Source organism: Quadrisphaera sp. RL12-1S (genome assembly GCF_014270065.1).
Classification (GTDB): domain Bacteria; phylum Actinomycetota; class Actinomycetes; order Actinomycetales; family Quadrisphaeraceae; genus Quadrisphaera.
In genome coordinates, this window is sequence record NZ_JACNME010000005.1 from 1 (window position 1) to 57,671 (window position 57,671).

Consider the following 57,671-nt stretch of genomic DNA (forward strand, 5'->3'; position numbering starts at 1 on the left):
TACCGACCCTCAGTGCTGCTGGCCGCCCACGTGCGCACCCGCGACGGGGTCTGCATCTCCCCGGTCTGCCACCACAGCGCCCGCGCCGGGGCCACCCAGCTGGACCACACCACCGCCTGGGGCTCCTCGACCCCCACCCGCCTGCGCGGAGGACTCACCCAAGCCGGCAACCTCGGCTGCATCTGCCAGCGCTGGCACACCGCCAAGACCCACGGCGGCTGGGACCTGACCCAGCCCAGCCCCGGCACCTTCACCTGGACCTCACCGACCGGACGGGTCTACCACCGCAGCGCCACCCCACTGCTGCCCGACCTCACCGACGTCCTGGACTGACCATCGCCTCGAGTCCCCGGACCACCGCAGCCGACCGCACCTCTCCGGCCGGGCCGCGCGGGCCCGGGTCCCTCGAGCGCTGTCACGCTCAGCAGGCCTGGAGCTCGCAGAGCCGGGCGCTCAGACCGGTCACCCCCGGGCGCAGCACCACGCGACCGGGTCACGTCCCCTGTAGTGGTGTAGATCGTTCTCACCGTGCGGGGTCAGCTGGTGGGGATCATGCCGTCATGGCGGCTCCGGTGTCGATGCTGGTGCCGCCTGCCGTGACGGTACCGGTGGTGGCCGGCAGGGCTGCGATGTTGGTGCCGTTCAGCGCCGCCATCGACGCCTCCGACAGGTAGCGCCGATCGCCGGCGGCCCACTCATCGTGGGCCTCGATCAGCACACAGCTGGTCAGGCGCAGCAGGGCTGCGTCGTTGGGGAAGACCCCGACGACGTCGGTGCGGCGCTTGACCTCCTTGTTCAACCGCTCCAAGGGGTTGGTCGACCAGATCTTCTTCCAGTGCGCCGCGGGGAAGCCGGTGCTGATGATCGGAACGCCAGCACGTCCTCGCGGGCGCCGTCCATCACCGCGGCCACCTTGGGGTGGGTGGCTTGGAAGCTGGCCGCGACGTGGTCCCACTGCGCGGTGACGCCGGCTGCGGTCGGCTGGGCGAACACCGTCCTGTAGGCGGCGGTGACGACCTCACCGTCGGCCTTGGCCACGTGGGCCAGCAGGTTGCGAGCGAAGTGCACCCTGCACCGTTGCCAGCTGGCTCCGGACATGGCCTTGGTGATCGCCTTCTTCAGGCCCTCGTGGGCGTCGCTGATCACCAGCGCCACCCCGGACAGCCCCCGGCGCTTCAGGGACGTCAGGAACGCCTTCCAGAACACCTCCTCCTCGGAGTCACCGACGTCGACGCCGAGGACCTCACGGTGACCTTCGGCGGTGACGCCGGTGGCGATGACCACCGCGCGACTGACGACGCGGTGGCCGACGCGGGCCTTGCAGTAGGTGGCGTCCAAGAACACGTACGGGTAGCTGGTCTCACCGAGGGGTCGGTCGCGGAAGGCAGCCACCTCGACATCGAGGTCGGCGCAGATCCTGCTGACCTCGCTCTTGCTGATCCCAGACGCCACCCCGAGGGCGGCGACGAGGTCGTCGACCTTCCTGGTGGACACCCCATGGACGTAGACCTCAGCGGCAACGGCGAACAGCGCCTGGTCGATGCGGCGGCGCCGCTCTAACAGGGAGGGGTAGAAGGAGCCGGTGCGCAGCTTCGGTAGGCGCAGGTTCAGGTCCCCGGCGGTGGTCGAGAAGGTCTTGGGTCGGGTGCCGTTGCGCAGCGCGGTTCGCTCATCGGTGCGCTCGTAGCGTCCGGCGCCGATCACCGCGCCGGCTTCGGCGTCGATGAGCTTTTGCAGGGCGTCTTCGGTGATGCGGCGGATCCGGTCGTTCTCGGTCGTGTCGTGCAGTTCCGCCAGCAGGGTCAGCAGGGCAGAGTGGTCGTTGGTCATCGCGCGTTGTGTCCTTTGGCGTGAGTTCCTTGGCGGGTTCTCACTGACCATCGCGCGGTGACCGCTCAACTTGATCGTCTGTGGGCCGTCGATGTGGACGGCCGCGTGGATCACCGGGAGCGGATCCGGGATCTACACCACTTCACGGGACATGACTCGCGACCGCACCCGCCACCAGAGCCGCCGCCGTCGTCGTCACGCGACGAAGTCCAGGTGGGGAGGACACGGGGGTAGAGCTCCGCGAGGTCCGCCGTTCCCCCACCCAGCAGCTCCAGGGTGATCTCGGCGTCGGCATCGCCGCGGTGCCACACGGCCACGACGGTGCGTCCGTCTGCGTCGAGCCGGAGCGCGACGGCACCGCCGTCCCACTGCGGGTGGCTGCGTCCCTCGGGACCCGAACGCCGTCTGCCGGTCGGTGGTGGAGTCGGCCAGGCCGGTGTTCCCGAACAGCGGCGTCACGCTCCAGCGGAACTCGGCCACCTGCTCGCAGCGCCCGGTGTGCAGCCGCAGCGCCAGCGGGTCGGTGCCAGCGGGCAGCACGGCGCCGGTCGCCAGCGTGGACACCGCCTGGATCACCACCGATCCGCCGCCGGTGAACCGCGTGCTCACCTCGAGGCCCGTGGCCTCGTCGCGCTGGACGACGACGAGGACGCGCGCGTCCTCGTCGTCGTCCTGGGCCTCCTCGCGGTGGGAGGCGTGGCGCAGGCGCCGCCCGACCCCGGTGTCGGTGAGCCTCGGCCCCGTGCGGGCCCGACCGTCACCGGTGAGGAGCACCTCGACGAGCGGCTGCGTCGCACCCGTCGGCCGGGTGCGGCCGGGCGCCGAGACCCACCAGCCGGACCGGTGCCTCGTCGCTGTGGCTGAGCACCAGCTCCAGCGCACCGGTCGACCAGCGGGTCACGGTCGCCCCTGGGTCAGGCCGACAGCGCCGGGATGACCTGCTGCTCGAACAGCTCCACGCCGGAGGTGTCCGTGGCGATCTCGGGGAAGTAGACGATCGGGTAGGTCATGCCAGCCGCCACGAGCGGGCGCAGGTTCTCGACGATCTGCTCGGGCGTGCCGACGGTGATGGACTCGTCGTAGGACTTTGCCACCTCCGCCTGCGCCACCTCGGCGCCCACGCGCTGCGTGAGGCGGTCGAGGATCCACGCGCGGCGGTCAGCCACCTCCTCCTCGGTCTCGGCCACGATGACGTTGTAGTTGGCCGAGCGGGTGATGGCCGAGTAGTCGGTGCCGAGGTCCTCGCAATGGCCCTGGAGCACCTGCGACTTGTGCTGGAAGCCCTCGAGGTCTCCGGAGAAGTTCGTGTACTGGGCGTGCTGGGCGGCGATGCGCAGCGTCTTCTTCTCGCCACCGCCGGCGATCCACAGCGGGATGCCGCCCTCCTGCAGGGGCAGCGGGTTGCACAGGGCGCCGTCGGTCGAGTACTGGCTGCCGGAGAAGGTGGACGTGCCGGTGGTCCAGAGCTGCTTGAAGATCTCCACGCCGTCGGCGAGCTGCGCCAGGCGCTCGCCGGCGCGCGGGAAGCCGTAGCCGTAGGCGCGCCACTCGTGCTCGTACCAGCCGGCGCCGATGCCCATCTCGACGCGGCCGCCGGAGACCACGTCCACGGTGGCGGCGACCTTGGCCAGGTAGGCGGGGTTGCGGTAGTCCATGCACGTGCACATCTGGCCCAGGCGCACGCGGTCGGTGGCGGCGGCCAGCGCCGCCATGAGGGTCCAGGCCTCGTGCACGGCGTCGTCGGTGGGGCTGGGGACCGGGTGGAAGTGGTCGTAGACCCACACCGACTCCCAGGGGGTGCCCTCGCGGTCGGCCAGCTGGGCCACCGAGCGCATGGCGCGCCAGTGGTCGGCCGGCTCGAGGCCGACGAGGTCGAGTCGCCACCCCTGGGGGACGAAGAGGCCGAAGCGCAGGTCGGTGCTGACAGCGTCGTTGCTCACGGGGTGTCACGTTAAACCACACGGCGGCCGCCGTCACCCCTGGTGCCCGCGCCATGCTGGGAGCGTGAGCAGCGCACCGATCGCCGTGACCGGGTCCACGGGCGCCGTGGGCGGGCGGGTGGCGCGCCGCCTCAGCGGCCAGGGCCGCGCGCTGCGGCTGCTGGTGCGCGACGCCTCCCGAGCGCCGCAGCTGCCGCGCAGCGAGGTGGCGGTGGCCCCCTACGACGACGGCGACGCCGCCCGCCGGGCCCTCGCCGGCGCCGAGGTGCTCTTCATGGTGTCGGGGTCGGAGAGCCTCGACAGGGTCGACCAGCACCGCGCCTTCATCGACGCCGCCGCCGACGCCGGGGTGCGCCACCTCGTCTACACGTCCTTCCTCGGCGCGGCGCCCGACGCCGTCTTCACCCTCGCCCGCGACCACCACGCCACCGAGCAGCACCTGCGGGCCGCGCAGCTGCGCACGGGCATGGCGTGGACGGCGCTGCGCGACGGCCTCTACGCCGACTTCCTGCCCGCGATGGTCGGGGAGGACGGCGTGCTGCGCGGCCCCGCGGGCGAGGGCCGGGTCGCCGCGGTGGCGCAGGACGACGTCGCCGACGCGGCCACCGCCGTGCTGCTCTCCGCCGCGGCGGGGTCCACCGAGCACGCCGGGGCGCGCTACGACCTGACCGGCCCGGAGGCGCTCACGCTCCACGAGGTGGCCGCCGTGGTGGCGCGGGCGACGGGGCGGCCGGCGCGCTACCAGCCGGAGACGCTCGAGGAGGCCTTCGCCTCCCGCGCGGTCTACGGGGCGCCCGACTGGCAGGTGGAGGCGTGGGTGTCGACGTACACCGCCATCGCCGCAGGCCAGATGGACGCGGTGAGCACCGCGGTGGAGCAGCTCGCCGGGCACCCGGCGCGCACCCTGGAGGAGGTCCTCTCAGGCCAGCGACAGCGCTGAGAGGACCTCGTCACCGCCCGGCACCGGAGCGTCACGCTGCGGGAACGCCGAGGTCGTCCACTGGGTCCATGGCCGACCTCTTCTCCCCCTTCACGCTCAAGGGCGTCACCCTGCGCAACCGCATCGTCATGTCGCCCATGACGATGTACCGGTCCGTGGAGGGTCACGCGAACGACTTCCACGTCATGCACCTGGGCGCCCGCGCCGCCGGCGGCTTCGGGCTGGTCTTCCCCGAGCAGATTGCCATCACCCCCGACGGCCGCACCACCGTGCACTGCGGGGGCCTCTACGACGACCGCCAGATCGACGGCTGGAAGCGCACCACCGACCTCGTCAGGGCGATGGGCGGGGTCAGCGCCGTCCAGCTCGGCCACACCGGCCGCAAGGGCAGCGCCGTGGCTCCCTGGGAGGGCGGGCACCAGGTCGCCGCCGACCACCCCGAGGGGTGGCGCTGCAAGGCGCCCTCGGCGGTGCCCTACGGCGCGGACCACCCGCACCCCGTCGACGAGCTGAGCGTCGAGGAGATCAAGGGCGTCCACCGGGCGTACGCCGACGCCGCGGTGCGGGCCGTCGAGGCCGGGTACGAGTGGGTGGAGATGCACTACGCCCACGGGTACCTCGGGGCGAGCTTCTTCTCCCCGATCGCCAACCGGCGCACGGACGCGTACGGGGGCAGCCTGGAGAACCGCGTCCGGTTCCACACCGAGGCCCTCGACGCCGTGCGTGCCGTGCTCCCTGAGCGCATCCCGCTGACCATGCGCCTGGGCGCGGACGACCTGCACGCCGCCGGGGCCACCATGGACGAGGCCGTCGCCGCGGTGGCCCTCATGAAGGAGCACGGCCTGGACATGGCCGACATCTCCGCGGGGTTCAACACCCCCGAGATGGACGGCACCCCGCTGGGTGAGCCGATGGGCTTCCTGTCCCGGGCGCTGCGCGTCAAGCGCGAGGTGGGCATCCCGGTGGGCGTCAGCTGGAACCTCGGCGTGCCCGCCAACGCCGAGCGCGCGGTGCGGGAGGGCCTCGACCTGGTCTTCCTCGGGCGGCCGGCCCTGGCCAACCCGCACTGGCCGGTGTGGGCCGCGCGCGAGCTGGGACACGCCTCCCCGTTCGACCTGGTCCCGGAGGACTACGGCTGGTGGCTGAAGAACTTCCGCGGCCACGCCCCCAGCATCGGCTGGCCGGAGCCCCTGGGCGCCGGGCCCGCCATCGACCTGGACGCCGCACCGTCGTCGTCCCTGCCCCACCAGGGTCGCCACGAGCCGGCCGGAGCCAGCGCCCGCTGATCCTCGCCTGCGCGCCAGCGCGTCCCGCCACGTAGGTTCCCCTCGTGGCGGGACGCGCGTGGATCACCGGCGGCGGGTCGGGCGTCGGTGCGGCGTGCGCGCTCGCGCTGGCGGCCGTCGGGTACGAGGTGGTGGTCTCCGGGCGCCGGGGTGACCGGCTCGAGGCGGTGGCGGCCGCGGTCCGCGCGACCGGCGGCGCGGCCAGCGCGCTGCCGCTGGACGTGGCCGACGCCGAGGCCGTCGCCGCGGCCGGGCGGGTGCTGGAGGACGCCGGCGGTGTGGACGTGCTGGTGGCGGCGGCGGGCCTGAACTCGCGGCGGCGCCACTGGGACGACCTGGACCTGCCCGCTCTGGACGCCATCGTCGCGGCCAACCTCACCGGGCTCGCCCACTGCGCGGCCGCGGTGGTGCCGGGCATGCACGACCGCGGCGACGGGCTCGTCGTCGTCGTGAGCTCGCGGGCGGCGGTGCGCGCGTCGCCGGGGGCGGGGGCCGCGTACCGGATGAGCAAGTCCGGCGCCGGCGAGCTGGTGGCCAGCCTCAACGACGACCTCGCCGGCACGGGCGTGCGCGCCACGCACCTGTGCCCGGGCGACATCGCCACCGACTTCGTGGAGGCGCGCCCGCACGCGCCCGACGAGGAGGCGCGCTCGGTGATGCTCACCCCCGACGACGTCGCCCGGGTGGTCGCCTTCATCGCGACCACGCCGGCGCGGGTGCGCATCGACGAGCTGGTGGTCTCCCCCAGCGCCACCCCCTGAGCCCCCCTCTCAGTACGGTCTGGGGCGTGGCGAAGAAGAAGGTGCACCGGCCCAAGAAGGCGAACGCCCAGAAGCCGCGGCGCCGTCCGCTGGGCCGCGGCTCCGGCCCGGTGGTCGACGACGGCGCGTGGGCGTCCGACCCGGGCGCGCAGCAGTACCTGGGCGCGGGTGACCCGGCGGACCGGCTCGACCTGGCGCGCGACGGCTACGAGGACGATCCCGAGACCGTCGCCGAGCGCGAGGCCCGTCTGGCGCTGCTCGCCGAGGTCGAGGCGATCCCCGAGGAGCGGGTGGCCGCGGCGCTGCTGTCGAACCCGCTGGTGGCCCACCTCGGCGAGGTGCTGCTGTCCGGCGCCACCGACGACGCCGACCCCGTGGTCGCCGCGACCGACGGTCTGCGCCCGCCGGCGGACGACGAGGTCGCCGTCCTGAGGCGCTGGAGCCGCGCCGCGCTGCTCCTGGACGACGCGGGCGAGCGGGAGGAGCTGGCCGCCGAGTGGCGCGAGGGCGGTCAGGCGCAGCTGCTGGCGGCGCGCGCGGCGCTCGCGCAGCACCTCATGGCCGTGGTGGAGGGCAACGACACCGAGCTGCAGGACGAGTCGCTGGCGTGGCTCGGCGGTGCCGCTGCCACCGGGGAGCTGCCGACCGAGGTCCCGGACGGGGTGGACCGCGCCGAGCTGGCGGACGCCCTGCTCGACGTGGAGCGCGGCGAGGTGGTCATCGACCTGGTGGCGCGCCTGGCCCTCACGGGCCGGGTGCAGCTGGCGGAGGTCGTCGGGGACTCGATCGCCGGTGAGCCGGTGCTGCGCGACGTCCGGCTGCTCGCGGCGGCGGGTCTGTTCGCGGTCGAGGAGACCGGTGACGGCGTGCACGTCCAGGTGGACCCGGACCTGCGCGGCGTGCTGCTCGACGTGGCCGACGACCTGGTCACGGCCCTGCACGACGACGACCTCGACGACCTCGACGGGGTCTGAGCGGCCCGTGCGGCACGTCCTGCGGTACGAGGACCTCGTGGCCGGGCGGCGGGTGGTGGTGCGCCACCGGCTGCCCGACGGGACGGCGAGCGACGCGCTCGGGGAGCTCGTGGCCGTGGACGACGAGCGGCTGGTGGTGGCGACGCGGCGGGGCGAGGTGGTGGTGGCCCGCGCCGACGTGCTCGCCGCGAAGGGCGTGCCGCCCGCTCCCGCGCGGCGGACCGGAACTGCGATCAGCACCGACGACCTCGAGCGGGTGGCGGCCGAGCACTGGCGCCCCGCGGAGCGCGAGGACCTCGGCGACTGGCGCCTGCGGGCGGCGGGCGGCTTCACCGGGCGGGCCAACTCGGCGCTGGCCGTGGGCGACCCGGGGTGCGACCTCGACGCCGCGCTGGAGCGGGTGCGCGCGTTCTACGCGGCGCGCGACCTCGAGGCCGTGGTGGCCGCACCGACGGGGCCCCTCACCGCTGAGCTCGAGCGGCGCGGGTGGGCCGTGCGCACGCCCACGCTGGTCATGACGGCCCCCGTGCCCGCCCCCTCCCCCTCGGTGGCGGTGGACCCCGCGGTCAGGCTCGACAGCGAGCCGGACGACGCCTGGCTGGCGGGCTACCAGAACCGCGGGCCCGTCGGCGAGGCCGGCCGGCGGGTGCTGCTGTCCGCCGACGAGCAGGTCTTCGCGAGCGTGCGCCCCTCCACCGCCAACGCCGGCGACGACGGCGGCGGCGGCGGCGAGGTGCTCGCGGTGGCGCGCGGCTCGCTCTCCCGGGGCGGCGCGGGCACCTGGCTGGGGCTGTCGGCGGTGGAGACGGCACCGGAGCACCGGCGTCGCGGCCTCGGGCTGCGCCTCACCGGGGCGCTGCTCGCCTGGGGCGCCCAGCGGGGCGCGGGCGCGGCGTTCCTGCAGGTGGCGGCCTCGAACGACGGCGCCCGCGCCCTGTACGAGAGGTCCGGGTTCGCGGTCCACCACGAGTACCGCTACCTCGTCGCGCCCGGCTGAGGTGGACGCCGGGCGGTCACCGGGGCGAGGGTGAGGTGGTTCGCCGAGGCACCGGAGCCCGGCGTCGACACCACGGGGAGCTCACGTGACCGGAGCCGGCCAGGGGATCACGCGGCGCAGCGCGCTCGCAGCGGCGGCGGCGGGAGGCCTGCTCGCGAGCGCCGTCGCGGGCGCCGCGCCCGCGAGCGCGAACGGCAGGGGCGGGGGCGGCGGGAAGGGCGGCGGCCAGACCACCAGCCCGACCACCAGCTCGGCGCCCTTCGGCACCACCGCGGACGGCCAGGCCGTCGAGCGGTGGACGTTCGGCCACGACCGGCTCCGCGTCACGATGCTCACCTACGGGGCGACCATCCAGAGCGTGCTCGTGCCGGACCGGCGCGGGAAGGTCGCCGACGTCTCCCTCGGGCAAAAGACGCTCGCCGAGTACGAGGCGCTGACCACGTTCTTCGGGGCGACCATCGGGCGGTACGCCAACCGCATCGCGAAGGGCCGCTTCACCCTGGACGGGACGACCTACCAGGTGCCCGTCAACGACCCGGGCACGAACCCGGTCAACGCCCTGCACGGCGGCCCGAAGGGCTTCAACACGCGCGTGTGGGGCGCGGAGGCCCTCACGGGTGACGGCGAGGCGGGCGTCCGGTTCACGCTGGTGAGCCCTGACGGGGACCAGGGCTTCCCCGGGGAGCTGACCACGACGGTCGACTACGTCGTCACCACCGACAGCCAGCTGGTCATCCGGTACCGGGCCACCACCACGGCGCCGACCGTCCTCAACCTCACCAACCACGTGTACTTCAACCTCGCCGGGGAGTCCTCGGGGAGCGTCTACGGCCACGAGCTGCAGATCGCGGCGTCGCGCTTCACGCCCATCGACGCCGTCTCCATCCCGCTGGGGCCGCAGCGGGCCGTGGCGGGCACCCCGTTCGACTTCCGCACCCCTCACCTCATCGGGGAGCGCATCACCGTGCCCGACCAGCAGGTCCTCAACGCGCTCGGGTACGACCACAACTGGGTCTTCGACGACGGGATCGACAGGGACCGCACCCCCGTCGTCGTCGCCCGCGACCCCGGGTCCGGGCGCGTGGTGGAGACTTTCACCGACCAGCCGGGCGTGCAGTTCTACAGCGGGAACTTCCTCACCGGGTCCCTGGTGGGACCGGGCGGGCGCACGTACCGGCAGGGGGCCGGCTTCACGCTGGAGACCCAGCACTTCCCCGACTCCCCCCACCAGCCGGGCTACCCCTCCACCGTGCTGCGGCCGGGGCAGGAGTTCACCAGCTGGACCCGGTACCGCTTCAGCGCCCGCTGAGGCCGCGCCGGCCGCGGACAGGAACAGGCGGGGCGTGCGAGCGGTTGCCCAGGGCATGAGCTCGCACGTCCCGCTGTCCGTCCTCGACCTCGCCCCCGTCGACCGCCGCGCCACCGCGGGACGGGGTGCGCGCGAGACGCTGGCGGCCAGCGTGGAGCTGGCGCGCGCCGCGGAGCGCTCCGGCTACCGCCGGGTCTGGTACGCCGAGCACCACAGCATGCCGAGCATCGCCAGCTCCGCCCCGGCGGTGCTGGTGGCGCACGTCGCGGCGCACACGTCCACCATCCGCCTGGGGGCGGGCGGGGTGATGCTGCCCAACCACGCGCCGCTGACCATCGCCGAGCAGTTCGGCACCCTCGCCGCGGCGCACCCGGGCCGCATCGACCTCGGCCTGGGCCGCGCGCCCGGCTCCGACGGCGCCACCAGCGCGGCGCTGCGCCGGGACCCGTCGGCGGCGGACACCTTCCCCGACGACGTGCTGGAGCTGCGCGACCTGCTGGCGGGCGCACCGCGACCTGACGGCGTGCGGGCCGTCCCGCTGGCCCTCGACGACGACGGGCTGCCCGTGCCGCTGTACGTGCTCGGCTCCTCCCTGTTCGGGGCGCGGCTGGCGGCGGCGTTCGGGCTGCCGTACGCGTTCGCGTCGCACTTCGCGCCCGACGCCCTCGAGCAGGCGATGGACCTGTACCGCCGCGAGTTCACCCCGAGCGGGCGGCCTGGCGCGCTTGAGGCGCCGCACGCCATCGCCGCGGTGAACGTCTTCGCCGCCGACGACGACGAGACCGCCGCCGCCCACGTGCTCGCCGCGCGCCGCCAGCGCGCGGTGGGGCTCTTCGGCCGCGGCCGGCTGCCCGAGGGCGTCGAGTCCGGCGACGACGCGACGTTCGACGCCGCCGCGGACGCCCTGCTCGACGCGGGCGCGTCCGTGCACGTGGACCGCATGACGCGGCTCGCGGCGACCGGGACCCCGGAGGCCGTGGTGGCCCAGCTCGACGCCTTCGCGGCCCGCGTCGGCGCGGACGAGCTCATCACCGCCCACGGCGCCCCCACGCCGGCGGCGCGGGTGCGCTCGGTGGAGCTGGTGGGCAGCGCGGTCAGCGCGGCGCTGGCAGCCTGAGGCCCGGCACCCGCGCGGTGCCGGACAGCTCCACGCGGCCGCGCCCCGCGGCCTTGGCGCGGTAGGCGGCGGTGTCGGCGTCGTGCAGCACGGCGTCGGCGGTCCTCGCCGTCCCTCGCCGCGCCAGGGCCGCCCCCACGCTGGCGCCCACGGTGGCCGGGACCGCGAGGTCCGCGGACGCCACCGGCTCCGCCACCTCCGCCACCACGCGCCGGGCCACGCGCAGCAGCGCCCCCTCGCCGCCGTCGCCGTCGTCGTCCTCGAGGGCGGTGAGGACGACGACGAACTCGTCCCCGCCCCACCGCCCGGCCACGTCCCCCTCGCGCAGGCAGCTGGCCAGGCGCGCGGCGACCGCGCGGAGCACCTCGTCGCCGGCGCGGTGGCCCTGGGTGTCGTTGACGGACTTGAACCCGTCGAGGTCCACGAAGAGCACCCCCACCCCCGGACCGCCGGCGGCCGCGGCGGTGAGCGCGGACGTGAGCCGCTCCACCACGGCGGCGCGGTGGGGCAGGCCCGTGAGGACGTCGTGGTTGGCCTGGTGCTCGAGGGCGCGGCGCGCCAGCTCGAGCTCCGACAGCGACGCGGCGGTGACCCGCAGCGCCAGCCCGAGGCGGCACACCACGAGCACCGACACGGCCCCCGAGGCCGCCACCGCGGGCCACGACGCCGCGCCGCGGTGGGTGAGCAGGTCCAGCGCCAGGGTCGCGGGCGCCAGGAGCGCGGCCCCGAGCATCGCGACCAGCCGGAGCCGGGAGAAGGCCGGTGCGGGCCGCGCGGAGGGCGGCTGCGCGGCGCTGGGGTGCAGGGCCGCGGCGGCCCACAGCGTGCTGCACGCTCCCCACCCGAGCGACAGGACTGCGGTGAGGGCCGGCGGTGCCACCCCGTCCAGCACGTACGTCGTGTCCGCGCACAGGCCGCACACCGAGGCCGCCACGGTCAGCCACGTGCTGCGCGAGGCGCCCGCCGAGGACGCGAGGAGCACCACGAGCAGGACCAGGAGCAGCACGTCGCAGGTGAGGAACGCCGCCGTGCACAGCCGCGCCACCGGGTCGGCGGGGTGGAGGTCCGCCACGGGCCCGACCAGCACCGCCCACCCCAGCACGGCGAGACCCGCACCGATGACGGTGGCGTCGACGAGCGCGCCGGGCGCGCGCGACCCCCGGGAGCGGCGCAGGAGGAGGACCACCGCCACCACGACCGGCGGGTAGGCCAGCAGGTACGCGGCGTCCTCGACGGCGGGGTCAGCAGGGGCGGTCCCCGCGAAGGTGTCGCGCACGAACAGGACCGTGGCCCCCGTGGACAGCACCTGGGAGGCGGCGGCCCACCACCACACCGCGGCGGCAGACCGGGGCAGGCGGCTCGCCCCCGCCACCGAGCCCGCAGTGCCCAGCACGCTGACCAGCAGGTAGACGACGGCGGTGGTCTCGGTCCAGCCCGCCGCGCTGAACAGGACGCCGTAGGCCGCGGTCCCGGCAGCGCCCAGCAGCAGCACCCACCGCCACGCCACGGGTCGACCACGCGGCGCCGGCCTCTGGCCGGAGGTCGGGACGCTCCACCTCACGTCGTGATCTCGGCACGCGGCGCCTCCCGCTGGAGGGGCGCTGGTGCGGTCGGTGGGCGGGCTGCCACGATCGGCGGGTGGCTCCCAGCGGTGGCGGAGGCGGTGGCGGTGTCGCGCCGCCGGCGCGCGTCGACCTCAACGCCGATCTCGGCGAGGGCTTCGGGCGGTGGTCGCTGACCGACGACGACGCCCTGCTCGACGTGGTGACCAGCGCGAACGTGGCCTGCGGCTTCCACGCCGGTGACCCCGAGACCGTGCTCGCGGTGTGCGGCTCGGCGGCGCGCCGCGGGGTGGCGGTGGGGGCCCACCCGTCCTACCGCGACCTCGTGGGCTTCGGGCGCCGCTACGTGGACGCCAGCCGCACCGAGCTGGTGGCCGACGTGCTCTACCAGCTGGGGGCGCTCGCCGGCCTGGCGCGCGCGGCCGGCACGCGGGTCTCCTACGTCAAGCCGCACGGGGCGCTCTACACCACCGCCGCTGGCGCGGGGGTGCACGGAGAGGCGGTGGTGGAGGCGGTGCGGCGCTTCGACCCCGAGCTGCCGCTGGTGGCGCTGGCCGGGTCACCGCTGCTCGACCTCGCCCGCGCCGCCGGGCTGCGGACCGTGGCGGAGGCCTTCGCCGACCGCGGGTACACCGCCACGGGGGCGCTGGTGGACCGGCGCAGCCCCGGAGCGCTGGTCACCGACCCCTCCGAGGTCGCGGCGCGGGTCGTCCGGCTGGTCACCGAGGGCGTCGTGCGCTCGGTGGACGGCGCTGACGTCCCGGTGCGCGCGGAGTCGGTGTGCGTCCACGGGGACTCCCCCGGCGCGGTGGCCGTGGCGCGGGCCGTGCGGTCGGCCCTGGAGGCCGCGGGCGTGCAGGTCCGCGCCGCCTCCTCGTGAGCCGTCCGTGAGCCGTCCGTGAGCCGTCCGTGAGCACCGGGTGAGGGTGCTGCCCGCGGGCACGGCCGCCGTCCTCGTGGAGCTGGACGACCTGGCAGCCGTCCTGGCCCTGCGCGCCGCGCTGGGACGGCGCCCCCTGCCCGCCGTCCTCGCCGGCGGTCCTGACGGCGCCCCCGAGGTGGTGACCGCCGCGCGCACCGCGCTGCTGCGCTGGGACGCCCGTCCCGCGCCGCCGTCCCGCGCCGTGGCGGCAGCGCTCGCCCCACTCCTGGCCAGCGCCGACGACAGCGCCGACGACAGCCAGCCCGGCACCCCCGACCAGGACCCCGACGAGGTGCGGGTGCCGGTCGTCTACGACGGCGCGGACCTCGCCGACGTCGCGCGCCTCACCGGCCTCGGGGTGGCCGAGGTGGTGCGCCGGCACGCGGCGACGCCGTGGTCGGTGGCCTTCACCGGCTTCGCGCCGGGCTTCGCCTACCTCGTGGGCGGCGACCCGGCGCTGCGCGTCCCGCGCCGCGAGGTGCCGCGCACCCGCGTGCCCGCCGGGGCCGTGGGCCTGGCCGGGGAGTTCAGCGGCGTGTACCCGCGGGCCTCCCCCGGCGGGTGGCAGCTGCTGGGCCGCACCGACGTGCCCGTGTGGGACCCGGCCCGCGAGCCGCCCGCCCTCCTGCGCCCGGGCACCCGCGTGCGCTTCACCCCCGCCCCTCCCCGTGATCATGGGCTTCCGGCCACCCGCGTCACCCCGCGTGACGCTGCGTCGACACCGACGCCGGGCGCGCTGCGGCGGGGCGGCCTGGAGGTGCTCGACCCCGGCCCGTCCGCCGTGGTCACCGACCTCGGCCGGCCCGGGCGGGCGGACGTCGGCGTCAGCCCCGGCGGCGCCCTCGACCGCGCCGCCCTGCGCGCGGCCAACCGCGCGGTGGGCGGAGCCGGCGGCGCCCCGGCCCTCGAGGCCGCCGGCCGGTTGGTGGTGCGCTCGCTGGGGCGGACCGTGGTCGCGGTGACGGGGGCGCTCGTCGTCGTCGAGGTCCGCGGGGCCGCCGGCACCGCTGGCCCCCGGCGGGTGGCGCCGGGGGTCCCGGTGCCTCTGGACGACGGCGACGTCGTCACCCTCGAGCCGGCCGGTGCCGGCGGCGCCGCCTACCTCGCGGTGCGCGGTGGCCTCGACGCGCCGCGGGCGCTGGGGAGCGCCGCGACCGACGTCCTGTCGGGCCTCGGACCGGCCCCCCTGCGCGCCGGTGACGTGCTGGCCGTGGCCGGACCGCCGTGGCTGGAGGCCGCGGTGGCGCTGCTGCCGCAGGAGCGGACCGGCCCGGAGCTGCCCCGGCCCGGGGCCGTGACCGCGCTGGACGTGGTGCTGGGCCCCCGCGACGACTGGTTCACCCCCGCCTCCGTCGACCTGCTGCTCCACCAGGAGTGGCGCGTCGGCGCGCAGACCAACCGGGTCGGGGCGCGCCTGGAGGGCGCCCGCGCCCTGCAGCGCACGGACCCGGGACGCGAGCTGCCCAGCGAGCCGGCGGTGCGCGGGGCGCTGCAGGTGCCGCCGAGCGGCCAGCCCGTGCTCTTCGGCCCCGACCACCCCGTGACCGGCGGCTACCCCGTCGTCGCGTGCGTGGCGGCGCACCACCTCGACCTCGCCGGGCAGCTGGCGCCCGGTGCGCTGGTGCGGTTCAGGACGCGCTGACGGGCAGCAGCGCCTCGAGCAGCGGAGCGGGCCAGATCTGGTCCGGCGGGTGGGGCAGCACCAGGTCGGGTCGCCCGGCCAGCGCCACGGCCGCGCAGTGGTTCGAGCAGATGACCCGGTCGGGCCGGGAGAGCGCGGCACCGAGCCGCTGCACCGGCGGCAGGTGCAGCAGGTGCCCGGCGATGCGGACGATCTCGCCCCAGTCGTAGCCCTCGTCGAGCAGCTGGTGGCTGCGCAGCAGCCCCCGGTCGCGCTCGGCGGAGCTGCGCCAGGGCCTCACGAGGCGCAGCGGCTCGCCGTCCAGCGGGCGCACCCGCTCCCTCATGCCGGACCCGCCCCCGTACGGACCGTCCACGCCGAACGCCTCGTGGGTGCGCCACACCCCCGGCTCCAGCGGGCGCACCAGCACCCCGCAGTGGGCCACCGCGGAGCGGCTGGCGCTGCGGATCACCCAGCCCTGCAGCCCGCGCCCGCGCGAGAAGAAGAGGTCGCCGGGCTCGGGGGTCACCGCGCCAGCCTGCGGGCGTCGGCCAGCAGCTGCTCGCGCAGCGGCGTCCCCGGCTCGGCGGGGCTGCGCCACACCCGCGCCCCGAGCTCGCCCGCCAGCAGCTCCGTGATGACGTCACCCTCGGGTCCGTCACCGCCGTTGAGCAGCAGCTGCCAGCCCGCGGCCCGCAGGCCCTCCAGGACGACGACGACGGCGTCGCCCGGCCAGGCGGGGTCCACACCCCGCGCGGTGGCGGTGGCGTCGAGGCAGACCACGGGCACGCGGGGCCGGCGCGCGCCCGGCGCCGGCGTCCCCGCGACGGCGGCGAGCACCGCGGGGGTCGGCACCACGAGGACGGTGCCGCCGGGGGGTGCGGGCAGCCAGGTGGGCGGGGCGTCACGCAGCTGGTGCAGCGTGAGCAGGGCGGGCAGGCCGACCGCCGACAGGGCCGTGAGGACGGTGCCGGTCGCGCCGCCGGGGTCCGCCGGCAGGTCGAGGACGAGGGCGGCGTCGGCCAGGGCGAGCCCGACCTGCTCGGCCTCCAGCGCGCCCAGCTCGACCCGCTCCGGCTCCGGCTCCGTCGCTGGAGGCCCGGCGACGGCCGCGGCAGCGGTGGCCGGCAGCGCCACCGCGTCGTCGTCGTCCTGCTCCTCGTCCTGCTCCGCCTCCTCCTCTGCCTGTGCGCCGGGGAGGCCCTCGTCGAGCGCGCGGACGGCGGCGGCCAGCCCGCGGTCCCACCCGGTGAGCTCGAGCAGCAGCTCGTCGAGGTCGCTGACCCGCACCGCCAGGTGCGTGCCGCGGACCGCGGCGGCCGGCCCGAGCACGGACCGCGCCCCGGCGCGCTGGGCGGGGGTGGCGGTGGGCAGCTGCAGCACGGCCACCGGGTCCGCTCCGGTCTCCAGCTGCCCGCGCACCCGCTGCACCACCCACGCGAGCCCGGGACCGGCGAGGAGCTCGGCCACCTCGCTCAGGACGGCGCGCGAGGGCGCGGGGCGGCTCGCGGCGGTGGCGGGCGCGCTCCCGGAGGGGCGGGGGGTCACGTCCCCCATGGTGGCGGTCCGGCGTCTTCCGTGAGGCAGACTCGGACGCATTCCCGCCCTGACGGTGAGGTGCGCTCCCCTCACGCAGGGTGGCCGTCGGCGGCGGTCGGGTCCACCATCGTGACCATGGCTGCCACCGGTCTCCTCCCCACGTGCGTGATGCCGCCCGTGCTGCTCGAGCACCTCGTGCTCCGCGGCACCGACTCCCAGCGCGAGCGCGCGCTGCGGACCCTCTCCCTCGACGCGTCGCTGCGCTCCTCCCGGGCGCAGAGCGCGTTGCTGCGCCCCACCCGGCCGCGCGCCGTGGTGGCGCACGCCCGCGCGGGCGCCCAGCCGGCACGCACCATCTACGACTGCCGCTCCGCGGAGGACCTCAGCACCGCCGTCGTCGTCCGCACCGAGGGAGCGGCGCCCACCGGTGACGCCGCCACCGACGAGGCCTACGACGGCCTCGGCGCCACCTTCGAGCTGTACCGCCAGGCGTACGGGCGGGACTCCATCGACGACGAGGGCCTGCCGCTGCGCGGGTTCGTGCACTACGCGAAGGACTACGACAACGCCTTCTGGGACGGCAAGGAGATGGTCTTCGGGGACGGCGACGGCGAGGTGTTCGCGCGGTTCACCGTCGCGGTCGACGTCATCGGCCACGAGCTCACCCACGGCGTCACCGACGACGAGGCGCAGCTGGTGTACAGCCAGCAGTCCGGGGCGCTCAACGAGTCCGTCTCCGACGTCTTCGGCTCCCTGGTCAAGCAGTGGTCGCTGGGGCAGACCGCGGACCAGGCCGACTGGCTCATCGGGAAGGGGCTGCTGCTGGGCCACCCCGACATGGCGCTGCGCTCGATGGCCGCGCCCGGCACCGCGTACGACACCCCCGAGCTGGGGAAGGACAGCCAGCCGGCCCACATGAGCGACTACGTGGTGACCACCTCTGACGACGGCGGGGTGCACACCAACTCCGGCATCCCCAACAGAGCGTTCCACTTGGCGGCCACGGCGGTCGGCGGGAAGGCCTGGGAGGTGGCCGGGCGGGTCTGGTACGACGCGCTGCGCGACCCGTCGCTGCCGAAGACGGCCTCCTTCGCGACGTTCGCCCGCACCACGCTCCGGGCCGCCGAGGCGCTGGGGCACCGCCCCGGCTCGACCGCCCACGACGCCGTCGGCGACGCCTGGTCCCAGGTCGGGGTGCTGTAGGTCCCCCGCCCCGCGCCACCTCGTGACGGGGTTCCGACACCACGGCGGTGGAGAGGAGGATGAGCCGGTGCGGGTGGTCGTGGAGCGCAGCGGGGGCTTCGCCGGTGTGGTCCGGCGCGGTGAGGCCGACGCGTCCCAGCTCGACGGCGCCGCGGCCCAGCAGCTGCGCGACCTCGTCGCCACCGCCGTGGGCTCCCACGACCTCGGCGCCGGCTCGCGCCGCGACGGCTTCTGCTACGAGGTGGTCCTGGAGGACGACGACGCAGCGGCCGGCCCGCAGCGCGCCCAGCTGCGGGAGGGGTCGATGCCCCCCGGGGTGCGGCAGCTCCTCGACGGCCTGCTCAGCTGACGGCGGGCTGACGGCGGAGCGGGTCACAGCCGATCCACGGCCAGGTGTGCGCCTGCCCCCGGCCACCGGGGGCACCCTCGCAGCCGTGGTGGTGCTGATCGGAGCCGTCGGCCTGGCCCTCTCGCTGGGGGCGGGGGTGGTCGTGCTGGGCGCCCTCGCCCTGTCCGGGCCCACCGCGCGCGTCGGCCGCACGACGGCCGGTGAGGACGCGCTGCCGCTGGTCGGGTCCCGCTCGGCGCGGTACGGCGACGCGACCGCCGCAGCCCGAGCGGCGCAGGCCGACCGGGCCCACATCGCCGACCAGCGCGACCGGGCCGACCAGCGCGACCGGGCTGTCCGAAGCCGGCGGCACCTCGCCCGCGCCGCCTGAGGACCGGTGCGGCTAGCGCGCCTCCCGCAGGACCGCGCTGGACAGCGCGGGCCAGGCGGTGGTCGCCCACTCCCCGAACGGCTCGGCCGACGCCGTCACCAGCGCCAGCCCCCGCCCGCCGGAGGCTTCGCGGTCCACCCACAGGGACGTGCCGCTCTGCCCGAAGTGCCCGAAGGTGGTGGGGGCGTTGTCCGGGCTGGTCCAGTGCGGGTCCTTGTCGGCGCGCACCTCGGCGCCCAGGCCCCAATCGTTGTGGGCCTGCCGGCCGAACCCCGGCAGCACGCCCGCGAGCCCGGGCCGGCTGGGGGTGCGCAGGGCGTCGACGACGGCGGCGGGGAGCACCCGCGGGGCCAGCAGCTCGCCCGCGAGCAGCGCCAGGTCGGCCGTCGGCGCCACCAGCCCGTGCGCGGCGGACCCCTCGAGCCGCGTGCGCGCCATGCCGAGCGGGGCGGCCACCAGCTCGCGCAGCAGCTCCGCGAAGGGCGCCCCGGTGAGCTGCTCGACGTGCGCGGCGGCCACCTCGATCCCGGTGTTGCTGTAGATCCGCCGCTGGCCCGGCTGGGCGCGCAGGCGCCACGTGCCAGGACCTCCGGCCTCGAAGTCCAGGCCCGAGGTGTGGTCGAGCAGGTGCGACAGGGTCGCGCCCGGCGGTGCGACGTCGGTGGGCAGCTCCGCGTCGAGGTCCGCCTCGCCGTCGTGGACGAGCACCAGCGCGGTCAGCGCCGACAGCAGCTTGGTCACCGACGCCCAGCGGCGCGGCGCGTCGAGGTCCCCCGTGGCCGCGAGGGCCACCGGACCGCCGTCGCGCGGGCTGCCGACGACGACGACGCTCGCGGCCGGGTCCGGCCACCGCACCACGTGCTGCTCGAGCAGGCTCTTCACGGATCCAGCCTGCCAGCCAGCGCCTGCACCAGCGCCGCGGCGACCTCCTCGACGCCCACGCGGCCGCCGGGGACGTGGTCGGCCACCGCGCCGACGGTCGCCGGGTCGAGGTCGAGCCCGAGCGCGGCGTACACGTCAGTGGTGACGGCCCTGAGCGGGGCCCCGTCGTGCACCACGAGCAGCGTGGAGACGAGGTAGGCGTGCCGCGTCTGGCGCTGCGCGGTCCCGGCGACCTTCGTGGCGCCCGGCGGCAGGCCCGGGGTCACGACGTGCACCGAGTGCTGCCCGGGGCAGTACTCGCGGGGGAGCTCCCCCGTCCGCGCGTCCAGGCCGAGGCCCTCGAGCACCTCGACGGTCGCGTCAGCGACCAGCTCGAAGCGCGCGGTCATGCCGCGGCGCGGGTCGTCGCTGCGCCCGATGACGTCGACGATGAGGGTGCCCGGGTGGTACGGCGCCATCCGGCCGCCGACGGGCCTGACCACGGGCGCGAACCCGTGGGACCGGGCCGCGTCCTGGGCGGCGCCGAAGCCGGGCAGGAGCGCGTCGCGACGGCTGAACGCCGCTGTGCGCGAGGGGCGCAGCAGCCGCACCAGCTGCGGGCTGCGCCCCTCGCCGACGTCGGCGAGCAGCGCGAGGCGGCGCGCGGCGTCGTCGTCGGGGCTCAGCGGCTCGGCCTCGAGCCGGTCCTCCAGCTCGTAGGGGCCCCTCACCCGCCGCACCGTAGTGGGCCGAGCGGGTGCCACCGGCGAGGAGGGCTGCAGCGGACGGCGAGCGCGGCCGATGTGCGGGGCGAGGACCTCCTTCGGGAGGGGTCCACCAGACCCGCGACAGCTCGGAGCACCACTCATGACCACCGGCGTCCAGACGACCGACGAGGCCGCTGCCCCCGAGGAGGCCGGCGGTCCCAGCATCGGCGACCTGCTCGAGCTGGTCGACCAGCTCGCGGCGCGTCGTCCGGTCGCGGCCCGCGTCGTGGCGATGACCGACGACGACTCCGTGGGCTCCAAGGAGCTGGCCGGCACCCTCACCGCCGACGTCGCGCTGACCACCCGCGTGATGAAGCTGGCCAACAGCGCCTACTTCGGCCTGGGCGGGCGGGTGCGCACCGTGACGTTCGCCGTCACCGTGGTCGGCTTCTCCACCATCCGCGCCATGGCGGCCACCGCGGCCGCCGGGCTGGACACCGACGACGTGCTGCCCGCCGACTTCTGGCCCCGCTCCAAGGCCACCGCGGTGGCCTGCAGCTCGCTGGCCCCGCTGTTCGGCGTGCCGGCCCCCGACGCGTTCTGCCTGGGCCTGCTCTCCGCGCTGGGCCAGGCGATCCTCATCCAGCACGACCAGCCGGGCTACCAGGTGCTGCTGGACCGCGAGGACGTCGTGGCGGGCGGACGCCGGGCCCTGCTGCTGGCCGAGCAGGAGGTGCACGGCTTCCGCCACACGCAGGTGTCGGCCGCGGCGCTGTCCGCCTGGCGCTTCCCGCGCGAGTTCACCGACGCGCTCGACCTCGTCGACGACGCCTCGGGCCGGTCCGCGACCACGCCGTGGTCGCGCTGCCTGGCCACGTCCATCGAGGCCGCCGGTCGCCTGGTCGACCCCGAGGGGGCCACGTCCGACGTCCTGGCGCTGTCCGAGGGCGCGGTCACCGAGGACCGCCTCGCCGCCATGATGCCGAAGCTCCACGAGGCCGTGTCGGCCTCCGACTGGTGACCCGCCGGGGCTCGGCCGTCGACGCCCTCACCGGCGGTGTGGCGGGAGCAGCGGCAGCCGGTGCGCTGCTCCTGCACGCCGTCAGGCCGCTGCCGGTGCCGATGGCCGTCACGGCCGCGGTGGTGCTCCTCGTCGTCGTCGTGGCGGCGGTGCTGCGCACCAGCGCGCAGCTGCGCGGCTCCCACCAGCTGGCCGCCGACCTGGCCCGCGCCGCCAACCGCGACCCGCTCACCGGGCTGCTCGACCGCGCCGGCCTGCAGGCCGCCCTCGACCACGCCCTGGCGCGCGCCGCGAGCGCGTCGGAGGAGGACGAGGACGAGGGCGAGTCGCTGGTCGCCCTGGTGCTGGCAGACCTGGACGGCTTCCACCAGGTCAACGGCCGCTACGGCCCCCGGGCCGGGGACGCGCTCCTGCGCCGCACCGCGGACCTGGTGCGGGGCAGCGTCCCCGACGGCGCGCTGGTCGCGCGGACCGGCGGCGACGAGTTCGCCGTGCTGCTGACCGGTGACGACGCCGCGCGGGCCCGCCTGGTGGCGGACGGCCTCGCCGCTGCCGTCTCCCCCGAGGTGGCCGTCAGCCTGGGCCTGGCCTGGGCAGACGCCTGGGAGGACGCCTCCGAGGACGCCGAGGGGCCGGCCGAGGGGGACGACGGCGTGCCGGCGGACCCGGCCCTGGAGCTGCTGCGCCGCGCCGAGGTGGCGCTCTTCACGGCCAAGGCCGGTGGCGGCGGCGTGGCGCTGTTCGACCCCGGTCACGACCTCGCGGTGCGCGAGCGGGCGCTGCTGGCGGACGAGCTGCGCGCGGCGCTGTGCGAGAGCGGCCAGCCCGACCGCGGTGCCACGGCGCAGCTGGTGGTGCACTACCAGCAGCAGGTGCACGCGGCCACGGGCCAGATCGGCGGGCTCGAGGCGCTGGTGCGCTGGCGCCACCCCCGCCACGGCCTCGTGGGTCCGGAGACGTTCCTCGCGATCGTGGAGGAGCAGGGCCTCGTGCGCCGGCTCACCGAGCACGTCCTGCGCACCGCGCTGCTCGACGCCCGTGACTGGCACGCCGCCGGCCACCCGCTGCGGATCGCCGTCAACGTCTCCCCCACCTGCCTCACCGACGCGTCGTTCGTGCCGATGGTGGACGCCGCGCTGCGCGAGAGCGGCGTCGCGGCGGAGCTGCTGGTGGTCGAGGTGACCGAGACGGTGCTCATGTCCGAGCCGCAGCAGGCGCTCGCCACCGCGCGGCGCCTGCGGGGCCTGGGCGCGCAGCTGTCCATCGACGACTACGGCACCGGCTACTCCTCGCTGAGCTACCTGTCCGACCTGCCGGCCACGGAGCTCAAGCTCGACCGCTCGTTCACCATGCGCGTGCTGACCGACGCGGGCATCGCGGCGATCGTGGCGTCCACCGTGGACCTCGCGCACCGCCTGGGCCTGCGCCTGGTGGTGGAGGGCGTGGAGGACGCCGAGACGCTGGCCGCCGTGGTCGGCGCCGGGTGCGACGAGACGCAGGGCTACCTGCACGGTCGGGCCGAGCCCGCCGCGGAGGTGGCGCGGCGGCTGGGGATCAGCCCCGCGCTGCCGGTTGCTCCTGCCCCGGCGCCCGCTCCTGCCCAGCAGGTGTCGCAGTGATCCCGTCCGCGGCGTCGACGGCGTTCTCGGCGCGCAGGAGGGCGATGGCCGCCTCGAAGTCCTCCAGGGAGTCGAACGCCTGGTAGACCGAGGCGTACCGCAGGTAGGCGACCTCGTCGAGCTCGCGCAGCGGCGCGAGCACGGCCACCCCCACGTCGTGGGCGTCCACCTCCGCGCGGCCGGCGGTGCGCACCGACTCCTCCACCTGCTGCGCGAGCCGGGCCAGCTGGTCCGCTGTGACCGGGCGCCCCTGGCACGCCTTGCGCACCCCCGCGATGACCTTGTCGCGGCTGAACGGCTCGGCCACGCCGGAGCGCTTGAGCACCGTCAGGCTGGCGGTCTCCGACGTCGAGAAGCGGCGCCCGCAGCGCGGGCACTGGCGGCGGCGGCGGATCGACTGGCCGTCGTCCGAGGTCCGGGAGTCGACCACGCGCGAGTCCGCGAACTGGCAGAACGGGCAGTGCACCGTCCCACGCTAGGGGGGCCGTCACGCTGCGTGCAAGGCTGGGTGTGTGAGGGCAGCGTGAAGGTCACCGTCGTCGGAGCAGGGTCCACCTACACCCCCGAGCTGGTCTCGGGGCTCGCCGCGCAGCGCGAGCACCTGCGCGTGGACGAGCTGGTGCTCTTCGACGTGGACGGCTCCCGCCTGGAAGTGGTGGGCGGCCTGGCGCAGCGGATGCTCGCCGCGCAGGGGCTGTCCGTCACCACCACCCTGACCACGGACCGCGACCGCGCTCTCGACGGCGCCGACGCCGTGCTGCTGCAGCTGCGGGTGGGTGGCCAGGCCGCTCGGCTGGGCGACGAGACGTTCCCCGGCGCCTGCGGCTGCGTCGGCCAGGAGACCACGGGCGCCGGCGGCGCGGCGAAGGCGATGAGGACCGTGCCCGTCGTCCTGGAGATCGCCGAGGAGGTGCGCCGGCGAAGCGCGCCCGGGGCGTGGGTGGTCGACTTCACCAACCCCGTCGGCATCGTCACGCGCGCCCTGCTCGACCACGGGCACCGCGCCGTGGGCCTGTGCAACTACGCCATCGGCGTGCAGCGGTGGGCCGCCCGGCTGCTCGGCGTGGACGTGACCGACCGCGAGCAGCTGCGCCGCGTGGCGGTCGACCCGGCTGGGCTCAACCACCTGTCGTGGACCCGCCGGGTGCTCCTGGACGGCGAGGACGTGCTCCCGCGGATCCTCGCGGAGCGGATGGCCGACGTCGTCGCCCAGTACCCGTTCCCGCCCGAGCTGGTGCGGCTGGCCGGGGCGATCCCCTCCTACTACCTGCACTACTTCTACGAGCACGACCGCGTGGTGGCGGCCCAGCGCACCGAGCGGCCGCGCGCCGCCGTCGTCGCCGACCTCGAGGCCGAGCTGCTGCGCGCCTACGCCGACCCGGCGCTGGTCACCAAGCCGGCGGCGCTGGAGGGGCGCGGCGGCGCGTACTACTCCGAGGCCGCCGTGGACCTGCTCGCCTCGCTGCTCGGCGACCGCCCCGGCGTGCACGTCGTGGACGTGCGGAACTCCCTGGACGGCGCGCCGGTGGTCGCGGGGCTGTCCGTCGACGACGTCGTCGAGGTGCCCTGCGAGGTCAGCTCGGCGGGCGGCGGGACGGTGCGGCCGCTGCCGCAGCCGCCCTTGGCCCCGGAGGCCCGCGGGCTGGTCCAGCAGGTCACCGCCTACGAGCAGCTCATCGCCCGGGCCGCGGTGACCCGGGACGACGACGACGTGCGCCGCGCGCTGCTGGCGCACCCGCTCATGGGCCAGTGGGACCTCGTCGAGCAGCTGCTGCCCGGGGTCACGCGGGCCGCGGGGGCCTGAGCGTGGAGGGGCTGCTGCTGGGGGTGGACGTCGGCGGCTCGAAGACCGCCGTCGCCGTCGCCGACGCCTCCGGGCGCGTGCTGTGGTCCGGGCGCGGCCCGGGCGGGTCCACCGACGAGCACGGCGAGGACGGCTGCCTCGACGTGGTGCGCGCGGCGCTGGCCGCATCCGGTGCCCCGACCGGCAGGTACGCGGTGGCCGCGCTCGCCGTGGCGGGCGTCGACCAGCCCGACGAGGAGGCGGCGCTGGTGGCCGCCGCCCACGCGCGGGGGCTGGTCCGCTCGGGCGGGGTGCTGTCGGTGGTGAACGACCTGTTCGCCGTGCTGCGCTCCGCCGCCGACGACGACGCGCACGGCGCGAGGGGCATCGCCGTCATCGCGGGGACCGGCACCAACGCCGTGGGGCTGGACGGTGAGCGGACGGTGCGGTTCCTGTCGCTCGGGCCGGTCTCGGGTGACTGGGGCGGAGGCTCCGACCTGGGCGTCGCGGCCCTCGGGGCGGCCTGCCGCGAGGAGGACGGGCGCGGCCCCGCCACGGCGCTGACCGCCGCGGTCTGCGCCCAGTACGGGACGGCCACCGCCCACGAGGCCGTGCTGGCGCTGCACCGGGGGCGGGCGCCGGCGGGGTCCGAGCGGCACCTGGCGCGGGCGGTGCTGGCCGCCGCGGACGACGGCGACGCCGTGGCCGTGGGCCTCGTGGCGCGGCTGGCCGGTGAGGTGGCCGACTTCGCCGCGGCGTCTGCCGCGCGGCTGGGCCACCCGCTGCACGAGCTGCCGGTGGTGCTGGGCGGCGGGCTGCTGCACGCGCGCACCCCGCGGCTGACCGCCGAGGTGCGGGCGGCGCTGCTGGCGCGCGACCCGCTGGTCGCTGACGGCTCGATCCGGTACACCGACGTGGCGCCCGTGGTCGGCTCCCTGCTGCTGGCGTTCGACGCCGCCGTGGCGGCGGGATCGCTGCCCGCCGGCGCCCGCCCCACCCCCGCAGCCCTGGCCGCCCAGCTGCAATGACACCGAACAGAACATCCTCGAGCCCCAGAGTTGAGCGAGATGCTGCAAGTAGCCGCGGCTACGGCCACCATGAGCGATGATCGCAGACATCCTCAGAACCTTGGGGAATGGTGCGTCAGGCGCCGATCCGAGAAGAGCCTTGCGGGACCGCAGATCATACAGTCGCGGGGTCGAGACAGCCGCGTGATCAATCTGAATGACACCGGGTACGAGGCGACATCAGATGCGCCTTCAAGGAACAAGCGCGAGAATGGCGAGGAACATGGTCAAGGACGAGCAGACTGAGCCCAGCGAAAATGTTTTTGAAGAGCGCGCCGAGTACCTTTCTTCAGAAGAGTTGCACGCATGGACTACGCGCACCCATCGCGACAATCAGATATTGGAGAAGCTAACAGGGCCAGGCCCTAAGCTCCTGATCGGCCCCCGGGGAAGCGGGAAGAGTACCTATCTCCGGCTCGCCTATTTTAGTCTACTGGAAAGCCAGCAGGCATTACCAGTCTACGTCAACTATGCAAAGAGTCTGGCACTGGAGCCAAATTTTCACCGAAACGCAAATGCTCTCGCCATGTTCCGCCAGTGGGTGCTATCAAGAATAGTTGTCTCCCTTAACGAATCCATAGGAAAAATGGGCGCGGTGCCGGAAAGCCTTCAACAGCTCGCCGGCACCTGTGCGACCCTTATCGAGCAGGTCGAGGCGCGACAAGCTCCTGAAGTGCCTCCAACGAACTTGACGCCGACAAGTCTCCTTCAGCAACTGGAGGAGTGGACTGAAGGTATACCCCCGCGACGAGTGGTTCTTCTTTTTGACGACGCTGCCCATGCTTTTTCGTCGGAACAGCAGCGCGAATTCTTCGAAATCTTCACGCAGTTACGATCGCGATACGTCTCCTGCAAAGCAGCGGTTTACCCAGGCGTGACCAACTATACGCCCACTTTTCAACTTGGCCATGATGCCCAGTTAGTGGAAGCTTGGATGCGCCCCGACGATCCCGACTACCTAGTGACAATGCGCGAAATTGCATCTCGCAGATTACCCGTCTCAGAGGGGCGCGAACAGGCTCTTCGAGACAGTCTCGTGGACTATGCGGCGGTCGCTAGTTTCGGCCTGCCTCGCGGCTTCTTGCTGATGCTGAGCGAGATGCTCGGCCTAGATGAAGTCAGTAACCTGCTCCCCAATAAGCGACTCGCTGACGAGGCTGTAGGAAACTTCGCCCAGAGCACTCGTGACGTATTCGACGCCCTCGCCCTTAAACTTCCTCGATACAAACGATTCATTGAAGTTGGTAAGCAACTCCAAGCCCAAATGATCGAATCCCTGCGCGAGTTCAATGACAATCGACCCGAAGGCGAGCAGCGAACCGCCGTGGTGGCCATACAAGAACCGGTCTCCGCAGAGCTTGGTCGGGTGCTTGCATTCCTTGAGTATGCCGGCCTCGTACGGGACCTTCGCTCGATTAGTCAGGGAGATTACTCCTACAGGCAATTCTGGATGCATCATGCGATCCTGCTGCATGAAAATGCACTCGGCTTGGGCAGAAACCCATCTGCTCAGGCTGCTGTGGCCGCCCTCACTGGCCGGGCGAATGCTTCGCGTGTGCGTCGAAGCGCGGCCACGCTCCTCGGATCCAACTATGCCGACCGATGCGTTTTAGACTTGCCTCCGTGTGAGCGATGCGGCGAACCGCGCGCGGCCGCCGAGGCACAGTACTGCTTGCGGTGCGGCAATCGCCTAAAGGATGCCTCGGTTTTTGAAGAACTCCTGAGGGCACCCATCGAGAGTCTGCCTCTGACGCGTAAAAAGCTAGACGGCATACTCGAACATACGGAGATGCGAAGCGTGCAGGACATTCTTCTGGACGTCGAGCAGGCACAATTGAGGTCCATCAGATTTGTGGGACCAGTCTGGGCATCACGAATCACTCGGTACGCTGAGGAGTTCGTCTATGTCTAAGCCCGCAGCGGCTGTCAATTGGCCCGACATTTGCGTACAAGAGACGCCGAATGAGGTGGATCCTAGACAAGCACACGTTCCCTGGACCGCTCCACGTCAGGCTCCGATCGACAGCTTTCTCGAAGACCTTCGTACAAGCATCCGCCGTGGAACCCCGGGCGCCTTGGCCAGCGATCCCCGGCTGGCTGAGCACCTTCTCCTAGATTTCGTCAGCGCAACGGAGGCGTATTTTCGCTCCCTCCTCTCCCGCCTCATCCACATTTGCCCCACGAGTCGTGGAGCAGCCCAGACTCAGAGCGTCAGTCTTCTTGCCGCGCTGTCCTACCCCGCGGCCGATCTTGGTTACGCGGTGCTGGACGGTGGAAGTCTAGCGAGCGGGAAAAGCATAAGAAATCGAACTCAAGGATTACTTGGGCTGAGCATTAAGCAGAATAGCTCCGTGGACGCTGCCCTCAATAGCTTCGACGTGGTCTGCCATCTTCGGCATAGCGCAGTACATGCGCGGGGGATCATCGGAAGCAATTCCCGAGCCGAGCTGGGACTCGGGGCTGGGACGGGGCTTGTCCGACTTCGACTTGATTTCACCCTCCTTCAGTCAGTAGCCGGAGTATGTGAAACCCTCGTTCGCTCATACAACCGTTGGATATTCTCAGAGATAATTGGCCGGTGGGTTGACAAGGCTCTTCTCAATGGCACCTGGAAGGATGATGGCGCTCTTTTTTGGCCACTCTTTGACGCTTGCCGGAGCGGCATTGATGACAACTACCCCGTCTGGGCTTTCGATGCATACAGCGACGTCAAGGAAGTCTTGAAATTTTGAGCACCCAGACGATGTGCGCTCATAATTTCTAATCGACCCGCCCGGTAAGGCTGGTTATTTCCGCCAGCAGGGGGCGCAGCCGGGCGACCACCGCGTCGCCGGCCGGCCCGAGCAGCGAGGCGTCCAGCGCGTCCAGGGCGCTGGTGCCCGGCGGCAGCGACGGGTCCGGCGGGGGCGGCAGGGGGTGCCCGCGCCAGAACGACCCGTCCGCCGGCAGGGGTCCCCCGACCGCAGCCCGGCGCGCCGGCCGCGCGGCGCTCTCGTCGTCGTCCTGGGCGGCTCGGCGCTCGGCGACCAGCGACAGCAGCCCGTCCCTGTCGACGCCGCGCAGGCGCAGCACCGTGAAGGGGTCGGTGTCGAGGCGCTCCGCCAGCAGGTAGACCACGGCGGCGGCGTGCTTGCACGGCTCCACGAGGTCCGGGCAGGTGCAGCTGGTGCGCAGGTCGGACAGGCTCCGCGGCAGCAGCACCAGCCCGGCGTCGAGGCAGAGCTGCTCGAACGCCTCCGGCAGCGTCCCGCCGAGCACCGCCGTCAGCACCGCGGGGTCGGCGGCGAGGGCGTCCGCGAGCTCGCCGCGGGTCTCGGCGTCCCACGTGCCGAGCGTGAGCACCACGTCGTAGGGCGTGGTGCGGCTGCCCTGCACCGTCGCCAGCACCCGTCCGGCGGCGCGGGTGCCCGGGGTGGCGACGTCGAGGTGCACCACCTGCCCGGCGCGGGCGTAGGTCCGGCCCCGCGCGAGGCGGCCGGGCCCGGCGGCCTCCTCGACGGCGTCGGTGAAGCGGCGCCCCCACCAGGTCGTGGCGAACGCCCCGCGCTTGGACCGCGGCTTGATGCCGTCGGCCTTGATCCGCGTGCCCGGCGGCCAGGAGGAGTCCCACGCGGTGGTCCCGGAACGCCCGGCCACTACTCCCCCACCGCCTCGGCGCCCAGGCGCACCAGGTCGTGCAGCTCGTCCGTGGACAGCTCCGTCAGCCAGCCCGCGCCCCCCTCGGCGGCGTCCGTGGACCTCACCACGGCCGAGGCGAGGTCGGCCTTGCGGGTCATGAGCTCGTCCACGCGCTCCTCCACCGTCCCCACGCACACGAGCTTGCGCACCTGCACCTGCCGGGTCTGCCCGATGCGGAACGCCCGGTCGGTGGCCTGGGCCTCCACCGCCGGGTTCCACCACCTGTCGACGTGCACCACGTGGTTGGCCGCGACGAGGTTCAGCCCCGTGCCACCCGCGCGCAGCGACAGCAGCATGAGCGGGCTCGCGCTCCCCTCCGAGAAGCCCACCACCATCTCGTCGCGGGCCTTCTTGGAGACCCCTCCGTGCAGGTAGGGCACCTCGACGCCGTACCGCTGCTGCAGGTGCGGCACCAGCAGCGCGCCCAGCTCGCGGTACTGCGTGAACAGCAGCGCCTTCTCCCCGTCGGCGACGACGGTGTCGAGCACGTCGTCGACCAGGGCCAGCTTGCCCGAGCGGTGCTGCCCGCGGCGCAGGAAGGGCGAGCCGTCGGCGAGCAGCTGCGCGGGGTGGTTGCAGACCTGCTTGAGCCGGGTGAGCGTGGCCAGCACCAGGCCGCGCCGCTGCTGCTTGTCGCGGTGCTGCTCCGCCTCCTTGATCTTGGCGAGCATCTCGTCGACCACGGCCTTGTACAGCGCCGCCTGCTCGGTGGTGAGGTTGGCGCGCACCACCAGCTCGAGCTTGGCGGGCAGGTCGGGCGCCACCCCGGGGTCGGTCTTGGTGCGGCGCAGCACGAACGGCCGGGTCAGCGTGGTGAGCAGCGCGGTGGCCTTCTCGTCCCCGTGGCGCTCCACGGGCACGCTGAACCGCTCCCGGAAGCGGGTGGCGCTGCCGAGCACGCCGGGGTTGGTGAAGTCGAGCACGGCGTGCAGCTCCGCCAGCCGGTTCTCCACCGGCGTGCCCGTGAGTGCGATCCGCTGCGTGCCCTGCGGCGGGTGCGGCGCGCCCGCCACCTGGCGGACGGCCCGTGCGGCGCGGGTGCCGGGGTTCTTCACGTGCTGGGCCTCGTCGAGGGCCACGCGGCGCCAGGCGACGGCGGCGAGGTCGTCGGCGTCGCGGGCCACGAGCGGGTAGGTCGTCAGCACGAGGTCGCCGGCCGCGGCGGCGTCGAGCAGCTCCTGGCCGCGCAGCCGCTCGGGACCGTGGTGGACGTGCACCCGCAGGTCCGGTGCGAAGCGCGCCGCCTCGCGCTCCCAGTTGCCCACCACCGACATGGGGCAGACCAGCAGCGTCGGGCCCGCCTGCGGGTCCTGCTCGCGCTCGGACAGCAGCAGCGCGAGCAGCTGCACCGTCTTGCCCAGCCCCATGTCGTCGGCGAGCACCCCGCCCAGGCCGTGCGCGTCGAGGAAGGCCATCCACGCCAGGCCTCGCTCCTGGTAGGGCCGCAGCTGCGCGCGCAGGCCGGCGGGCGCGGGCACCGGCTCCAGCGCGCGCCTCTCACCACCGCCCAGCAGCGCGCCGAGCGGCCCGTCGCCGTCGAGCGACACCAGCGGTGCGGGCAGGCTCCCCGAGGCCAGCTGCCCCAGCACGCCCGTCAGCGAGGTGAGGGACGACTCCTGGTGCGCGGAGCGCTGCAGGAACCTCAGGGACCTGGCGATCGCGTCGGCGTCCACCTGCACCCACTGCCCGCGCAGCTGCACCAGGGGGGCGCGCTGCGCGGCGAGCACCGCCAGCTCGGCCTCGTCCAGCTCGACGTCGCCGAGGACCACCCGCCAGTCGACCTCCACCAGGTCGGTCTTGGCCAGCGACCCCGGCGCCCCCACCGCGGCGGGCACGTCGGAGGTGCCCTGCGGCGCCGGGCCGTCGCCGGGGCGGCGGGCGCGCACCGACAGTCCCACCGTCGGGCGCAGCCACCGGCCGGGCAGGGCGACGGCGAAGCCCGCGTCCACCAGCGCGGGCACCCCGTCGGTGACGAGGTCCACCACCTGCTGGGCGTCGAGCTCGGCGTCGGCGTCGGGCGAGGCCCCCAGCTCGAGCAGCCCGGGGTGGACGGCGGCGGCGCGGCCCAGCTCGGCCACGGCGAACGCCCACGGGTCGAGGTCGCCGTCCCAGTCCTGGCCCCACAGCCCGCCGACGCCGCGGCGCACCTCCGCGGGGGTGGCGACGGCGCTGGGGTCGTCCAGGGAGCGCAGGCGCACCTGGAGGGTCCACGGCTCGTCCTCCCCCTCCGGCTCGGCCACCCGCAGCAGCAGCTCCGCGGGCTGGGTGGTGGCGCTGGTGCGCCAGCGCTGCGCCCGCGCGGCCAGCTCCACCAGCGCCCGCGCCGGCGCCTCCGGCCCCACCGGCTCTCCCGTGCGCAGGGAGGTCAGCCAGGCCGAGACCGCGTCCGCGCCACCCGCCGGCAGCGGCTCCAGCGGCTCGGGCGCCGGCGCCGGCGCCGGCAGGGCTGCCGCGAGCTGCGCGCCCACCGCGGCGGTGAGGTCGGCGACGACGGCGCCCACCAGCTCCTCCCCCGGGCGGCCGCTGCGCCCCTCGTCCTCGGACCGGGCGGCAGGAGGCGCGGCAGCGGCGGCGGCGGAGCACCAGCGGCGCCACGCCCTGTCCACCAGCGGGTGCCAGCGGCCCCACCACTCGCCCTCGGCCTGCTCCAGCCCCGGCACCAGCAGCCCCGCCCGGGCGCGGGCGTCGGCGGCCGCGGCCACCCCGGCCAGCCAGAGCAGGTCCTCGCCGACCTCGAGCGGCCACGGCGGGCGTGCTGAGGAGACCACCAGCTGCCGGTGCAGCTCCAGCAGCACCGGCAGGGCCCGGTCGGGCCCGAGGACGACGGCGGGCAGCCGCTGCAGCGACAGGCCCGCCGGCGCGCCCGCGGCCGGCTCCCCTCCCGGGGGCAGCTGCAGCTCCACCGTGCCGCGCGCCCGCGCCACCAGGGCGTGCGCCAGCCGCGGCAGCCCGTCCGCGAGCGCCTCGCGGACGGCCTCGGCGTCGGCGCCGGTCAGCGGCAGCCGCGCGGGCGCCTCCGCCCACAGGCACAGGGCGCCGCGCCGCGCCCAGACGCCGTGGACCGCGAGCACCCGCCGGACTCTAGTGAGCGGCGGTGACAGCCCGCGGGTGGAGCCGCGTCGGCCCGTCGTCAGGTCTGCGTCAGGTGCTCTCCCCTACCGTGGGTCACCGTGCCGGCAGGCGTCGACGGAGTCGCCGGGCCGCCGGCGGTGTCGTTCTGAGAGGGATCGTCTGACGTGGAGTGGTGGCACGCCGTCCTGCTGGGAGCTGTAGAAGGGGTCACGGAGTTCCTCCCCGTGTCCTCCACGGGGCACCTGACGATCCTCGAGAAGCTGCTCGGCTACACCATCGACGACCCCGACATCACGGCCTTCACCGTGATCATCCAGGTGGGCGCGGTGCTGGCGACGCTGCTGTACCTGCGCCGCGACATCGTCCGGCTCATCGCCGCCTTCCTCGACGGGCTGCGCTACCCCCAGGCCCGCCACAACGCCGACTGGCGGATGGCGATCGGCGTGATCGTCGGCTCGATCCCGATCGGCGTCATCGGGTTCCTCTTCTCCGACGTCATCGAGACCACGCTGCGCAGCCTGTGGGTGGTGGGCGCCGCGCTCATCGCCTGGAGCTTCGTCATGCTCTACGCGGACCGCACCGCCCGGCAGGACCGACCGGAGAGCTCGGTGACCTGGCGCGACACGCTCGCCATCGGCCTGGTGCAGTGCCTGGCGCTGGTGCCGGGCGTCTCGCGCTCGGGCGCCACCATGTCCATCGGCCTGGTCCGGGGTCTCGACCGCGTCACCGTGACGCGGCTGTCGTTCTTCCTGTCCATCCCGGCCCTCACGGCCGCGAGCGTCTACCAGGGCGTCAGCGCCGCCCCGCAGATCGCCAGCGGCATCGGCTGGGGCCCCACGCTGCTGGCCACCGCGGTGAGCTTCGTGGTGGCGTACGTGACGGTGGACTGGCTGCTGAAGTTCATCGCCCGGCACAGCTACTCGCTGTTCATCGTCTACCGCGTGGTCGCGGGCGCCGTGGTGCTGGCGCTGGTGGGGACCGGGGTCGTCTCCGCCACCTGAGGGTGGCACCGTGGGGCGGGTGAGCAGCCCGACCCCCGCCGACAGCCTCCTCACCGACGCCGCCCGGCTCCTGCCCGACCTGGTCGGGCTGCGCCGCACCCTGCACGCCGCTCCCGAGGTGGGCCTGCAGCTGCCGCGCACGCAGGCGGCGGTGCTCGAGGCCCTGGCCGGGCTGGGCCTGGAGGTCGGCACCGGCCCCGCGGACAGCGCGACGACGGGCGTGGTCGCGGTCCTGCGCGGCGCCCGTCCCGGCCCGACCGTGCTGCTGCGCGGCGACATGGACGCGCTGCCCGTCGTCGAGCGCAACGACCTGCCCTACGCCTCCACCAACGGCGCCATGCACGCCTGCGGCCACGACCTGCACGTGGCGGGCCTGGTCGGTGCCGCGCGCCTGCTCGCCGCGCGGCGCGAGGAGCTCGCCGGGGACGTCGTCCTCATGTTCCAGCCCGGCGAGGAGGGCTTCGGCGGCGCCAAGATCATGGTCGACGAGGGCGTGCTCGCCGCCTCCGGGTCGCACCCGGTGGCCGCCTACGGCGTGCACGTGGCACCCGGCCCGCGCGGGGTCTTCAGCACCCGGCCCGGACCGCTCATGGCCGGCTCCAACCAGCTGCACATCACCGTCCACGGCGCGGGCGGCCACGGCTCGCGGCCCTACGCGGCGCTCGACCCGGTGCCGGCGCTCGCCGAGCTGGTCACGGCGCTGCAGACCATGGTCAGCCGCCGCTTCGACGTGCACGACCCGGTGGTGCTGTCGGTGACGCAGCTGTCCGCGGGCGAGGCGCTCAACGTCATCCCGCCGTCGGCGAGCCTGGGCGCCACCGTCCGCACCCTGTCCGCGGCGTCGGTGGACAGGCTCCGGGAGGAGACCGCGCGCCTGGCCCACGGCATCGCCGCCGCCCACGGGTGCACCGCGGAGGTGTCCTTCGAGGTGCAGTACCCGGTGACGGTCAACGACGCCGGCGCCGCCGCCACCGCCCTCGAGGTGGTGGAGGGCCTGCTCGGCGAGGGCCGCGGCACCGTCATGCCCGTGCCGCTCATGGGCTCGGAGGACTTCAGCTTCGTGCTCGAGCAGGTGCCGGGCGCGTTCCTGTTCCTGGGCGCGAGCCCGGACGGCGTGGACCCGGCCACCACGGCGTGGAACCACTCACCGCTGGTGCTCTTCGACGACGCCGTCCTCGGCGACCAGGCCGCCGCGCTCGCCGCGATGGCCCTGCACCACCTGGCCCGCTGACCGACTGGCTGATCGCCCTGCCGATCAGCCAGCAGAGCGCAGGCCTGCCACGGCGCCGTTCCAGGCACCGCTGACGGCGCCGGTCACCACGGCCTCGGTCTGCTGCACGAGGTGCTGGGAGCGCTGCTCCACCCCGCGGGTGTCGACGCCCGGCACGGTCACCCGCGGGAGGGCGAAGGCGAACAGGACGACGACGAGCGCCGCGAGCACGAACAGCGTGAACGCGGTCTGGGTGAGGGAGCGGACGGCGCGCACGGTGACCTCCAGGTGACGGGACGTACCGGACATTCCACACCGCGGACCTGAAGCCGGCCTGAGGAGCCGTGCCCGCGGGGGCGCCCGCGAGGATGGGGCCGTGCGCATCGTCGTCATCGACCCGAACCTGCCCGCCGTGGCGGCCGAGCTGGAGGCCGCGGTCGAGGCCGTCGCACCGGGCGCGCAGGTGGCGTGGCACCCCCGCTTCGACAGGGAGGCCGTGGCGCGGGACCTGCCCGGCGCCGAGGTGCTGGTGGCCAGCCGGTACACGGCTTCGCTCGTCCCCTGGAGCACCTCGCTGCGGCTGCTGCAGTGCCCCGCGGCCGGACTGGACGCCATCGACACCGGCGCCCTGCCCGCCGGGGTGCTGCTGGCCAACACCGGCCACCACGAGCGCAGCATCGCCGAGCACGTGCTGGCCGGCGTCGTCGTCCTGAGGCGGCGCGTCCGGGAGCAGGACGTCGCGCTGCGCGAGCGCGGGCAGTGGGCGTCCTCGACGTTCGACGCGTCGCTGCCGCTGCCGCTGGGGCTGGACGGGGCGCGGGTCGGCTTCGTGGGGTTCGGGGCCATCGGCCGCGCGTGCTGGGCGCCGTTCGCCGCCCTCGGCGCCACCGGGGCGGCGGTGACCGGCAGCGGCCGGCTCGACGCGGCCGAGCACGGGCTGGCGTGGGCGGGTGGCACGGACCGGCTCGACGAGCTGGTGGCCGGGTCCGACGTCGTCGTCCTGTCGGCACCGCTGACCCCGGCGACGACGGGGCTGGTGGACGCCCGGCTGCTGGCGCTGGCGCCCCCGGGTGCGGTGCTGGTCAACGTGGGGCGCGGGCCGCTGGTGGACGAGGCCGCGCTCTTCGAGGCGCTGCGCGCGGGCCGCCTCGGCGGGGCGGTGCTGGACGTGTGGTGGAGCTACCCCGGCGGCGGTGCGGCCGGGGGGTCCGGCGGTGCCGCCGGCGGGGCGCCGGGGCCGGTCACCGGAGCGCCGGGGCGGTGCGACTGGGGGTCCCTGCCCAACGTGGTGGCCTCGCCCCACAGCTCGGGCATCACCCGGCAGACGCTGCTGGCGCGGGTGGCCGACGTCGCCGAGAACGTGAGACGGCTCAGGGCCGGGGAGCCGCTGGTGAACGCGGTCCCCCGGCCCTGAGCCGGGTGCTGGTCGGTGCTGGCAGGTGCTGGTCGGGAGGGCGTCAGCCCTTGATGCCGGTGCCGGCCACGCCCTCGATGATCCTGCGCTGGAAGATGAGGTAGAGGACCACCAGCGGCAGCGCGCCGAGCACGGCGCCGGCCTGGATGTCGGCGTAGCGCTGCCCGAAGGAGCCCTGCACCGTGGCCAGGCCGACGGGGATGGTCATGAGCTCGGGGTTGGAGACCACGAACAGCGGCAGGATGAGGTTGTTCCACACCCCGACGAAGGTGACGATCGCCATCGCCGCGATGATCGGCTTGCTCAGCGGCATGATCACCTGGCGGTAGATCCGCCAGTAGCCGGCGCCGTCGATGCGGGCGGCCTCCTCGAGCTCGCGCGGGAGCCCGTCGAAGAACTGCTTGAACACGAAGACGGCGATGACCGCGGGCACCTGCGGGAAGATCACGGCCCAGTAGGTGTTGAGCAGCCCGGCGATGTTGAGCATCTGGAAGATCGGCACCACGAGCACCTGGGCCGGCACCATGATGCCGAGGATCATGAGCAGGAACACGATGCGGCGGCCCGGGAACTGCAGCCGCGACAGCGCGAAGCCGGCCATCGAGGCGAACAGCACCGTGAGGAACGTCGTCACGGCCGAGGTGAGGAAGCTGGACAGGTACCAGTTCCAGATGTCACCGCTGGCCAGCAGGGTGCCGTAGCTGTGCAGCGTGGGCGCGGCGGTGAGGATCGGGCCGGTGCCCAGGGCCGCCTCGGCGTTGCTGGACAGCGACGTCTTGAGGGCGAACAGGCTGGGGATCAGCCAGATGACCGCGAAGACGACGAGCACCACCGTGGTGATGACGGTGAAGGCGCGCCCGCTGCTGGCGGCCTTCTCGGGGGCGACCCGGGCCGCCGGGGCGGCGGCCGAGACGCCGTTGCGCACTGAGGTGGCGGACACGGCTCAGGCCCTCCTGCTCTGGTAGCTCTCGAACGCCTGGCGCAGCAGGGCGATGACGATGATGAGGATGAAGAGGATCACCGAGGCCGCCGACGCCGCGCCGATGCGGTTGTCGGTGAAGGCCACGCCCGCCGTCAGCGTCAGGGCCACCTGCGTGGAGATGCCCGGGCCGCCGGAGGTCATGAGGTAGACCTGGTCGAAGATCTTCAGGCTGGCGATGATCTGCAGCAGCACCACGAGGGTGGTGGTGCGGGCCAGCAGCGGCAGCGTGATGAGGCGGATCTGCTGCCACGGGGTGGCGCCGTCCACGGCGGCCGCCTCGTACAGCTCGCGGGGGATGTCCTGCAGGCCCGCGAGGTAGAGGACGAAGTTGAAGCCGAGGGTCCACCACACGGTGGCCGCGGCCACGCCCCACATCGCCCAGGTCGGGTCACCGAGGACGGCGGTGGGGGTGAGCCCGAACAGGGACTGCAGCGAGGGCCACAGGCCGGTGCCGGGGGTGAAGATGAACACCCAGATCAGCGAGATGGTGGCCGAGGGCAGCACGAACGGCAGGAAGAACGCCAGCCGGAAGAACCACTGGCCGCGGTTCATGCGGTTGGCGAGCACCGCGAAGACGAAGCTGAGGATGACCAGCGGGACGGTCGTGATGAGCGTGAAGTACAGCGTCTGCCACAGGGCCTGGCGGAAGTCGTCCCGGCCGAGCATCTCCGCGTAGTTGCCGAGCCCGGCGAAGCTGCCGATGCCGGGCTTGACCAGCGAGGTGTTGAAGAAGCTCACGACGATCATGTAGATCACCGGGACGATGAGGAAGAGCGCGTAGAAGACGCCGAACGGGGCGATGAACAGCCACCCCGCGCGGGCGTCGGTGCGCTTCACCCGGCGCGAGGGGGCCGCCGGTGCGGCGGCCCCGGGCGGGGCGAGGGTCTGAGCGGTCACCGGAGGCTCTCCTTCCAGGTCTGCTGGGCGTGCCGGGTCTGCCGGGTCGGCGCGGTCACACCGGGCTCGGGGTGTCGAGATAGGTCTGCAGCTGCGACTTCATCGCCGCGAGCGCGTCCTGCGGGCTGGCGAGCTGCTGCTGCACGAGGCCCAGCTGCGCGCCGACGATGTTCTCGAAGTTGCTGCCCGAGCCGGAGTACCAGCCGGGCGGGTCGTAGTTGGCGATCTCCGCCGCCGAGGCGTAGTCGGCCTGGGGCTCGAGCGCCTTGTACTCGGCGGAGTCGAGGGTCTCCTTGAAGGCGGGGATGTGCCCGCCCTTCGCCCACGTCAGCGACTGGTCGAGCATCGACTTGATGAAGCCCATCGCCAGCTTCTTCTGCGCGTCGGTGCGGTCCATCCTCGGGAGGATGAAGGTGTGCGAGTCGGCCTGGGCGGCCGGCTTGTCGAACAGCTGCGGCACCGGGACCATCCCGAACTTCAGCCCCTCCACGGCCTGCGCCGTGGTGATCTCCCACTCGCCCTGCATGTAGAAGCCGGCCTTGCCGGTGAACATGAGCGTCTGGGCGCCGGCGTAGTCCTCGGTCGGCGTGAGCAGGCCCTTCTTCACCAGCGAGGAGGTGTACTCCATCGTCGTGATGGCGAGGTCCTCGTTGACGGTGAGCGTGGCGCCGTCGTCCCCGAGGAAGGGGGTGGCCCCGTCCTGCTGCCAGTACAGGGTCTGGAAGAGGCGCCACTGGCCGGCGGTGTCGCCCACGGAGGCGACGGCGAGCGGGGTGGCGCCGGTGACGCCCTTGATGGCGGTCAGCGCCGCCTCGAACGCCTCGGTCCCCTGGATGCTGTTGAGCTTGCCGTCGCCGGCGAGCAGGCCCGCCTTCTGGCAGACGTCGCTGTTGAAGTACATGACGAAGGGGTGGGTGTCGAGGGGGACGGTGTAGTAGCTGTCCCCAACCTTCCCCGCGTTCCACACCGACTCGGTGAAGGACGAGCTCGACAGGCCCACGAGGCCGAGCAGGTCCTCGGTGATCGGCTCGAGCAGGTCGGCCTGGGCGAGGATGGTCGCGCGGGTGGCGTGGGCCACGGCGACGTCCGGCGGCTTGTTGCCGAGCGTGGCCAGCACGACCTTGGTGTAGTACGGGTTGCCCCAGGCGAAGGTGGCGGCGGTCAGGGAGCTCGCGCCGCCGTGCTGCGTGCGGTACTCGTCGAGCATCGTCTGCAGGCGGGCGCCGTCACCGCCGCCGAACAGGTTCCAGAACGTGACCGACCCGGGGTCGAGCGGGGTGCCCGCCACGCCCGCGGCCAGGGGCGAGCCGCAGCCGGCCAGGCCACCGGACAGGCCCAGGGGCCCCCAGGCCGGCCAGGCCCCCGGCCAGGACCCCCCGGCGGCTGGGGCCCGGCGGTGCTGTGACGGGTGGGTGCCCTGCGGGCAGCCTCGTGGACATCATCGACCTCCTCGTCGTGCGCTGGCCCGGAGTCTGCATGGTCGGCCCCCGATTTGCAACGATAGAAATCCGGTGGCGCGCCGTGGCACACTCCGGCCCGTGGCAGAGACGGCACAGCTCCCCCGCGCCAGCACGCAGAGCGGGGAGCACCCCCGTCCGCAGCTGCTGCGACAGCACTGGACCGACCTCGGCGGCACCTGGCAGCTGGGCCTCGTCCCCGCCGGGTCCCCCGGTCCGCGGGGCCTGTGGCGCGGTGGGTCCCTGCAGGACCGGACGGGCTTCGAGCGCGACGTCGTCGTCCCCTACCCGCCGGAGAGCTCCGCGTCCGGGGTGGGCGAGCAGGGCCCGTTCGCCGAGCTCTGGTACCGCCGCGGCCTGCGGCTGCGCGACGTCGCCGGCGCCGGGGAGCTCGCGGCCGAGGGGTCGGGGGCGCGGCTCGTGCTGCGCTTCGGTGCGGTCGACCACAGCGCGCGGGTCTGGTTCGACGGCCACCTCGTGGCCGAGCACACCGGCGGGCAGACGCCGTTCTCCGCCGACGTCACCGACCTCCTCACCCCCGGCCCCGACCTGGACCTCGACAACGAGCACGTGCTCGTGGTCCGCGCCGTCGACGACGCCCGCGACCCCGAGCTGCCCCGCGGCAAGCAGGACTGGCACGACGCCCCGCACGCCATCTGGTACCGCCGCACCTCCGGCATCTGGCAGACGGTCTGGGCCGAGGTGGTCCCGGCGGTCAGCATCGAGCACCTCACCTGGACCACCGACCTCGTCGGCGCCACCGTGCACCTCGTCGCGGAGCTGTCGAGCGTCCCCGTGGAGCCGGTCAGCCTCGCCGTCCGCCTGTCCCTCGGGGCTCACGACGACGACGAGCGCGTGCTCGCCGAGGCCGTGGTCGCCGTGCCCGGTCCCACCGAGCGCGGGGGACCGCGCGTCGAGGTGGCCCTGGCGGTGCCGCTGCTGCGGCACGGGCAGGAGCGCGAGGCGCTGCTGTGGAGCCCGGAGCACCCCCACCTCGTCGACGCGCAGGTGCGGCTGCTGACCCGGGGGCCCGCCTCACCGGCCGGTGCTGGCGCCGAGCTGGACGCCGTCGCCAGCTACCTCGGGATGCGCTCGGTGCAGGTGGGCGCCGGGCAGCTGCTGCTCAACGGCACCCCGCGCACGCTGCGGAGCGTGCTCGACCAGGGCTGGTGGCCCGACACCCACCTGGCCGCCAGCGCCGCGCGGCTGCGCACCGAGGCCCAGCTGCTGGCCGACCTGGGGTTCGACTCGGTGCGGATCCACCAGAAGGTGGAGGACCCGCGCTTCCTGCACTGGTGCGACCGGCTCGGCATCACCGTCTGGGCCGAGACGGCCGGCGCCTACGCCCACACCTCGCGCGCCGTCTCCCTGCTGACGGCGGAGTGGCTGGAGGTGGTCCGCCGCGACGCGAGCCACCCGAGCGTGGTGGCGTGGGTGCCGCTCAACGAGAGCTGGGGCGTGCAGGACATCGCGGTCTCCGCCGGGGAGCGCGCATACGCGACGGCGCTGGCGAACCTCACCCGCGCGCTGGACCCGACCCGGCCCGTCATCAGCAACGACGGGTGGGAGCACACCGACTCCGACCTCTGGACCGTGCACGACTACACCGACTCCGGGGAGGTGCTCGTGCGCCGCTACGGCTCGCCGGAGGCCGCCGCGGCGCTGGTGGGCGTGCCCTCGCCGTCGTCGTCCTCGGCCCGGGTGAGCGCCAACGGCCGGCGCCTGCGGGTGGCCGGCGGGCGCGGCGACGTCGCGGCCGAGGAGCGGCCCCTGGTGCTCAGCGAGTTCGGCGGGGTGCGCTTCACGCCCGCCGTCGATGGCGCAGCGGCGCCCGAGGGCGCGACGTGGGGGTACTCGACCGCCTCCGACGCCGGCGACTACGCCCGCCGCCTGGGCGACCTGCTGGGCGCGGCGAACGCGTGCGTGGAGGCGGGCGGCCTGGTCGGGTGGTGCTACACGCAGCTGGCCGACACGCTGCAGGAGGCCAACGGCCTGGTCACGGAGGACCGCACGCCCAAGCTGCCGCTGGCGCAGCTGCGCGCGCTGGTCACCGGCGAGCCAGCGCCCCCGTCCGCAGGGTCTTCTTCGCCGACGGCGTGAGGAGCAGCTGCCCCACGAAGCCGACGGCCAGGGCGGCGAGCACCCCGAGGTTGGCGTAGGCCCACGGGCCGTCCTTCCCGCCCAGGCCGACCGGCCCCAGCAGGTAGCCCTGCCAGGCGAGCCACGTGGCGCTGGTGTTCACCACCAGCCCCCAGCCGAGGACGGACGACGCCACCAGCAGCGCCACGGCCCCCCAGCGCACCGAGCCGTACTGGCCCGCGGGGTCGAAGAGGGCGGCGTCGTCGTAGGCGCCGGAGCGGCGGACCAGGTCCGCGACGGCCGCCCCCGCCCACGCGGCGATCGGCACCCCGAGGGTGATGAGGAACCCCTGGAACGGGGTGAGGAAGTCGGCGGAGACGAAGACCACGTACACCGCGCCGGCAACCATGAGCGCGCCGTCCACCAGGGCGGCCGCCCAGCGCGGGGCGGGCAGCCCCAGGGACAGCAGCGCCAGGCCGGAGGAGTAGATGTCCAGCACCGCGCCGCCCACCAGGGACAGCACCGCCACCACGGCGAACGGCACGAGGAACCAGGTGGGCAGGCCGGTGGCCAGGGCGCCGATGGGGTCGGTGCCGGCGCCCTCCGCGAACGCCGGCGAGGAGGCCGCGAGCAGCACCCCGAAGCCCAGCAGCACCAGCGGCGCGGCGGCGCCGCCGAACGTCGTCCACCACACCACGCCGGGGCGGGAGGAGTGCCGGGGCAGGTAGCGGGAGTAGTCGCCGGCGGCGTTGACCCACCCGAGCCCGAACAGGGTCATGCTGAACACGGCCGCGCCGAGCAGCGCCTGCCAGGAGCCGTTCGGCGCCGAGGTGATCGCGCCCCAGTCGAGGTCGGGCACCCGCAGCGCGAGGAAGACCGCGGTCAGCACGCCGGTCACCCAGGTGATGACGGCCTGCAGCTTCATGATCGCCTCGAAGCCCAGCACCCCGGCGCCCACCACCAGGGCGACGACGACGACGAGGGCGACCGCCTTGGTGACCGCTCCGCCGCCCCAGCCCAGCGTCGTGAACACGGTGGCGGTGGCCAGCGCCGCCAGCGAGACGAGGACCGTCTCCCACCCGACGGTGAGCAGCCAGCTGATGGCCGAGGGGACCTTGTTGCCGCGGACGCCGTACGCCGCGCGCGAGACCACCATGGTCGGCGCGGACGCGCGGGTGCCGCCGAGGGCGACGAGCCCGCACAGGAGGAACGACGCCACGATCCCGACCACACCCGCGAGCAGCGCCTGCCACCAGCTGACCCCGAAGCCGAGCACGAACGCGCCGTTGGCGATGCCGAAGACGGAGACGTTGGCGGCGAACCACGGCCAGAACAGGCTGGACGGCTTCCCGCGGCGCTCGGACTCGTCGATGACGTTGAGGCCGTTGACCTCGACCCTCGAGAGCGAGGGCGTCTCCTGCTGCGGCACGACGGACACGACGGAACAGTACGGTCTGCGCGCCCCCTGGCCGAGACCCCGACGCGGGTCGAACGCCTGTTTGAGATCGCGTGCTCGATCCACTACGCTGCGTTCGTGGCGACGACAGCCCCGAAGGGGACCTCCAGCCGAGCTGACGACCTCACCAGCCGGCAGCGGGCCGTCCTCGACACCATCCGCGAGTCGGTCTCGAGCCGCGGCTACCCGCCGAGCATGCGGGAGATCGGCAAGGTCGTCGGGCTGCACAGCCCCAGCAGCGTCGCGCACCAGCTGGTGACGCTCGAGCGCAAGGGCTACCTGCGCCGCGACCCCAACCGCCCGCGCGCCATCGAGGTGGTCGACGCCGGCCGCGGAGCGGGCCGCGAGGAGGGCGGCCCCGCCGTCCCCGTGGTGCCGGAGAGCGAGGACACCGCCTTCGTGCCGCTGGTCGGCCGCATCGCGGCGGGTGCGCCGCTGCTGGCCGAGCAGGAGGTGGAGGACGTCTTCGCCCTCCCCCGCCAGCTGGTCGGCGAGGGCGAGCTCTTCACGCTGCGGGTGGTCGGTGACTCCATGGTGGACGCCGCCATCTGCGACGGCGACTACGTGGTGGTGCGCCGCCAGCCCGTCGCCGAGAACGGCGAGGTGGTCGCCGCCATGATCGACGGCGAGGCCACGGTCAAGGTGCTGCAGCGCCGCGGCGGCCGGGTGCAGCTGCTCCCCCGCAACGACGCGTACTCCCCCATCGACGGGACCGACGCGACCGTCCTGGGCCGCGTCGTCACGGTGCTGCGCTCGCTCTAGCCGAAGTAGCCGAGCAGCTTCGGCAGCTGCTGGGCCATGGTCAGCACGGTCGCCGTGCCGTAGATGAGGATGGCGGCCACCAGCAGCGCCAGCCGCACACCTCTGACGCGCAGCGGCGCGGGCAGCAGCCGGCGGTTGGTGGCGATGAGCAGCGCCGAGTAGATGGTCATCATGAGACCGCCGACGGTGGCGGAGACGACGACGAGCGCGATCGGCTGGTCGAAGCCGACCAGCAGCACCACGATGCCGATCGCCACGAGGCCCCAGGTGAGCCAGAAGTAGAGGCGGCTCTCGTCGGCGCCCCTGAGGTAGCTGGTCTTGAGCACGTCCGCGGCCATGCGGCTGGTGTAGTCGGTGATGCCGAGCGCGGCGCCGAACAGCGAGAACGCCCCGATGACCCAGAAGAAGACGCCGAACCAGCTGCCGACGGCCTGCGCCAGCTGCTCGCCCTCCACCCGGACGAACTGGATGTCGCTCGGCAGGTCCTCGAGGCCGAAGACCGTGGAGTAGGCCAGCAGCGAGGTGAAGAAGATCGACACCACGGTGATGGCGACGAAGGTGCTCAGCTGCTCGACGTTGGCGAAGCGCCACCACCCGCGCCAGCGCCGCAGGTTCTCCTCCCCCTCGGGGCCCTCGACGCGGAAGACGTAGCCGGTGCTGGGCACCGCCTCCGGCTCACCGGTGACGGGGCTCTGCAGCCGCGGCACGTAGTGCCCCATGCCGAAGCCCTTGTCGCGGATCCAGTTGGACTGCACGAGGTTCTGCCCGCCGCCGGCGCCGGCGAAGATCATGGCGCCGAAGAGGGTGGCGAACCCCAGCTCGGCCGCGGGGAAGCCGGCCTGCGTGACGATGGTCGGCACGTCGCGCCACGCCGTCGCCGAGATGGCCGCGACGGCGCCCACCACGAGCAGCAGCAGCACGGCGGCCACCTTGACCATCTGGATCTTCTCCAGCGCCACGTAGACGACCGGGGCGAGGGTGAGGATGAGCCCGATGGCCACCAGCAGGCCGATGGCGATGAACCGCGGTGTCCCGCCGGTGAGGAAGCTGATGAGCGTCGCCGAGCTCGTGGCCCACCCCGGCCACAGGTTGGCGCCGTAGGTGAGGACGGCGAAGACCAGGCCCCAGTGCGGCCAGAACCTGCTGAAGCCCGTCACCGCCGTCTCGCCGGTGGCCAGGGCGTACCGCTCGATCTCCATGGTCACGAAGTACTGCGTGACCACCCCCACCACCGCGGCCCACACGAACACCAGCCCCACCTGCGAGGCGATGAAGGGGAACAGCACGAACTCGCCGCTGCTCAGCCCCACGCCGGCGGCGATGATGCCCGGCCCGATGAGCGGCAGCCACCGGCTCGGCGGCTTCGGCAGCGCCCGCACCTGCGGCACCGCGAGCGTCGACCCGCGGAAGGGGTCCAGGACTGACGTGCTGGCGGAGGGGGTGGCGCTCGTCGGTCGCTGACCGGCCGCGTCGTCGCGGGTCGACATCACCCCAACGTGGCGCAGGTCACAGCGGACCGCCACTCCAGGTGGCGGTTCGCTCGAGGATCAGCCGGCGAGCAGGGCCCGGCCCATCCCCGTCACCACGCGGCGCGTGAGGCGTCCGCGGGCCAGGCCGATGTCGGCGACGTCGTCGAAGACGCCGGTGTCCCGGGCCGAGGCGCGCAGCGCCGCGTGCAGCAGCCGGTCGCTGCGGACCAGCCGGGCCGCGAGGTCCGTGTGCCGCAGGTGCCCGACCAGCGCCTCGCCCAGCATGCGGTCGTAGCGGCCACCTCCGAGCGCCGCGCGCCCGGCGAGCACGCCGGACAGGACCGCGTAGTAGATGCCCTCCCCCGTCACGGGGTTGACGAGGCTGGCCGCGTCGCCCGCGAGCAGCACCCTGCCCACCGACCACACACCGCTGCGACCTGTCGAGAGCGGCAGCGGGTGCCCGGCCACCTGCTCGGCGCCGGCCGTGGTCCCCGGCAGCAGCTCCTCGAGTCGCTCCAGCAGCCGCGCGCGCGTGGGCGTCTGCCCCGCGCTCGAGCGCGAGTCCACCAGCTGCCCGAACCCGACGTTCGCGCGCCCGTCCCCGACCGGGAAGGACCACGCGTAGCTGGGCCGGTCGGTGTCGGTGGAGAAGGCGAGCACCTGCACGCCGTCGTGCTCGGGCAGCACGGGCGCGTAGGCGCGCACCGCGATCGCCGTCGTCCCCCGCTTCTGCGGCGGCACGGCCGCCGGGCCCAGGGCCCGCCGCACCTCCGAGTGGGCGCCGTCGGCCCCCACCACGACGCGGGCGCGGACCAGCTCCCCGTCGGACAGGACGACGCCGACCCCGGCGCCGTCCTGCAGCACGTCGCGCACGCGAGCCCGGCGCAGGACGGCGCCCCGGTCGGTGGCGGCCCGCAGGATCCGCTCGTCGAGCACCGCGCGCGGCACCACCTGGGCCGGTCGGCTCATGGCCTCCTCGACCACCGGCACGCCAGGCGCCCCCACCACCGAGATCCGCAGCCGCGGCGCCACCGGCCAGTCGTCGAGCAGGCCGGTGACGCCGACGGTCTCGAGGACGTCGAGGGCGTGCGGGGCCACGCCGTCCCCGCAGACCTTGTCCCGCGGGAAGTCCGCGCGGTCCAGGAGCAGCACCCGGGCACCGGGCCGCTGGTGCAGCGCCCCCAGGGCCGCCGCCGAGCCCGCCGGCCCCGCCCCGACGACGACGAGGTCCCAGTGCTGCTCCAGACCGTGCTGCGTCACACCGGGAGTCTGCCAGCAGGGTCAGGCGGCGAGCCGCACGGTGAGGTCGGACCCGGCGAGGGCCTTGGTGAACGGGCAGATCTGCTGGGCCTGCTCCAGCACGCGCTCGGCGACGTCGTCGGCGAGGCCGCTGACCTCCAGCGTGATGTGGCTCGTGTAGCCGGCCTCCTCGGCGGTGGTCAGCGTCACGTGCGCGGTGACCTGGGCGTCGCTCGCGTCGACGTCCTGCGTGGACGCGGCGATGCCGATCGACTGCTGGAGGCACGCGGCGGTGGCCGCGGCCATGAGGTGCTCGGGAGTGGTGCGGTCTCCCGCTGCCTCACCCGCCAGCTGCGTGGCGGCCTCCAGGACGCCGTCGGAGGTCTTCACGCTGCCGGCGACGGCGGTGGCCGTGGCGTCCTGGACGGTGGTCTGGCTGCTCTTCTCGCTCTGGGTGGTCATGCAGCGACGCTAAGCAGACGCGCTGGCAGCCGCCTCTTGATCACTCGCTGCGGCGTCGAGGCGGCGCAGCGCACCGAGGACGACCTCCTTGTCGGTGGTCGGCCACAGCGGCGGCAGGCTCGCCCGCAGGAACGAGCCGTACCGCTTGGTGGCCAGCCGCGGGTCGAGCAGGGCCACCACGCCGCGGTCGGAGGTGCTGCGCAGCAGCCGCCCGGCGCCCTGCGCCAGCAGCAGCGCCGCGTGGGTGGCCGAGACCGCCATGAAGCCGTTGCCGCCGGCGCGGTCGGCGGCCTCCGCGCGAGCCGAGGACAGCGGGTCGTCGGGGCGGGGGAAGGGGATCCGGTCCAGGACCACCAGCTGGCAGGACGGGCCGGGCACGTCCACGCCCTGCCACAGCGTCAGGGTGCCGAACAGGCAGGTGCGCGGGTCCGCGGCGAACTCCCGCACGAGGTTGGGGACGGTGTCGTCGCCCTGGCAGAGCACGGAGATGCCGTGCTGGGCGAGCCGGTCCCCGAGGGCCTCGGCGGCGGCCTCGGCGGCGCGGCGGGAGGAGAACAGCCCCAGCGCGCGGCCGCCGGCGGCGACGACGAGCTGCTCGACCTCCTCCAGCACCTCCGGCACCGGGCCCTCCCGGCCGGGCTGCGGCAGGTGCTTGGCCACGTAGAGGATGCCCTGCCGGGCGTGGTCGAACGGGCTGCCGACGTCGAGCGCGGTCCACTGCGGCGCCCCGGCCCCCTGCAGGCCGAGCGCACCGGCGGCGGCGTCGAAGGACCCGCCCGGCGTGAGCGTGGCGGAGGTCAGCACCACCGTGGACCCGCCGAACAGGTGCTCGCGCAGCGTCATCGCCACGCTCAGCGGGGCCACGTGGAGAACGCGGGGGCGGGGTTCCTCGCCCGCCGCGTCACGGCGCCAGGCGCCGGGCGCCTCGAGCCACGCGACGTCCTCGCCCGCGCCGTCGGCACCGGGCTGGACCTCGACGAGCCGCTCGGCCACGTCGAAGACCTCGCTCAGCGCGGCGCGGGCGACCTGCTTGCCGGCCGCCGCCTCGCCGTCGTCGTCCTTCCCCGACTGGCCCGACGACCCTCCCTCGCCCTTGAGCCCGGACAGGGCCTCGCGGGCGGCGTCGCGCACGCCCGCCACCGCCAGGCGCACGCCTTCGGGCAGGCCGCGGGGGTAGCGGCCGACGGGGGCCTCCTCGAGCACGGCGCCGAGGTCATCGGAGGCCACGCGCAGGCGCTCGGCCCACGTCGGGTCGAGGCCGCCCTGGCGGCGGGCGGTGGTCGCTGCCTGCGCCACCGCCGCCGCCGACAGCGACCCCGTGGCGACGGAGGTGACCCTGTCGACCAGCTCGTGCGCCTCGTCGATGACGACGACGTCGTGCTCGGGCAGCAGCTGCACGTCCTCGACGGCGTCGATGGCCAGCAGCGCGTGGTTGGTGACCACCACGTCCACCTCCTTGGCCCGCGCCCGCGCCAGCTCGACGTGGCACTCCTCCGCCATCGGGCAGCGCGTGGCGCCGAGGCACTCCCGAGAGCTCACCGACACCTGCCGCCAGGCGCGCTCGGAGACACCGGGGACCAGCTCGTCGCGGTCTCCGGACTCGGTGTCCTGCGCCCAGCGGTGCAGGCGGGCGACCTCCCGACCGAGCTGGCTGGTCGCGGTGGGTGCGGCGGCGCGGCGGTCGGTGGCGCGCTCGGCGCCGCCGACCAGCTCCATGCCGGGCAGCGCCTCGGGCTCGTCCTCGGGGAAGCCGCCCACCAGCTTCTGCCGGCACACGTAGTGGGCGCGGCCCTTGACCGTCTGCCAGGTGAGCTCGCGGCCGAGCAGGGGGCGCAGCGCCTCGCTCAGCCGCGGCAGGTCCCGGTCGACCACCTGCGCCTGCAGCGCCAGCGTGGCCGTGGAGACCACGCCCGGGGTGCCCGTCTCGGCGGCGTGCGCGGCCAGCGGCACGAGGTACCCCAGGGACTTGCCGGTGCCCGTCCCGGCCTGGACCAGCAGGTGGCGGCCCGAGCGGACCGCCTGGGCGACGGCGGCGACCATCTTCTGCTGCCCCTCGCGCGGGGCCCCGCCGAGCGCCGCGACGGCGGCGTCGAGCAGGTCGGAGGGGTCGGCTCCGCGGCTGGGCTTCGGCACCGAGCCACCCTACGCAGCGCGCCGGACACCCGGCCCCGTTCGTCCACAGCCCCCGCGCGCTCCACCTCGATCTTGCAGGAGACCCGCACTTCTGCGCCGAGGGCGCGGGGCTTCTGCATGATCGCCAGTGGTGGTCACGCGGCGAGCTCGCCCCGCAGCGCCCGGCGCACCTCATCGACCAGCTGCTCCGGCGTCCGGCGCACGTCATCCGCGACGACCTCGACGACCGTCCACCCCGCGTCACGCAGACGGCGCCGCTTGGCCTTGTCCCACTGCCACTGGCCGCGCTTCGTGCGGTGGACGTCGCCGTCGAACTCGAGGACGACGCGCTGTGCGTACCAGACCATGTCCACCAGGCCGTAGAAGACACCGCCCTCGCGCAGCGGGCGTCCGCAGCGAGGCTCGGGGAGGCCGGCGTCGACGAGGAGCAGCCGGACCTCGGTCTCCATGGGCGAGTCCACCCGCCACCGCACCTCGGAGCGCCGCTCCCGCAGGACCACCACCCCGGGCCGGCTTCCTCGGACCGCGACCGCTGCGTCGAGGTCTTCCTCGGTGGCCCAGTGCCGGCGCACGGCGTCGCCCAGCGCCACCCCGTCGACGCGCGGCAACACCGGGGCGAGGTCGCACCACACGTCAACAGGCTCCTGGACGCGCAGGCCCCGGACGCCCGGGGCGAGGAGCGGTACGATCTCGGCAGCGTGAGGTCCTCCCCGCACGATCCGCACGCGGTGCGGGTCGAGCCCGGTGGAGCAGACGAGGCCCCTGATCCGCACGGGTGCGCCGGCGGAGACGGCCTCGATGCTGCCGGCCCCGGGGGTGCGCTGGAAGCGCGGCGTGGGGAGCTCCGTCAGCTCCACTGCCGTCCAGCCGCTGAAGGCGGCTCCCGGCGGCAGCGCCAGCGACGCGGCGACGAGGTCCGCGGCCCGGGAGGGCGCGAGGGCGGCGGGAACCCGCACCCCGCGGTACGGCGTCCGGAAGCGCGGCCCCTCGAGCACGCGCGGCGACACGCCGCGCCGCAGCGCCTCGGCGACGGTGAAGGGACGCTGTTCGAGGTCTTCAGGGAAGGGTGAGCGCGCGGGCACCCCTGGATGCTGGCCCGGATCGCGGTGGCGCCGCTGCGGCTGTCCACAGGGCCCGCTCCGTGATCGTGATCATGCAGAAGACCCGCACTTCCGGGCCGGAAGTGCGGGTCTTCTGCATGATCATCCCGTCGAGCGGGGCTCAGGCGGGGGCGGGGACCCCGAGCTCCGCGGCGAGGTCGGGAGCGACGCGGGCACGGACGCGGGTGCCGGACTCCGTGTGCTCGGTGGAGAGCACCTCGCCGGTGGAGTGCACGCGCGAGACGAGGTCGCCGCGCGAGTACGGGACCACCACGTCCACGAGCACCTCCGGGTGCGGGAGCACCTCGCCGATCCGCTCGCGCAGCGCGTCCAGGCCCTCGCCCGTGCGCGCCGAGACCACCACCGAGCCGCGCTCGCGGCGCAGCAGCCGCGAGACGACCTCCGGGTCGGCCTGGTCGCACTTGTTGAGGACGACGACCTCCACGGGCCCGTCCCCTCCGTGCGTGCCGACCTCCGCGAGGACGTCGCGCACCGCGGAGATCTGCCCCTCGGGGTCGGGGTGGGAGGCGTCGACCACGTGCAGCAGGACGTCGGCCTCGCCGACCTCCTCCAGCGTGGAGCGGAACGCCTCCACCAGCTGCGTGGGCAGCGACCTCACGAAGCCGACCGTGTCCGACAGCGTCATGGTGCGCCCGTCGGGCACCTCCGAGCGGCGCACCGTGGGGTCGAGGGTGGCGAACAGCGCGTCCTCGACCAGCACGCCCGCACCGGTCAGCCGGTTGAGCAGCGAGGACTTGCCGGCGTTGGTGTAGCCGGCGATCACCACGCTGGGCACGGCGCCGCGGCGGCGCGACTGGCGGCGGGTCTCCCGCGCCGGGCGCATCTCCTTGATCTCGCGGCGCAGCTTGGCCATCCGGGTGCGGATGCGGCGCCGGTCGAGCTCGATCTTGGTCTCACCGGGTCCGCGGGAGCCGATGCCCTCACCGCCGGCGACGCGGCCACCGGCCTGGCGGGACATCGACTCGCCCCAGCCGCGCAGGCGCGGGAGCAGGTACTCCAGCTGGGCCAGCTCGACCTGGGCCTTGCCCTCCTTCGACTTCGCGTGCTGGGCGAAGATGTCGAGGATCAGGGCGGTCCTGTCGATGACCTTGACCTTGACGATGTCCTCCAGCGCGCGGCGCTGGGATGGCGACAGCTCGCCGTCGGCGATCACGGTGTCGGCGCCGGAGGCGGACACGACGTCCTTGAGCTCCTTCGCCTTGCCCGAGCCGAGCCAGGTGCCCGGGTCGGGGGTGTCGCGCCGCTGCAGCACGCCGTCGAGGACCGTCGAGCCGGCGGTCTCGGCCAGGGCGGCGAGCTCGCGCAGCGAGTTCTCGGCGTCCTCGGCGGAGGCTGACGCGCTCGACCACACCCCCGCCAGCACCACCTTCTCCAGGCGGAGCTGGCGGTACTCGACCTCGGTGACGTCGGTGAGCTCGGTCGACAGCTCGCTGGCGAGCCCGCCGACGCGTCGCAGCGCGTTGCGCTCCTCCAGGTCGTACTGCTCGCCGTCGTAGTCCTGCCCGCCGTCCGCCACCGCTGCCGGGACCGCGCCGCCGTGGCGGGCCAGGATGCGGCTGACGGCGTCGTCAGCGGAACGGGTCGTGCTCTCGGGGGACTGGGCCGTGGTGGTCATGCGCCTCCTGCGTCGTGCGGCTCGCTGCCTGCGAGCCGCCCACTGTTCCTCACAACACCGCCGACGTCGACGGTGTTTCCGCCGTCGAGGTCGCCGGTAGCCTCTCGCGGTGCCAGACGAGCCCCACCAGCAGCCCGAGCACTACTTCAGCGCCTCCCCCGCCAGCGACGACGAGCGCCGCCCGCTGCGGGTCCGCCTGGACGGGCGCGAGCTGGACCTCGTCACGGCGCCGTCGGTGTTCAGCGGACACCGCCTCGACCTGGGCACCGCGGTGCTGCTCGACCACGTGGGGGACCCCCCGACCGAGGGCGACCTGCTCGACCTCGGCTGCGGCTGGGGCCCGGTGGCGCTGACGATGGCGCTGCGGTCGGCGGACCCGGCCACCCGCCGGGTGTGGGCGGTGGACGTCAACGAGCGCGCCCGCGACCTCACCGCCGCCAACGCCGCGTCGCTGGGCCTGGCGGGGGTGCGCGCGGCAGCCCCCGACGACGTCGACGACGACGCGCGCCTCACCGCGATCTGGTCCAACCCGCCGATCCGGGTGGGCAAGCCGGCGCTGCACGCGCTGCTGCTGCGGTGGCTGCCGCGGCTCGCACCGGGCGGCTCGGCCCACCTCGTGGTGGCCAAGGACCTCGGCGCGGACTCGCTGCTGCGCTGGATCGGCGAGCAGGGCGCCGACGGCGGCTGGACGGCGCAGCGCACCGGGTCCCGCAAGGGCTACCGGCTGCTCGAGGTGCAGCGCTGATCAGGCGGTGCGGCTGAGGCGGCGCTGCTTGCGCTGGCGCTCCATGGCCAGCTGGTGCAGCAGCCGCTCGCGGCGGCGGAGCCGCTCGTCGCCGTCGGTGCGGGGGTCGTTCACGGCCGCCAGCACCGCCACCGCAGCGCGCGTGCGCGCGTCGAGCAGCCCGCTCGTGCCGGTCGTGCTGTCCACCGCGACCATCTCCCCCCGTTGCCTGGGCCAAGGGTTGCTCGACGCAGGGTGACCAGCAACCACTTTGCCCGAAGTGGTCACCCTCAGCGCGCTCCCGATCACCCCATCGGTGCACACAGGTGCACACCTGACACTCCAGTGCCCACGCGTCACATCACGAGAGGGTCACGTCCGGCGTGTCGCACCCCTGGGCGCGCCGCCGTCGGTCACAGGTCCAGCAGCCCCAGGTCCACCTCGCCGCGGGCCACCAGCACCGCGGGGCCTGCCAGCTCCACGCGCTGGCCCTCCAGGGCGCGCACGGCCACGGTGCCGCCGGGCACGTGCACGAGCCAGCGCTCCGGTGCCCCCGCCTCGGCACCGCCGGCCCAGCTGCGCACCGCCAGCGCCGCGGCGCACGCACCCGTCCCGCAGGAGCGGGTCTCGCCGACGCCGCGCTCGTGCACCCGCATCCGGATGACGCCCAGCGGGCCCCCCGAGCCGGAGGTCCGCCCCACGGCGTCCTCGATGATGACCAGCTCGACGTTGGTGCCGTGCGGCGGCAGCGGCTCGACCTCGGGCGCCCGGGTCAGGTCGGCGGCGTCCAGCTCGGTGGCCGACGCCAGCGCCACCACGGTGTGGGGGTTGCCGACGTCGACCGACAGGCCCGGCCGGCGGACGCCGTCGAGCCCGTGCACGCCCACCTCGGCGTCGGCGCCGCGCTCGGCGGCGCCCACGGGGTCGACGAGGTGCCACGGGCCCATGTCGACGGCGAGCCAGTCCTCCCCCTCGGGCCCCCGCACGCGCCGCAGGTAGCGGACACCGGACCGGGTCCCGACCGGGAGGCCGCGGCCCTGGCGCAGGTCGGCCTCGTCGACCAGGCCCTCGGCGAGCAGGTGCGCCGCCAGCACGCGCACGCCGTTGCCGCACATGAGGGCGGTGGAACCGTCGGAGTTGCGGTGGTCCATGAACCACACCGCGCCGGCGTCCTCCGCGAGCGCCGCGGCGCCCTCGGGCAGCGCGTCGCTGCGGACGGCGCGGATGGTGCCGTCGGCCCCGACGCCGGCGCGGCGGTCGCACAGGCGCGCGGCGAGCACGGCGTCGTGGGTGAGGAGCCCGTCGGGGTCGGTGAGCAGCACGAAGTCGTTCTCGGTGCCGTGCCCCTTGGTGAAGGCCAGGGTGGCCGAGCGGGCGGGGGCCGGGGCGCTGGTCACGGCCCCGACCCTAGGCGAGCAGCCTGAGCGCCGCCTGCACGCGCTCGGCGGGGGTCAGCGCGTCGGTGTCGAGCCAGGCCACGCGGGGGTCCGCGCCGAACCAGGAGAGCTGGCGCCGCGCGTAGCGGCGGGTGCTGTGGACGGTGGCCTCCAGCGCCTCCGCCACGGTGCAGCGCCCGTCGAGGGCGTCGAGCAGCTGGGCGTAGCCGAGGGCGCGGCTGGCGGTGGCGCCCTCGCGCAGGCCCCGCCCGGCGAGCTGGGCCACCTCCTCCACGAGCCCACCGCGCGCCATGGCCTCCACGCGGGCGGCGATCCGCTCCCGCAGCACCTCGCGCTCGGCCCGCAGGCCCACCTGCACGACCCTGCCGAGGCCGGCGACGTCGTCGCTGTAGCGCCGCTGCGGCATCGAGGCGCTGAACGGGCGCCCGGTCACCTCCACCACCTCCAGGGCGCGCACCACGCGGCGCACGTTCCCGCGGGTGATGGCCGCCTCGGCCACCGGGTCCACCGCCGCCAGCCGGGCGCGCAGCAGCGCCTCCCCGCCGGCCCCCGCGTCCGCGAGCTCCGCCTCCAGGCGTGCCCTCACCGCGGGGTCGGTCTCGGGGAAGGCGAGCTCGTCCAGCGCCGCGCGCACGTACAGGCCGGAGCCGCCGACGAGGACGGCGGTGCGCCCGCGCCCCACCACGTCCGCCAGCGCCGCCCGGGCGGCGCGCTGGTAGGCGGCCACGCGGGCCTCCTCCCGCACGTCGAGCACGTCGAGCAGGTGGTGGGGCACGCCGCGCCGCTCGGCCTCGGTGAGCTTGGCCGTGCCGACGTCCATGCCCCGGTACAGCTGGGAGGCGTCGGCGTTGACCACCTCGCCGCCGGTCGCGAGCGCCAGCTCCACCGCGAGGTCGGACTTGCCGGTGGCGGTGGGGCCGACGACGGCGACGACGGCGGCGGGCACGGTGAACCAGGCTAGCCAGCGGCCACCGCGGTGCGGGCGCGCATCCAGCAGGTGAGCTGCTCCGGCGCCAGCGCGCGGCTGTGCAGGTACCCCTGGCTGGCGTCGCAGCCGAGCTCGCGCAGCTGGGCGAGCACGGCGGCGTCCTCCACGCCCTCGGCCACCACGCGCATGCCGAGGCCGTGGGCCAGCTCCACGGTGGTGCGCACCACGGTGCGCCGCGCGGGGTCGTGGCAGACGGCCCCCACGAAGGAGCGGTCCACCTTCACCTCGGTCACGGGCAGCTGCAGCAGCAGCGTCAGGGAGGAGTGGCCGGTGCCGAAGTCGTCCACGCTGATCTCCACGCCCAGCGCGACGAGGTCCTCCAGCACGGCGGCGGCGCCGAGGAGGTCCTCCAGCACGCTGGTCTCGGTGATCTCCAGCACCAGCAGCCGCGGTGGCAGGTCGTGGGCGGCGAGCAGCTCCGCGACGTCGCCCACCAGGGCCAGCTGGACGTCGGCGGCGGTGAGGTTCACCGACACCCGCACCGGGGTCCCGGCGTCGCGCCACGCGGCGGCCTGCGCCACCGCCGTCCGCAGCACCAGGCGGGTCACGTCGGCCAGCACCCCGAGCTCGTGGGCGGCGCCCAGGAAGGTGTCGGGCCCGAGCAGGCCCCGGCGCGGGTGCTCCCAGCGCAGCAGCGCCTCGACCCCCAGCAGGGAGCCGTCGGCCACCGCCAGCTGCGGCTGGTAGTGCAGCAGCAGCTGGTCCCCGGCCAGGGCGGCGCGCAGCTCCTCGGCGGTCTCGATGACCTCCCGCGCGCGCTGGTCGTGGTGCTGGCCGTGCACCACCACGCCGGAGCGGGCGGCCTTGGCGGCGTACATGGCGGTGTCGGCGCGGCGCAGCAGGTCCAGGGCCCGCCCGCGGGCCGGCGCGCTCCCGGCCGGGGCCAGGGCCACGCCGACGCTGCCGGGGGCGTGCACCTCGTGCCCGTCCACCACCGCGGGCCGCTGCAGCGCCGCGTGCACGCCGAGGGCCACCTCCTCGGCCACGCGCGCCGCGGGACCGGTGAGCAGGACGGCGAACTCGTCACCGCCCAGGCGCGCCAGCACGGACCCGGGCACCATCGCGGCGCGCAGGCGGTGGGCCACCTGCCGCAGGAGCTCGTCGCCGGCGTGGTGGCCGAGGCCGTCGTTGACGTGCTTGAAGCGGTCGAGGTCCAGCAGCAGCAGCGCCACGGGCTCGTGCCCGCGCAGGGCCCCCTCGAGGGCGCTGAGCAGGCTGCGCCGGTTGCCCAGGCCGGTGAGGTCGTCGGTGAGGGCGGCCTCGTGGGAGCCCTGCAGGGCGACCAGCTCGCGCACGAGCACGTGCGCCTTCGCGCCCAGCAGGACCAGGGCCGCGGCGGCCATGACGACCGCCACGGCCGGCACGGCCGGCACGGCGCGCAGGTCACCCACCACCAGCACGCCGGTGGCCGCCGTCCCGCCGGCCAGGAGGCTGACGAGGTCCTTGCGCCACGGGGCGGCGTGGCGGTGCACGTGGTGGGGCTCCGGTGCGGCCACCAGCCCCACGAGGACGGCTCCCCACGCCAGCACGAGCGCGGCGGGCAGCCCCGGCCACCCGGGGCGGACCAGCCACAGCAGCGCGGTGGCCGTGGCCAGCGCCCCGGCGGCCAGCGACCAGCTGACGCGGGGGTCGCTGCGCGGCGCGGCCAGGAGCACCGTGGAGACGGCGGTCCCGGCGCCCACCACGCCCAGCGCGAGAGCGGTCAGCAGCAGCGCCCCCGCCTGCTCTCCGGCCCCGGTCGCGCGCTGCAGCCCCGGCAGGACCAGCACCACCAGCGCCGACGAGGCCGCGAGCGTGCTGGCCGCGGCGTCGTGCCACAGGCTGCGCGTGGAGACCGCGAGGTGGGCGCCGAGCAGCCGCACCTGGGCGGCCAGGAGCACCGCCAGCGCCACCGCGGAGCAGCCCAGCGCTGCGGTGTCCGGCAGCCCCGTGGCGCCCGGCGGCAGGACCAGCGCGGGCGAGAGCAGCAGGAGGGCTGCTGCCGCCCAGGCCCTGTCGATCACCCTCGGGTCCTCGGCCCCGGCAGCCGTCTGCTGGAGGGGGGACACCGGGAGATCACCTGGCCGGGGTACCCGCCTCCCCCGCGACGACCAGCCGCTGGACGGCCGTGTTGCTGATCACCAGCTGGTGGCCGGCGTCGCGGACCGCCGCGTCGTGGGCCGGGTGCAGGCCCCACGGCGTGCCGCCCATCCAGGCGGTGGCGGGCGCCGCGCGGCCCCCGGTCCACTCCCGCAGCAGGCGCAGCGGGGCGGCGACCTCGCGCTCGTCGTCGTCCTCCCCGGCGCTCAGGGAGGTCTCGGCGATGCCGTCGTGGGAGGAGGTGTGCGGGAGCACCACGTGCCGCCGCGCGAGGTCGGCGACCTGCTCGCGGGTCATGGCCAGGCGCCGCCCGTCCCGCTCGGAGGGGTCGACGGCGATGAAGTGCGAGCGCGCGAACAGCTCCTGCTGCGCGGGCGGGCACGCGATGAAGCCGGTGCAGACGGGGAACCAGCCCGTCAGGCCCAGCTCGTCGCAGACCTCGGCGGCCACCAGCGCGCTGTTGGCGTAGCCCTCGTAGAAGACGGGGGCGAAGCGGGGCCGCGCGTCCGGCCAGGCGCCGGCCTCGAAGAACGCCGCGAGGTCGGCCCAGCCCACGCCCACCCAGTGCTCGGCGTACCGGGCCAGCTCCGCGCGCAGCCCGTCGCGGCCGTGCTCGGGGGTGTTGTGGTAGTTCACCACCCGCAGCACGCGCCCGGCC

Annotated in this window: 49 protein-coding genes and 2 pseudogenes (1 of these 51 running past the window's edge); 25 read left to right on the top strand and 26 right to left on the bottom strand. The window is 74.8% G+C overall.

The window, feature by feature from the left end:
- Nucleotides 1-333 (top strand): annotated as a pseudogene (locus H7K62_RS10915) (HNH endonuclease signature motif containing protein); the annotation flags it as partial.
- Nucleotides 334-550: 217 nt separating this feature from the next.
- Here H7K62_RS10915 and H7K62_RS10920 read toward each other — a convergent pair.
- A pseudogene (locus tag H7K62_RS10920) lies at nt 551-1,830 on the bottom strand (IS256 family transposase).
- 914 nt (nt 1,831-2,744) lie between these two features.
- Nucleotides 2,745-3,743 (bottom strand): TIGR03560 family F420-dependent LLM class oxidoreductase, encoded by a 999-nt coding sequence (locus tag H7K62_RS10925; RefSeq protein ID WP_186718604.1) that lies wholly within the window; start codon nt 3,741-3,743, stop codon nt 2,745-2,747.
- Nucleotides 3,744-3,834: 91 nt separating this feature from the next.
- On the opposite strand from H7K62_RS10925, the gene H7K62_RS10930 reads away from it, so the two are divergent.
- The 7 genes from H7K62_RS10930 to H7K62_RS10960 all read left to right on the top strand — a co-directional run bounded on the left by H7K62_RS10930 (nt 3,835) and on the right by H7K62_RS10960 (nt 11,154).
- Nucleotides 3,835-4,710, top strand: a complete 876-nt coding sequence (locus H7K62_RS10930) for an SDR family oxidoreductase (protein ID WP_370591725.1) — start codon at nt 3,835-3,837, stop codon at nt 4,708-4,710.
- A 68-nt stretch (nt 4,711-4,778) separates the two neighbouring features.
- Nucleotides 4,779-5,996 carry an NADH:flavin oxidoreductase/NADH oxidase gene (locus tag H7K62_RS10935; protein ID WP_186718059.1) on the top strand — a complete coding sequence of 406 codons (1,218 nt, stop codon included), beginning with the start codon at nt 4,779-4,781 and terminating at the stop codon, nt 5,994-5,996.
- Between the two features lie 44 nt (nt 5,997-6,040).
- Complete coding sequence (locus tag H7K62_RS10940) at nt 6,041-6,757, top strand: SDR family oxidoreductase (RefSeq protein ID WP_186718061.1); 717 nt, start codon at nt 6,041-6,043, stop codon at nt 6,755-6,757.
- 26 nt (nt 6,758-6,783) lie between these two features.
- The gene (locus H7K62_RS10945) at nt 6,784-7,731 is read left to right on the top strand and encodes a hypothetical protein (protein WP_186718063.1); all 948 of its coding nucleotides are present in this window, start codon (nt 6,784-6,786) and stop codon (nt 7,729-7,731) included.
- Between the two features lie 7 nt (nt 7,732-7,738).
- Nucleotides 7,739-8,728 carry a GNAT family N-acetyltransferase gene (locus H7K62_RS23820; protein WP_186718066.1) on the top strand — a complete coding sequence of 330 codons (990 nt, stop codon included), beginning with the start codon at nt 7,739-7,741 and terminating at the stop codon, nt 8,726-8,728.
- An 85-nt stretch (nt 8,729-8,813) separates the two neighbouring features.
- Entirely contained in the window at nt 8,814-10,037 is a 1,224-nt protein-coding gene (locus tag H7K62_RS10955; RefSeq protein WP_370591726.1) for an aldose epimerase family protein, read from the top strand.
- Between the two features lie 55 nt (nt 10,038-10,092).
- Entirely contained in the window at nt 10,093-11,154 is a 1,062-nt protein-coding gene (locus tag H7K62_RS10960) for an LLM class flavin-dependent oxidoreductase (protein WP_186718068.1), read from the top strand.
- Here H7K62_RS10960 and H7K62_RS23825 read toward each other — a convergent pair.
- Nucleotides 11,132-12,661 (bottom strand): diguanylate cyclase domain-containing protein, encoded by a 1,530-nt coding sequence (locus H7K62_RS23825; protein WP_186718070.1) that lies wholly within the window; start codon nt 12,659-12,661, stop codon nt 11,132-11,134. The genes H7K62_RS10960 and H7K62_RS23825 overlap by 23 nt on opposite strands.
- Nucleotides 12,662-12,792: 131 nt before the next feature.
- Between H7K62_RS23825 and H7K62_RS10970 the strand changes: the two genes are divergently transcribed.
- The gene (locus H7K62_RS10970; RefSeq protein ID WP_186718073.1) at nt 12,793-13,596 is read left to right on the top strand and encodes a LamB/YcsF family protein; all 804 of its coding nucleotides are present in this window, start codon (nt 12,793-12,795) and stop codon (nt 13,594-13,596) included.
- A 40-nt stretch (nt 13,597-13,636) separates the two neighbouring features.
- Entirely contained in the window at nt 13,637-15,280 is a 1,644-nt protein-coding gene (locus tag H7K62_RS10975) for a 5-oxoprolinase subunit B/C family protein (RefSeq protein ID WP_186718075.1), read from the top strand.
- On the opposite strand, the gene H7K62_RS10980 is transcribed toward H7K62_RS10975, so the two are convergent.
- Nucleotides 15,267-15,788, bottom strand: coding sequence for a hypothetical protein (locus H7K62_RS10980; RefSeq protein WP_186718077.1), 522 nt, complete (start codon nt 15,786-15,788; stop codon nt 15,267-15,269). The genes H7K62_RS10975 and H7K62_RS10980 overlap by 14 nt on opposite strands.
- Entirely contained in the window at nt 15,785-16,807 is a 1,023-nt protein-coding gene (locus H7K62_RS10985; RefSeq protein ID WP_186718078.1) for a toprim domain-containing protein, read from the bottom strand. The genes H7K62_RS10980 and H7K62_RS10985 overlap by 4 nt, the downstream gene beginning before the upstream one ends.
- A 126-nt stretch (nt 16,808-16,933) precedes the next feature.
- On the opposite strand from H7K62_RS10985, the gene H7K62_RS10990 reads away from it, so the two are divergent.
- The 3 genes from H7K62_RS10990 (at nt 16,934) to H7K62_RS11000 (ending at nt 18,720) form a co-directional block, all read left to right on the top strand.
- Entirely contained in the window at nt 16,934-18,001 is a 1,068-nt protein-coding gene (locus tag H7K62_RS10990; RefSeq protein ID WP_222437463.1) for a M4 family metallopeptidase, read from the top strand.
- Nucleotides 18,002-18,068: 67 nt separating this feature from the next.
- Nucleotides 18,069-18,350: a protealysin inhibitor emfourin gene (locus H7K62_RS10995; RefSeq protein WP_186718080.1), complete on the top strand. Its 282-nt coding sequence runs from the start codon at nt 18,069-18,071 to the stop codon at nt 18,348-18,350.
- An 85-nt stretch (nt 18,351-18,435) separates the two neighbouring features.
- Nucleotides 18,436-18,720: a hypothetical protein gene (locus tag H7K62_RS11000; RefSeq protein WP_186718082.1), complete on the top strand. Its 285-nt coding sequence runs from the start codon at nt 18,436-18,438 to the stop codon at nt 18,718-18,720.
- A gap of 12 nt (nt 18,721-18,732) precedes the next feature.
- Here H7K62_RS11000 and H7K62_RS11005 read toward each other — a convergent pair whose 3' ends face one another.
- Both H7K62_RS11005 and H7K62_RS11010 read right to left on the bottom strand, forming a co-directional pair.
- Nucleotides 18,733-19,602, bottom strand: a complete 870-nt coding sequence (locus H7K62_RS11005; RefSeq protein ID WP_186718084.1) for a serine hydrolase domain-containing protein — start codon at nt 19,600-19,602, stop codon at nt 18,733-18,735.
- On the bottom strand, nt 19,599-20,312 hold the full coding sequence (locus H7K62_RS11010; RefSeq protein ID WP_186718086.1) for a lipoate--protein ligase family protein: 714 nt from the start codon (nt 20,310-20,312) through the stop codon (nt 19,599-19,601). Before H7K62_RS11010 ends, H7K62_RS11005 begins: the two co-directional genes overlap by 4 nt.
- A gap of 136 nt (nt 20,313-20,448) precedes the next feature.
- On the opposite strand from H7K62_RS11010, the gene H7K62_RS11015 reads away from it, so the two are divergent.
- On the top strand, nt 20,449-21,309 hold the full coding sequence (locus tag H7K62_RS11015; RefSeq protein WP_186718088.1) for an HDOD domain-containing protein: 861 nt from the start codon (nt 20,449-20,451) through the stop codon (nt 21,307-21,309).
- Nucleotides 21,306-22,928: a putative bifunctional diguanylate cyclase/phosphodiesterase gene (locus H7K62_RS11020; protein WP_186718089.1), complete on the top strand. Its 1,623-nt coding sequence runs from the start codon at nt 21,306-21,308 to the stop codon at nt 22,926-22,928. The genes H7K62_RS11015 and H7K62_RS11020 overlap by 4 nt, the downstream gene beginning before the upstream one ends.
- Here the strand turns inward: H7K62_RS11020 and nrdR are convergent.
- On the bottom strand, nt 22,864-23,394 hold the full coding sequence (nrdR, locus tag H7K62_RS11025) for a transcriptional regulator NrdR (protein WP_186718091.1): 531 nt from the start codon (nt 23,392-23,394) through the stop codon (nt 22,864-22,866). The two genes, H7K62_RS11020 and nrdR, sit on opposite strands and share 65 nt — an antisense overlap.
- 57 nt (nt 23,395-23,451) lie before the next feature.
- On the opposite strand from nrdR, the gene H7K62_RS11030 reads away from it, so the two are divergent.
- The 4 genes from H7K62_RS11030 to H7K62_RS11045 all read left to right on the top strand — a co-directional run bounded on the left by H7K62_RS11030 (nt 23,452) and on the right by H7K62_RS11045 (nt 28,510).
- Entirely contained in the window at nt 23,452-24,732 is a 1,281-nt protein-coding gene (locus H7K62_RS11030; protein WP_186718093.1) for a family 4 glycosyl hydrolase, read from the top strand.
- A 2-nt stretch (nt 24,733-24,734) separates the two neighbouring features.
- Complete coding sequence (locus H7K62_RS11035) at nt 24,735-25,739, top strand: BadF/BadG/BcrA/BcrD ATPase family protein (RefSeq protein ID WP_186718094.1); 1,005 nt, start codon at nt 24,735-24,737, stop codon at nt 25,737-25,739.
- Nucleotides 25,740-26,001: 262 nt separating this feature from the next.
- Entirely contained in the window at nt 26,002-27,690 is a 1,689-nt protein-coding gene (locus H7K62_RS11040) for an ORC-CDC6 family AAA ATPase (RefSeq protein WP_186718096.1), read from the top strand.
- Between the two features lie 439 nt (nt 27,691-28,129).
- Nucleotides 28,130-28,510 (top strand): hypothetical protein, encoded by a 381-nt coding sequence (locus H7K62_RS11045; RefSeq protein ID WP_186718098.1) that lies wholly within the window; start codon nt 28,130-28,132, stop codon nt 28,508-28,510.
- 28 nt (nt 28,511-28,538) lie between these two features.
- Here H7K62_RS11045 and H7K62_RS23830 read toward each other — a convergent pair whose 3' ends face one another.
- Nucleotides 28,539-29,414 carry an SWIM zinc finger family protein gene (locus H7K62_RS23830; RefSeq protein ID WP_186718100.1) on the bottom strand — a complete coding sequence of 292 codons (876 nt, stop codon included), beginning with the start codon at nt 29,412-29,414 and terminating at the stop codon, nt 28,539-28,541.
- Nucleotides 29,414-32,527, bottom strand: coding sequence for a DEAD/DEAH box helicase (locus H7K62_RS11055; protein WP_186718102.1), 3,114 nt, complete (start codon nt 32,525-32,527; stop codon nt 29,414-29,416). The genes H7K62_RS23830 and H7K62_RS11055 overlap by 1 nt, the downstream gene beginning before the upstream one ends.
- 165 nt (nt 32,528-32,692) lie before the next feature.
- Here H7K62_RS11055 and H7K62_RS11060 point away from each other — a divergent pair, with 165 nt between their 5' ends.
- Together H7K62_RS11060 and H7K62_RS11065 are read left to right on the top strand one after the other, a co-directional pair.
- Nucleotides 32,693-33,529, top strand: a complete 837-nt coding sequence (locus tag H7K62_RS11060) for an undecaprenyl-diphosphate phosphatase (RefSeq protein ID WP_186718104.1) — start codon at nt 32,693-32,695, stop codon at nt 33,527-33,529.
- Nucleotides 33,530-33,548: 19 nt separating this feature from the next.
- A complete protein-coding gene (locus H7K62_RS11065; RefSeq protein WP_186718106.1) occupies nt 33,549-34,760 on the top strand; it encodes a M20 metallopeptidase family protein in 1,212 nt (403 codons plus the stop codon).
- A 24-nt stretch (nt 34,761-34,784) separates the two neighbouring features.
- Here the strand turns inward: H7K62_RS11065 and H7K62_RS11070 are convergent, their stop codons facing one another.
- The gene (locus H7K62_RS11070; RefSeq protein WP_186718108.1) at nt 34,785-35,015 is read right to left on the bottom strand and encodes a hypothetical protein; all 231 of its coding nucleotides are present in this window, start codon (nt 35,013-35,015) and stop codon (nt 34,785-34,787) included.
- Nucleotides 35,016-35,115: 100 nt separating this feature from the next.
- Between H7K62_RS11070 and H7K62_RS11075 the strand changes: the two genes are divergently transcribed.
- Entirely contained in the window at nt 35,116-36,153 is a 1,038-nt protein-coding gene (locus H7K62_RS11075) for an NAD(P)-dependent oxidoreductase (RefSeq protein WP_186718109.1), read from the top strand.
- Between the two features lie 43 nt (nt 36,154-36,196).
- On the opposite strand, the gene H7K62_RS23835 is transcribed toward H7K62_RS11075, so the two are convergent.
- From H7K62_RS23835 to H7K62_RS11090, 3 genes are read right to left on the bottom strand one after another with little or no spacing between them, the layout of a single operon-like run.
- Nucleotides 36,197-37,093 (bottom strand): carbohydrate ABC transporter permease, encoded by an 897-nt coding sequence (locus H7K62_RS23835; protein ID WP_186718111.1) that lies wholly within the window; start codon nt 37,091-37,093, stop codon nt 36,197-36,199.
- Nucleotides 37,094-37,096: 3 nt separating this feature from the next.
- A complete protein-coding gene (locus H7K62_RS11085; RefSeq protein ID WP_186718113.1) occupies nt 37,097-38,032 on the bottom strand; it encodes a carbohydrate ABC transporter permease in 936 nt (311 codons plus the stop codon).
- 55 nt (nt 38,033-38,087) lie between these two features.
- Nucleotides 38,088-39,320 (bottom strand): extracellular solute-binding protein, encoded by a 1,233-nt coding sequence (locus H7K62_RS11090; RefSeq protein ID WP_222437464.1) that lies wholly within the window; start codon nt 39,318-39,320, stop codon nt 38,088-38,090.
- A 250-nt stretch (nt 39,321-39,570) separates the two neighbouring features.
- Between H7K62_RS11090 and H7K62_RS23840 the strand changes: the two genes are divergently transcribed.
- The gene (locus H7K62_RS23840) at nt 39,571-41,589 is read left to right on the top strand and encodes a glycoside hydrolase family 2 protein (RefSeq protein WP_186718115.1); all 2,019 of its coding nucleotides are present in this window, start codon (nt 39,571-39,573) and stop codon (nt 41,587-41,589) included.
- Here H7K62_RS23840 and H7K62_RS11100 read toward each other — a convergent pair.
- Entirely contained in the window at nt 41,537-43,006 is a 1,470-nt protein-coding gene (locus H7K62_RS11100) for a purine-cytosine permease family protein (protein WP_370591727.1), read from the bottom strand. The two genes, H7K62_RS23840 and H7K62_RS11100, sit on opposite strands and share 53 nt — an antisense overlap.
- 96 nt (nt 43,007-43,102) lie before the next feature.
- Between H7K62_RS11100 and lexA the strand changes: the two genes are divergently transcribed.
- Nucleotides 43,103-43,786 (top strand): transcriptional repressor LexA, encoded by a 684-nt coding sequence (gene lexA / locus H7K62_RS11105; protein ID WP_370591728.1) that lies wholly within the window; start codon nt 43,103-43,105, stop codon nt 43,784-43,786.
- On the opposite strand, the gene H7K62_RS11110 is transcribed toward lexA, so the two are convergent.
- The 6 genes from H7K62_RS11110 to hflX form a co-directional block, all read right to left on the bottom strand.
- Nucleotides 43,783-45,273 (bottom strand): Nramp family divalent metal transporter, encoded by a 1,491-nt coding sequence (locus H7K62_RS11110; protein WP_186718117.1) that lies wholly within the window; start codon nt 45,271-45,273, stop codon nt 43,783-43,785. The two genes, lexA and H7K62_RS11110, sit on opposite strands and share 4 nt — an antisense overlap.
- A gap of 60 nt (nt 45,274-45,333) precedes the next feature.
- Entirely contained in the window at nt 45,334-46,515 is a 1,182-nt protein-coding gene (locus H7K62_RS11115) for an NAD(P)/FAD-dependent oxidoreductase (RefSeq protein ID WP_222437465.1), read from the bottom strand.
- Nucleotides 46,516-46,536: 21 nt separating this feature from the next.
- Complete coding sequence (locus tag H7K62_RS11120; protein WP_186718119.1) at nt 46,537-46,956, bottom strand: OsmC family protein; 420 nt, start codon at nt 46,954-46,956, stop codon at nt 46,537-46,539.
- Nucleotides 46,957-46,965: 9 nt separating this feature from the next.
- The gene (locus tag H7K62_RS11125) at nt 46,966-49,089 is read right to left on the bottom strand and encodes an ATP-dependent DNA helicase (RefSeq protein ID WP_370591729.1); all 2,124 of its coding nucleotides are present in this window, start codon (nt 49,087-49,089) and stop codon (nt 46,966-46,968) included.
- Nucleotides 49,090-49,223: 134 nt separating this feature from the next.
- The gene (locus H7K62_RS23845) at nt 49,224-50,171 is read right to left on the bottom strand and encodes an endonuclease domain-containing protein (RefSeq protein WP_186718121.1); all 948 of its coding nucleotides are present in this window, start codon (nt 50,169-50,171) and stop codon (nt 49,224-49,226) included.
- Between the two features lie 139 nt (nt 50,172-50,310).
- Nucleotides 50,311-51,825 (bottom strand): GTPase HflX, encoded by a 1,515-nt coding sequence (hflX, locus tag H7K62_RS11135; protein WP_186718123.1) that lies wholly within the window; start codon nt 51,823-51,825, stop codon nt 50,311-50,313.
- 109 nt (nt 51,826-51,934) lie between these two features.
- Between hflX and H7K62_RS11140 the strand changes: the two genes are divergently transcribed.
- Nucleotides 51,935-52,570, top strand: coding sequence for a class I SAM-dependent methyltransferase (locus tag H7K62_RS11140; protein ID WP_186718125.1), 636 nt, complete (start codon nt 51,935-51,937; stop codon nt 52,568-52,570).
- On the opposite strand, the gene H7K62_RS11145 is transcribed toward H7K62_RS11140, so the two are convergent.
- The 5 genes from H7K62_RS11145 to H7K62_RS11165 form a co-directional block, all read right to left on the bottom strand.
- The gene (locus H7K62_RS11145) at nt 52,571-52,756 is read right to left on the bottom strand and encodes a hypothetical protein (RefSeq protein ID WP_186718126.1); all 186 of its coding nucleotides are present in this window, start codon (nt 52,754-52,756) and stop codon (nt 52,571-52,573) included.
- 206 nt (nt 52,757-52,962) lie between these two features.
- The gene (gene dapF / locus H7K62_RS11150) at nt 52,963-53,946 is read right to left on the bottom strand and encodes a diaminopimelate epimerase (RefSeq protein WP_186718129.1); all 984 of its coding nucleotides are present in this window, start codon (nt 53,944-53,946) and stop codon (nt 52,963-52,965) included.
- A 10-nt stretch (nt 53,947-53,956) separates the two neighbouring features.
- Entirely contained in the window at nt 53,957-54,892 is a 936-nt protein-coding gene (gene miaA, locus H7K62_RS11155) for a tRNA (adenosine(37)-N6)-dimethylallyltransferase MiaA (protein ID WP_370591730.1), read from the bottom strand.
- A gap of 11 nt (nt 54,893-54,903) precedes the next feature.
- Nucleotides 54,904-56,937, bottom strand: a complete 2,034-nt coding sequence (locus H7K62_RS11160; protein WP_186718130.1) for a putative bifunctional diguanylate cyclase/phosphodiesterase — start codon at nt 56,935-56,937, stop codon at nt 54,904-54,906.
- 52 nt (nt 56,938-56,989) lie between these two features.
- On the bottom strand, nt 56,990-57,671 hold the 3' portion of the coding sequence (locus H7K62_RS11165) for a polysaccharide deacetylase family protein (RefSeq protein ID WP_186718132.1). 386 nt of this gene lie beyond the right edge of the window; 682 of the gene's 1,068 nt are visible here — the last part of the coding sequence; its start codon lies beyond the right edge, outside the window; it ends in the stop codon at nt 56,990-56,992.

Excerpts from the sequence above, each read along its gene's own strand:
- H7K62_RS10960 (WP_186718068.1), top strand. The coding sequence starts at position 10,093 with ATGAGCTCGCACGTCCCGCTGTCCGTCCTCGACCTCGCCCCCGTCGAC.
- H7K62_RS11120 (WP_186718119.1), bottom strand. The coding sequence starts at position 46,956 with ATGACCACCCAGAGCGAGAAGAGCAGCCAGACCACCGTCCAGGACGCC.
- hflX (WP_186718123.1), bottom strand. The coding sequence starts at position 51,825 with ATGACCACCACGGCCCAGTCCCCCGAGAGCACGACCCGTTCCGCTGAC.
- H7K62_RS11040 (WP_186718096.1), top strand. The coding sequence starts at position 26,002 with ATGGTCAAGGACGAGCAGACTGAGCCCAGCGAAAATGTTTTTGAAGAG.
- H7K62_RS10935 (WP_186718059.1), top strand. The coding sequence starts at position 4,779 with ATGGCCGACCTCTTCTCCCCCTTCACGCTCAAGGGCGTCACCCTGCGC.
- H7K62_RS10990 (WP_222437463.1), top strand. The coding sequence starts at position 16,934 with ATGGCTGCCACCGGTCTCCTCCCCACGTGCGTGATGCCGCCCGTGCTG.
- H7K62_RS11110 (WP_186718117.1), bottom strand. The coding sequence starts at position 45,273 with ATGTCGACCCGCGACGACGCGGCCGGTCAGCGACCGACGAGCGCCACC.
- H7K62_RS11015 (WP_186718088.1), top strand. The coding sequence starts at position 20,449 with ATGACCACCGGCGTCCAGACGACCGACGAGGCCGCTGCCCCCGAGGAG.